The sequence below is a fragment of the Nonomuraea aridisoli genome, from assembly GCF_003236395.1.
Classification (GTDB): domain Bacteria; phylum Actinomycetota; class Actinomycetes; order Streptosporangiales; family Streptosporangiaceae; genus Nonomuraea; species Nonomuraea aridisoli.
Genome location: NZ_POUD01000052.1, coordinates 1 through 42,570, shown reverse-complemented (window position 1 = coordinate 42,570; position 42,570 = coordinate 1). Strand labels below are relative to the sequence as shown.

The window sequence follows — 42,570 nt, the reverse complement described above, 5'->3', positions numbered from 1 at the left end:
GATCCCGCCCCCGACCACAACCGCCGCCGGCACGACCACCTCCGTTTTGAGCGACTGCTTAAATCCCACGATAGGCGTTTTTAAGCAGTCGCTCAAACGCCTCTGACATCCGGCACCGCCGGACATGACAGCGCCGACTTGAGGCGGGCCGAGGCACCCCTGTTTTGATTAACGTCTAATCAAGCGCCAAGGCCGCCGGGATGGGGTTGTCGATGCTGTCGTCGGCGGCGGGATCGATGCCCAGCTCACGAAGATGACGATTGAGCCGGTCGGGGTCCGCGCCATGCCTGGCCACGGGAAACCCCGGGTTGAGGTCGGTGATGAGCCGACCGTCTACGGCGTAGGTGACGTGGTGCTGGGCGTAGTCATGCCGCTGCACTGCCACCACCTCACCGCCGCCGCGCGACAGGTCGGACAGAGCCTCCCCCTGCGCGCGCCGGCCGCCGTCCTCGATCGCGACAGTCCAGTCCCCGATCCTCCTCACGGTGATGACCTCCGGCCCTTCCGGCAGGGAGTGGTCCGCGTCCGTGATCAGCCGGATGTCCTCGTCCGCGGCACCGAGCCGGCGGAGCACCTCGTGCTCCTCGAGCCCGCGAACGAAGGCGATCGTGTAGACCTCACCGAGACTGCTGCCCCTTTCCCATGCGTAGTCCTCCGGCGACGCACCAGGGGTCCTCGCGGTGGCGTGGACCATCTCGAACGTCCTTCCCTGCTCGTAGACCTCGGAATGGGCGGCGAAGAATGCCTCGACGATGCCCGGCGCGATGCGGCCACGCTCACTGACGGGGTGACCCTCCGCCTCCGCCCAGGTGCGAATACGTAGGAAGGTGTCACGCCCGTGCGCCCGGTGGGTGACCCGGAGGGGCGTGAAGTCAGCATCGGACATGCTCGGAAAACTACCGACAAGCGTGACGTCACATCGGCTCGTCCCGGCGGCGAGCTTCTCGCATGCCGCCTGCACACCCGGCCAGCCGGGCACGGCCGACACCTTTGGGTTCTCGTTGGGTGTCAAAGATCAAGATCCCTTGAGTGATGGCCCAGGGTTGTCCGCGGAGCCTTCAGGGAGTCGGACGCCGTGCGCTTGAAGCCGGGAGAGAATCAGCTTTCGAAGCTCGCGTTGTTGAACGGCGGATTCGTGATGCCCTGTGCGATCGTCGGCTGCGGCCCAGCGTTGGAGGACGTCGATGGTGAGAAGCCATTGGGCGATCGTGAGTTTGGGTTTCACGAGCTCGTCCGGTGGCGGCCATGAACCGGAGCCTGGAACGCCGGGTGTCCAGTGGGCGATCTGATCCCAACCGGCTCTGCGGATGCTGCGCGCGAGGTCGGCCCGCTGGCGGTTGCCGTTCACTGTCTCGACGCTGGCATCGTTGTCCATGGATGCGTCGATGAGCCCCCAATGGCGGAGGGGCATCGTGATGATCAGTCCGACACTCATGTCGGCATGGTGCTGCGGTCATGGAGGGGGGTCAAGGCAGATCAGAATCAGGCATCGGGCACGGCCGCACCCAGGGCGGGGCGGCGAAGGTGCTGTGTAGTGCTCGTGACCTCTGTGATGCGGCCGGCGAGTGCCAGGGCGGCCGGAATGGGATTGTCGATGCTGTCGCCGGCGGCCGGATCGACGCCCAGCTCGCGGAGGTGACGAATGGGCCGGTCGGGATCCGGGGCCTTGCCTGTCGGTGAGACCCCGGGTTCAGGTCGGTGATGATCTGTCCGTCGACGGCGCAGGTGACGTCCGCAGCTCCAGGCCGGCGCAGCGACTCGTGCTCGTCGAGCCTCGAACACGAGAAGCGGGTCGCCCCCGTGCCCCTGGAGCGCCCACCACTGGATGTACGGGCGGCCGCACCCCGGCCGGCGGCGGGCCAAGACCCTCTGCCGGCGGTGGGCCCGCCGCAGGACAGGACGACGCCGATGAGCGCCTACCAGGAGTTCGACGTGCGCACCCCGGACAACACCGCCCCAGCTTCGACGTGGCCAGGCCCGCGACATGGTGGCGTGGTTCCGCACCATCCTCATCGGCACCCATGTCCTGGCCGAACGCGACGAAGGCGGCACCGTCGCCTGGCACGTCCTGGCCCGGCGACCACCAGTTCCTGGGCCTCGCTTCCCGCCACGCCGGCGGCGGCGTCATGCCCGTCACGTACGGCGGCGACCAGGGCGCCATGATGCGGCGCGACGCCGAGCACGCCGTACGCCGCCACCCCCTGCACGAGTACGAGATCGCCAAGTACCACCCGGGGCTGCTCGACCTGCACGCCGTCGAAGAAGGCATGATCTACCGCTACGACCACGAGGGCGGCGGCCGCGAGCTCGTCGCGTTCGTCACCTGCGCCTACTGCGACAACGGCAACCCGTACGAGGCCACCCATAGGGGCTACCCCGTGCCGCACCATCCGCGGCCTCCTCCACGCCCACCGTGATCTGCCCGGCTTCCGGCCCGAACGGACCGAGAAGTGCCGGCGCAGGCATGCCCGCGGCGGTGGGCCGCTAGCGGAGCCTGCTCGCCGGGGGACACGGAGGCGCCGGGTCCGGACAGGCGAGTTCACCCGTCCTGTACGTCGGCGGCATGGGCGGCGGCCCAGGAGTTGAGGATGCGCAGCGCCTCGTGGGACCGGCCGCCTTCCTCGGCGGTGAGCAGCATCAGTCGCTGGCCGCCGCCGTCGGGGCTGTCCCACATGTCGCAGTCGAGGGTGAGCGGCCCCACCACAGGATGACGGTAGTTCTTGACCCCGTAACTGGCGGCGGACACGTGGTGCGCCGCCCACCAGGTACGGAACTCGGGGAACCGGACCGACAGCTCCCCGACCAGGGCCGCAAGCTCCGGCGCACCCGGGTCCGCCGCCGCCTCCATGCGCAGGGACGCAACCGCGGTGCGCGCCGCGTCCTCCCATTGCTCGTGCAGATCGCGCATGGCCGGATCGGCGAACAGCAAATAGACGTAGTTGCGGTGGCGGGCGGGGTACTGCGCGAAGTCGGTGAACAGGGCCGAAGCCAGGGTGTTCCACGCGAGCACGTCCATCCGTCGTCCGAGCACGAGCGCGGGGGACTCGGTGAGCTGGGCGAGCAGGCGCCGCATGGCCGGTCTCACCTTCTGCGCGGCGCGTCGGCGCGGGCGCGGCGAAATGACGCCGGCCAGGCGGTAGAGGTAGTCGCGCTCCGCGTCGCCGAGCCGCAACGCGTCGGCGAGCACCGGCAATATCGAGGCCGACGGCGGGATCCGGCCCCGCTCGATACGGGTGTAGTAGTCGACGCTGACCGACGCAAGCTGGGCGACCTCCTCACGTCGCAGTCCTGGCACCCGACGCGGCGAGCCCGTCTCGGGCAGACCGACCTCGCTTGGGACCAGCTCGGCACGGCGCGCTTTGAGGAACGCCGCCAGTTCGGCGGCGGCCGTTCGATCCCTGGACATACTTCACAGTATGAGCGGATTCGTGGCCGGCGTGCGGGGGCAGGATCCTTCCCCGGCATGAATCCGCCCTGGTAGGGGCATTGGGGCGGCGTAAGCCTGGATGCATGAAGACCACTGTTTCCTTCACCAGCGACGGCCTCACGCTCGCCGGTCACCTCTACATCCCCGACCACGCCACGGAGGGCGCTCCCGGCCCCGCGATCGTCGTCGGCCACCCGATGACCGGCCTCAAGGAGCAGACCGCCGGCCTGTACGCCGAACGGCTCGCGCGGAACGGGTTCGTGACCCTCGCGTTCGACTCCGCACACTGGGGCGAGAGTGAGGGCGAGCCGCGGTTCCTCGAGAACCCGGCCCGCCGAGTCGAGGACCTGAAGAACGCCGTCACCTTCCTCAGCAACCTTCCCGAGGTCGACGAGGACCGCATCGGCGGGCTCGGCATCTGCGCCGCCGGCGGTTACATCATTCCCGCCGTGGCGACCGACCACCGCATCAAGGCGGTCGCCACGGTGAGCGCCGCCGAGGAAGGCAGCTGGTTCCGCGACGGCCTCGCCCACTCCCAGGCACCGGAAGTCCTGCAGAACCTGCTCGACCAGGCCGCGGCGGCCCGTACCGCGGAAGCGCGCGGCGAGCCGGTGCGCCGGATGCCGATCCACCCCGAGACGCGACCAGAGCGCGGCGAGGTGAAGAAGAGCCTCACCCGCCACATCTACGACGGCTGGGAGTATTACCGCACCGAGCGCGCCTACCACCCGCGCACCGAGAACTGGTTCGCACTGCGCAGCATCGACCTGCTCGCGCAGTTCGACGGCTTCCGCTTCGTTCACCTGATCGCACCCCGGCCACTGCTCATGATCGCCGGCACCGAGGCGGTGAGCGACTACTTCAGCATCGAGGCGATCGAGCGCGCCGCCGAGCCGAAGGAGCTGTACTGGATCGAGGGCGCGAGTCACGTCGACCTCTACGACAAGGACGAGTACGTCACGCCCGCCATCGCGAAACTCACCGAGTTCTACGACACGGCGCTGAACAGCCGGAAGTCTTCGGCGGCCGCGTAACCACTGCCCCCGCTCCCAGGCCAGGACCACATGGTCCCGGTCTGGGAGCACAACCTTTCAGGAAGACCGAACTTCCATGCCCGCATCATCACGAACCTGCACGCCCGACGAACTCGACGTCCTCGACACGGCGTACTCCGTCCACCTCCACGCACACATCGAAGGCAGCCAGACGAACGACTCCGTCGAGATCGGTCTCGTCGCCGTGAACGGCAGCGTCTTCGTCCGCGCCTACCAGGGACCGGCCTCGCGCTGGTACCAGGCGACGCAGAGCCTCGGCACCGGGTGGATTCGCCTCGGCCCTACCGCCTGGAACGTGGCGTTCTCCGCCGTGCCGGCATCCGCGGACCCGCGCCTGGCCGACCACATCGACAAGGCCTACGTCCGCAAGTACGGCGGTCTCGCCGGTGCCGCCACCGGCGACCGCATGCGGCAGGCCACCATCCGCGTCGATCCGCTCACGCCCTGACACACTCAACCAAAGGCCGCTGGCGGCCCTCAGCACATCATCATCACCCCAGCCGAACGGCGCTTGGAGCACAGGGGATGCAGTATTCCCTGGGGCACTCCCAAGGGAAGTTGCATGTCGCGGAGTTGCCGGCGGGAGGTGATGGCGGCCTTGCGGAAGATGCTGCGTAGGTGCCGATCGTACGCCGGCTCAGGAACAGCCGCGCGCCGACCTCCTTGGAGGTCGGCCCTGTGGCCACCAGCGTGCGATGTGCAGCTCGTGGCGGTGAGCGCGTCGGCCGGCTGGGGGTCCGCTTGCGCCGTTGCCCGCCGGTGGCGCGGAGTTCGCGGGCCGCGCGCGCCGCGAACGCCTCCAGGCCCCATGCCCGACAGCAGCTCGTGCGCGGTGCGCAGATGCTCGTGGACGTCCTTGCGACGGCCTTCGCGGCGCAACCGACGCAGGCGCCGGCCAGGTCTGCGGCCGAGCCGTCGAACGCCTCTAGGTGTATCCCACGCCCTGTCTCGGAGTTCCCGCCTGTGGCGGCCTCGATCGCCCTGCACGTCTCCGGCGTCGTAACGACGCCGTCCGCCAGTGAACGGACATCCTGTCACGTCCGACGGACCGGGTCTTGACGGTTCAAATGAACGTCTTTTTAATTCGTTCATGGGACGCATAGCCGGCGTCACCGCCGCCGAGACGCGGGAGCGGCTGCTGCTCGCCGCCGCGGACGCCTTCGCCGAGCGCGGCTACGACGGCACGCGGGTGGTGGACATCGCCGCCGCCGCCGGCGTGAGCAACGGCGCGTTGTACGCGCACTTCGGCTCCAAGGCCGAGTTGCTGGTGGCCGCGCTGCGCACGCACGGGCAGCGGCTGCTGGCGGGCCTGCTCGCCGCCGACCCCGAGCGTTCGGCCATCGACCTGCTGCTCGCCATCGGCCGGCAGCTGCCGCGTCCCCGCGAGGCCCGGGGTTATCTCATCGTCGAGGCGCTGGTCGCGGCCCGCCGCGACGAGGACGTGGCCGGGCCCATGCGCGACTACGTGGGCGAGCGCGCCGGCTGGATCGCGGACCTCGTACGCGTCGCGCAGGACGGCGGCGAGATCGACACCGGGCTGTCGCCCAGCGCGCTGGCGCACTTCTGCCTGCTGCTCGCCATGGGCAGCGCACTCGTGCCGCCCGACCTGCACGCGGTCGAGGACGACGAGTGGGCCGCACTGCTGGCCAGGATCGCCGCCGCCCTCGCCGCCCCCGACACCGCACCAAGGGAGCCAACCTAGTGAAAATGCAGATCAACCCTGAACGCTGCCAGGGCCACGGCCGCTGCTACGACCTGGCGCCCGAGCTGTTCGGCGAGGACGAAGAGGGCTACGGCGTGGTGCTCGGCGACGGTCTCGTGGCGCCGGAGCACGAGCGGGCGGCACGCCTGGCGGTGGTCAACTGCCCGGAGAAGGCGATCGACTCGGGCGAGGAGGTCTCATCATGACCGTCGACGACCGCTTCGCGGAGGGCTTATTCCGCGAACCCGAGGAGAACGAGCCCGTCGGCGTCCGCAGCGAGATCGTCACCGGACCGGTCTCCGACTGGGCGACCGACTTCTCGCACCTGGAGCCGGAGTGGGCCGCGGACCCGTACCCGATCATCGATGACCTGCGGGGGCGCTGCCCGATCGCGCACACCGACCGGTTCGGCGGCGGCTGGCTGCCGACCCGCTACGAGGACGTCGCCGCCGTCGCGTACGACACCGAGCGGTTCTCCTCCCGGTCGATCATCATGAGCAACTTCCGGCCGCCGCGCGAGCTGGCGCCGATGGGAGGCTCGCCGCCCATCTCCTCCGACCCGCCGTTCCACCACCACGCGCGCAAGCTGCTGCTGCCGGCGTTCACCAAGACGGCGGTGGCCAAGCGGGAGGAGGCGACGCGGGCGTACTGCCACGCGCTCATCGACGCGCTGGAGGGGCACGCGGAGGTGGACGTGGCGCGCGACTACGCCCAGCACATCCCGGTACGCGTCATCTCCGACATGCTCGGCTTCCCGCCCGAGGACGGCCCGCGTTTCCGGGAGTTCATCGAGACCGTGCTCGAAGGGGTCAACCGGCCGCCGGAGGAGCGCGTGGCGGGCATGGACGAGCTGTTCGACTACCTGCTGGACCAGATCCGCGACCACCTCGACCACCCGCGCGACGACCTGACGACGTACCTCATCGACGCGGAGATCTTCGGGCAGAAGCTGGAGTCGGCGCACGTCGCGGGCACGATGGCGCTGCTGCTGATCGCGGGCATCGACACGACGTGGAGCGCGATCGGCGCCTCGCTGTGGCACCTGGCGAGGACCCCGGCCGACCGGGAGCGGCTGGTCGCCGAGCCGGAGCTGCTGCCGACCGCGATGGAGGAGTTCCTGCGGGCCTACGCGCCGGTGACGATGGCGCGCCTGGTCAAGGAGGACATGCACTGGAACGGCGTGGACATGAACGCCGACGACTGGGTGCTGCTCTCGTTCCCGGCGGCCAACCGCGACCCGGCGCAGTTCGACCGGGCGGACGAGGTGGTCATCGACCGTGAGGTGAACCGGCACGTCGCCTTCGGCCTGGGGATCCACCGCTGTGTCGGCTCGCACCTGGCGCGCATGGAGCTGCGGGTGGCGCTGGAGGTGTGGCTGGAGCGGATCCCGCGTTTCAGCCTGGCCGACCCGGCGGCGGTGACCTGGGCGACCGGGCAGGTACGCGGCCCGCGCTCGGTGCCGGTCCGCATCGGCGGGTAGCTCAGGTCGAGGCGCGTTCGACCAGGTCGGGCTGGAAGATGACCTGACGGTGCTCGTGCTCGTGCTCGGCGAGGTGACCGGCCTCGTCGAGCAGGAGCTGCGCGGCCGTGTGGCCGAGCTGCTCGCGTGGCTGCCTGATCGACGACAGCGGCACGGCCGCCGCGGCGGCGAAGCCGATGTCGTCGTAGCCGAGGATCGCCAGGTCGCCGGGCACCCGCAGGCCGCGCTGCGTCATCTCCTGCAGCACCCCGATGGCGACCAGGTCGTTGGCGCAGAAGACCGCGGTGGGGCGTTCGCCCGGCGGCAGGCCGGCGATCTCCTTGCCGGCGGCGCGGCCGGTGGCGATGGTGAGGTCGGGCAGCGGGATCACGGTGAGCGTGTCGCCGGGCTCCAGCACGGCGGCCAGGCCGTCGTGCCGCTCGCGCACCTGCCGCACGCCGAACGGCCCCCCGGCGAAGGCGATGTGGCGGTGGCCGCGCTCGCGCAGGTGGAGCCCGGCCAGCCGGCCGCCGAGCACGTCGTCCACGGCGACGGAGCAGCCGTGGACGTGCGGGGCCGAGCTGTCGAAGACCACCACCGGGATGCCGCGGCCGGCGAGCCTCCGGAGCCGCTCCTCCACGCCGCTGTCGTTGACCGGCGTGATGAGCACACCGAGCGGCCGCTGCTCCTCGAACGTCTCCAGCAGCACGGCCTCGCGCGCGGCGTCCTTGTTGCTGTTGAGGACCATGACGGTGACGTCGGCCTGCTGGGCCGCGGTCTCGACGCCGCGCAGCACGTCGATGAAGAACGGGTTGGACAGGTCGAGCGCGACCACGCCGATGGTCCTGCTGCGACCGGCGCGCAGCTGGCGGGCCGGGCCGTTGCGGACGTAGCCGAGCTGCGCGATGGCCGCGCGGACCCGGCGGCGCGTGTCGGGTGCCACCACCTCGGGCCGGTTGAGCACGTTGCTCACGGTGCCGACGGAGACCCCCGCGAGCCGGGCCACCTCTTTGATGCTCGACATCGTTCCTCGTGTCCGGTGAGCTGCGTGTCCGGTGAGCTGCGCTGGTGACAGGCGTGGTGACGACCGGGGTAGGCGCCTGGGAGCGGCGGATCGTTCCAGGTCACGGGCGTGTCGGTGGCGATCATAGCGCAGGCTGCCCTTCCGGTTTCGGGTGGTTCGCCCCGAAACGACGGCCACCCGCACGCCGCCCCACCTGGCCATGTGGAACCGCACGCGCCTGCGCGATAACGTGGATCACCAATCGTGATCTTTCCGGCGGTCGCTCTTGACCGGCGTGCCCGTTCATGCCTAGATCGAGTGATTCGACCGCCCAAATCACCCTGGAGGACCGCAGCGCATGGCATCGGCAGGGACGCGACCGCCCGTGCTGACCGAGCACCGCGACAAGGCCAGGGAACGCAGGGGACGCGCGTTACGGCTCGCCACCGTGGCGGCGGGCCTCCTGCAGCTCGCCGCGGCCGCGATCCTGATCGGGCTGCCGGGCGGCTCGCCCACGCTCACCCTCGTGCCGGTTCCCGAGGACGACGCCGAGCCGACCCCCGGCCGGCGTCCGGCGGCGGCGCTGAGCGTGCGCCCGACCGCCTCACCGGTCCCGTCCACGCCCCCGGCGGAGCCGGACGATCGTCCGGCCGTGCCCCAGAGCGCTCCGGCACGTTCCGCCTCCCCCGCGGACACCCCCGGGGCCGTGAGCGGGCAGAGCGCCGCGCCGCGGCCGCACGAGACCGTGCTGCCACCTGAGGCGGTCGCGCCCGCGCCCCCGGCCCGCAGGCGGCCCGTCGTCCGTTCGGCCCGACCGGACGTGGTGCTGCCGTCGCCCGGACGGACGCCGCGGGCGAGCCTGGAGCCCACGCTGGAGGGCGTCCGGCCCAAGAAGACGCGGGAGCCGTCGAAGGTGCCGGGGCAGCCGGCCGTCGCCGACGAGCACGGCGCCGTCAAGGGCTCCGGCTGACCTCGGAAAACCCCTGAAGGAGCCCTCGTGACCATCCCCGAGCCGAACGGCGTCCACCCGGCCTGGCTGCCGCCGGAGGCGTTCCGGGCGATCGGCTCGCGCCGCACGCTGGTGGTCGGCGACGACAACCGGACCCGCACCGTCAGGGCCGAGGTCGCGCACGCCTGCGCCCGCTACGGCGGCGCCCTGCACGGCGACCGGGACGGCGCCCACGACCTCGCGCTCGTGCTCGACCCCGAGGCCGGCACGGGCCCCGAGGGGTTCGTGCTGAGCCGCCGCGACGGCGTCACGACGGTGGTCGCCGGCGGCCCGTCCGGGCTGCTGTACGGGCTGTTCGAGGTGGTCCGGCGCGGCGAGGCGGCGTTCGGGGCGGACCTGCCTGCCGAGACGCACCGGCCCGCGCTGCACCGGCGCATGCTCGACCACTGGGACAACATCGACGTGCACCCCGTGATGGGCCAGGTCGAACGCGGCTACGCGGGCGGGTCGATCTTCTGGCGCGACGGCGCGCCCCGCGGCGACCTGGCCCGGGTGCGCGCCTACGGCCGGCTGCTGGCGGCGTGCGGCGTCAACGCGGTCGCGGTCAACAACGTGAACGTGCACGCCACCGAGGCTCATCTCCTGACCGACCGGCTCGGCGAGGTCGCCGCCATCGCCGCCGAGTTGCGCCCGTACGGGATCCGCGTGCATCTGTCGGTCAATTTCGCCTCCCCCATCGTGCTCGGCGGGCTGGAGACCGCCGATCCGCTGGACGACGGCGTGCGGGCCTGGTGGGCGCGCACGACCGAGCGCGTCTACGAGACGATCCCCGACTTCGGCGGCTACGTCGTCAAGGCCGACTCGGAGGGCCAGCCGGGGCCGTTCGCGTACGGGCGCGACCACGCCGACGGCGCCAACATGCTCGCCGACGCGCTGGCGCCGTTCGGCGGGGTGGTGCACTGGCGGGCCTTCGTCTACGACCACCGCCAGGACTGGCGCGACCGCTCCACCGACCGCGCCCGCGCCGCCCACGACCACTTCGCCCCGCTCGACGGGCGCTTCCGCGACAACGCGATCGTCCAGGTGAAGTACGGCCCCATCGACTTCCAGGTCCGCGAGCCGGTCTCGCCGGTGATCGCCGCCATGCCGGACACCCGGCTGGCCGTGGAGCTGCAGGTGACGCAGGAGTACACCGGCCAGCAGAGGCACGTCTGCTACCTGGCCCCGATGTGGCGCGAGGTGCTCGGGTTCCGGCCGTGGGGGCCGGACGGGCGGGCGGTGTCGGACGTGGCCACCGAGCTGGTGGCGGTGTCCAACGTCGGCGACGACCCGTACTGGACCGGCCATCCGCTGGCCCAGGCCAACCTGTACGCGTTCGGCCGGCTCGCCTGGGCGCCCGGCCTGGACCCGGCGGACGTCCTGGACGAGTGGATCAGTCTGACCTTCCCCGGCGACACCGGACGGCTGCGCCGCACCCTGCACGAGATCATGGACGGCTCGTGGCGCACGTACGAGCGCTACACGGCGCCGCTCGGCGTCGGCTTCATGGTCCGCCCCGGCCACCACTACGGCCCCGACGTGGACGGCTACGAGTACACGCCGTGGGGCACGTACCACTTCGCCGACCGCGACGGCGTCGGCGTCGACCGCACGCGCGCGACCGGCACGGGCTTCACCGGCCAGTACCCGCAGCCGTGGTCGGACGTCTACGAGTCGCTGGAGGAGTGCCCCGACGAGCTGCTGCTGTTCTTCCACCACGTCCCGTACGGCCACGTGCTGCACGATGGGACGACGGTGATCCAGCACATCTACGACACCCACTTCGCGGGCGCCGAGGAGGCCGCCGCCATGCGGGAGCAGTGGGAGAAGGCCGCCGGCGACGTGCCGCCGGAGCTGCACGCCAAGGTGCGGGAGCTGCTGGACGAGCAGGTGCGCGGCGCGCGGGAGTGGCGCGACCAGATCAACACCTACTTCTTCCGCAAGTCGGGCATCCCGGACGCCCACGGGCGCCGCGTCTACTGAGTGAACCGCTCCTCGACCTCGGTGATCATCGGCCGGGCCTGCCTGCCGAGCACGGCGGTGAACACCGAGGCCAGCAGGGCCAGCACCGCCTCCGACGCGACCAGCACCACGCCGGCCGCGACGACGAGCAGGCACAGGTTGGCGACGGTGGCGCCGGGGAAGCGCCCCAGCGCGTACGCCGCCAGCCTGGCCACGTCCACGGCGCGGAAGACGAACAGTGACGTGATCACCAGCGCGTTGGCCACCCAGAGTGTGGCGATCACCGCGATCACGACGAGCAGCACCGCCCACCAGCCGGGCACACCGGCGGCCGAGAAGTTGCCCAGGTTGACGCCGATGACGGTCATCCCGGCCAGCCACGGCACCCACATCCTCATGGCCCCGGCGGCGTTGAGCCGGTAGCCGCGCCAGAACAGCCGCGCGGGGCTGAGGTCGGTCAGGTCGCGCTGCCGGCGGCGCAGGGCGTACACGGCGGCCGAGAGGGCGGGGCCGAGCGGCAGCAGGCAGAGGGCGGCCAGCGGCACGTTGGCCGCGTCGCGCTCCAGCAGGACGAGCCCCGCCAGCCCCGGCACGGTCGTGAGCAGGAGCAGCAGCTCGACGACCAGGAGGTTGTAGACCAGCGCGGCGGCGCGGGAGAACGGCCCGCTGCCGAACCGCCGGCCGGCCACGTCGCCCGCCGTCACGTCGCTCATCGTGCGCCCTTCCCGGCCCGCCGCGACGGACCTCGCTGGTAACCGCTTTCCCGGAGGATATCGGGCCGCCTCGGAGACGGCCCGATGCGGGACGGTCAGCCGTGCTCCTTCTTGAACCGCTCGTAGGCGCCGTTGACCAGGTTGATGTAGGTCGTGCTGTTCTTGGCCTCCAGCTCCTTCACGTAGGCGTCCCACTCGCCGAGGTCGCGCTCGCCGAGGACGAAGCGGAGGGTGTTCTGGGTGACGTGGTCCTTCAGCGCCGTCTCCCAGAGGCTGGTCTGCTCGCGCTCCTCCTCGGTGAACGGGTGCGGCGGCTCGACCGGCCATTCCTTCCTGGCGTTCATGACGGCCTGGAACTCCTTCTCCTCCTCGGAGAAGGTGGACTCCAGCAGCGAGGTGGGACCGCCGTAGGCGAAGACGCCGTTGCCGAAGCCGAAGTCCTTCTGCAGGTGCTTGGGCGCGCCGGCGTTGAGGCCCACGTAGTCGACGTCGTCGGCCAGCTTGTACGTGCCGTTCTCCTTGGTGAACGTCGTGCCTTCGACGCCCCACTTGGCGAACTCCTGGCCCGAGTCGGAGTACCAGAGCCAGTCGATGAACTGCATCATCGCGACGAAGTTCTTGTTCTCCAGCGCCTCCTTGGAGATCATGATGCCGTTCTCCAGGCGGTCGGCGATCTTGTACTCGCCGATCGGGCCGGTGGGCACCGGGATCTTCACGATCTCGGCGTCCGGGATGTTCTCGGTCAGCGGGCCGCGGTAGTCGTTGATCAGCACCTGCGCGTTCGTGCTGATGACGAACGACTTGCCGGAGACGAACTTCTGCTTGGCCGGGTCGTCCTGCTGGGTGAAGCTCTCCGGGTCGAGCAGCTTCTCGGCGACCAGCTTGTGCAGGTACTCGATCATCTGCTTGTACTGCGGCATGGCGCCGGTGTACACGAACTTCCCGGCGGCGGCGTCCCAGGTCGCGTGCTGGTACTCCCAGCCGGCCTGGGTGCCGTACGCCTGGGCGACGAGCTTGAACAGGTTCCCGCCCGGCGTCGGCACGCCCCACCGATCCGTCATCGGGTACTGGTCGGGGTACTCCTCCTTCATCGCCTTGAGCATCGTGTAGAACTCGTCGTACGTCTTGGGGATCTCCAGGCCGAGCTTGTCCAGGATGTCGGTCCGCACCGCGTAGGAGTAGTCGGCCCAGCCCTTCTCATGGATGCCGGGCAGCAGGTAGAAGCGCCCGTCCGCCTGCCGCAGCGTGTTCAGCTCGGGCTCGAGCCGCCACCTGGCGATCTTGTCCTTGAGGTTCGGCATGAGGTCGAGGTAGTCGCTGACCGGCAGGATCGCGCCGGAGGCGACGAACGCCTCCTCCTGCGGGTGGTACGTCTTGGGGATGATCAGCGGGGCGTCGCCGGCGCCGATGATGAGACCGCGCTTGTTCTCGTAGTCGCTGAGCGGCACGACCGTCGGGTTGAGCGTCACGTTGGTGCGCTTGGTGAGCTCCGACCAGAACAGCCAGTCGTTCTTGATCGGGTAGAACGAGTGGTTGTTGTACAGGATGGAGAAGTTCACCGGCTCCGTGGCCTTGAACTGCTGGCCGACAGCGAAGTTCGCCATGGCGCCGGCCCGGTTCGCCGTGGCGGCGTTCTGGCCCTGCGCCGGGCTCTCGCCCGAGCCGCAGCCCGCTAGCACGACGGCGAACGCGCCCAGACCGATGGCCTGACGCCGCGAAATGTCTCGCATGGGGGGTTCCTTTCCGGTGATGTGCGCTGGTTGTGAGGCGTCGGAGCGCTTAACCCTTGACCGCGCCGAGCATGACGCCGGAGACGAAGTACCGCTGGACGAACGGATAGATCGCCAGAATCGGCAGGACGGTGAGCACGATCGTCACCGACTTGATGTTGGAGGCCGCCTGCGTCACGTCGGCGACCGCGGCCCCCGCCCCCTCGGCGCCCGTGGCGCCGGCGATGAGGTTGCGCAGGTAGACGGTGACCGGGAAGAGGTCGGCCTCGTTCATGTAGAGGAACGCCGCGAACCACGAGTTCCAGAACGAGACGGCGTAGAACAGCAGCATCGTGGCGATCACCGCCTTCGACAGCGGCAGCACGATCCGCCACAGGATGCCGTAGGTGTTCAGGCCGTCGATGGAGGCGGCCTCCTCCAGCTCGTCCGGCATGTTCTCGAAGAACGCCTTCATGACGAGCAGGTTGAAGACGCTGATCGCGTTGGGCAGGACGATGGCCCAGATCGTGTTCTTCAGCCCCAGGCTGGTGACCAGCACGTAGTTGGGGATCAGGCCGCCGTTGAAGAACATGGTGAAGACCGCGACCCAGATGAGGAAGGTGCGGCCCTTGAGATGCCTCTTCGACAGCACGTACGCGTAACAGGTGGTCAGCACCATCGCGATCAGGGTGGCGACGACCGTGTAGACCACCGTGTTGCGGTAGTTGATCCAGAACATCGGGTCGGAGGCGACGATCTGGTACGTCGTCAGGTTGAACCCCTTGGGGATGAGGTTCACCTGGCCCGACAGGATGTAGCGTTCGTCGCTGAACGACTGGGCGACGATGTTGACGAACGGGTACAGCGTCGCGACCACGACGCCGGCCAGGATGACGGCGTTGAAACCCTGAAAGATCCGGTAGCCCCGGGTCACGTGATGGGTCACCACAGGCTCGTCCCAACTGTGCGCTTGGAGATGACGTTCGCCGAGATGATGAGGGTGAGCCCGATCAGCGCCTCGAACAGGCCGATGGCCGCTGCGTAGCTCATGTTGCTCGACTGCACGCCCATCCGGTACACGTACGTGGAGATCACGTCGCCGGTCGGATAGGTGAGCGGGTTGTACAGCAGCAGGACCTTCTCGAAGCCCACCGCCATGAACGTCCCGATGTTGAGGATGAGCAGCGTGACCGCGGTCGGCCGGATGCCGGGCAGGGTCACGTGCCAGATCTGCCGCCACCGGCTCGCGCCGTCGATTCTGGCGGCCTCGTAGAGCTGCTCGTCGATGGTGGTCAGCGCGGCCAGGTAGAGGATCGTGCCCCAGCCGACGGTCTGCCAGATCTCGGAGGAGACGTAGATCGTGCGGAACCACTCGGGCCGCTGCATGAACGAGATCGGCTCGCCGCCCGCCATCTGCAGGATCTGGTTGACCGGCCCGTCGAGCGACAGGAACTGCATGACGATGCCGGCCACGACCACGATCGACAGGAAGTGCGGCAGGTAGGTCACCGACTGCAGGAACCGCTTCATCTTCCGGTTCCTGACCTCGTTGAGCAGCAGCGCCAGCACGATCGGCAGCGGGAAGCAGAACAGCAGGGTCAGCCCGCCGAGGACGAGGGTGTTGGTGAAGACGTTCCAGAACGTGGGGTCGCTGAGGAACATCCGCACGTAGCGGAGCCCCACCCACTCCTCGCCGAAGATGTCGCCGCCGGGCTCGAACTTCCGGAAGGCGATGATGTTCCCCAGCATGGGGGCGTACCGGAAGATGAGGAAGAACAGCAGCGGCAGGAGCGCCAGCGAGTACAGCTGCCAGTCGCGGCGCAGCGCCCGCCGCCACGAGCCGCCGCCGCGGCTCGTGCGGCGCCCGGGATCGGGCCGCTCCTTGATCGTCTCCGGTTCCAGCGTCTCGGCCGTGGTCATCCTCCGCCCTCCGGGGTGTCGCGATCGATGCGCGCCGGCACCTCCAGCCGGCGCGCGTGACCGACCTCGCGTTCCGCGCCGACCAGGCGCAGCGGCAGCGTCGCCGCCGCCTCGGCGCTGGAACGGCCGAGCCGAAGCTCGACCTCGCCGGGCTCGACGACGCGCCGGCCCTTGAGCCCCGTGAACGACGTGACGTCCGCCGGAACGGTGAAGGTCACGCGTGCCGACTCCCCCGCCGCCAGCGGCACCCGGGCGTAGCCGATCATCCGGACCACCGGCCTGGTCGTCTGCGCCACCGGGTCGTGCAGGTAGAGCTGGACGACCTCGGCGCCGTCGCGGGCGCCGCCGTTGCGCACGGTGACCTCGACGGCCACCTCGCCGTCCACCGGCCAGGCCGTGTCGCCGCCGCTCACCCGGGCGTCGCTCCACTCGAACGTCGTGTAGCTCAGCCCGTGCCCGAACGGGTAGGCCGGCGTCGGGTCGACGGACGAGACCCCGGAGCGGCGGCCGAGCGGCGGCGCCAGGTAGGTGGCGGGCAGGCCGCCGGCGTCGCGGGGCACGCTGACGGGCAGGCGTCCCGAGGGGTTCACCGCGCCGGTCAGCACCTCGGCGAGGGCCTGGCCGCCGCGCTGGCCGGGGAAGAAGCCGTACACGACGGCCTGCGCCGCGTCGGTCTCCGGGCCCAGCGCGTACGGGCGGCCGGCCAGCAGCACGAGCACGACCGGCGTGCCCGTCGCCAGCACCGCGCCGACCAGCTCCGCCTGCACGCCGGGCAGGCGCAGGTCGGCGGCGTCGCAGCCCTCGCCGGAGGTGCCGCGCCCGAACAGCCCGGCCCGATCGCCGACCGCGAGCACGCACACGTCGCTCGCCGCGGCGAGGGCGGCCGCCTCGGCGATGCCGGAGGTGTCGTCGCCGGTGATGCCGCAGCCCCGCGCGTACGCCAGGTCCGGGAGGCGGGCGGCGAGCTCGGCCCGCAGCGTCGGCAACTCGACGCCGAGCCCGTGCTCGGGGTGCGGGCCGACGTGCGCGGGGAAGGTGTAGCAGCCGAGCATCGCCATCGGGTCGTCGGCCAGCGGCCCCACCAGCGCCACCCGGCGGCCGGGGGCGAGCGGCAGGACGCCGGAGTTGCGCAGCAGCACGACCGACTCCCTGGCCAGGCGCAGCGCGAGCTCGCCGCTCTCGTCGTCGTCGAGGCGCACCTCCTCGGCCGGTCCGGGCAGCGCCTGCCGGCCGTCGTCCAGCAGGCCGAGCTCGGCCTTCTGGATCAGGACGCGGCGCAGGGCCCGGTCGACCAGCGCCTCGTCCACCGCGCCGGCCTTGACCGCCTCGACGAGCGGCGTGCCGAACGTGTCGACGGTGGGCAGCTCGACGTCGATCCCGGCGCGCAGCGCGAGCCCGGCGGCCTCTCCCGCGTCGGCCGCGACGCCGTGCAGGCGTTCGAGGAAGCGGATCGAGAAGTAGTCGGCGACGACGGTGCCGGTGAAGCCCCATTCGTCGCGCAGCAGGCCGGTGAGCAGGCTCTCGTCGGCGGCGACGGGCACGCCGTCGATCTCGGCGTAGGAGTTCATGACGGATCTGGCGCCGCCGAGGCGCAGGGCCATCTCGAACGGCGGCAGCAGCACGTCGGCCAGCTCGCGGCGGCCCATGGGCACGGGGGCGAGGTTGCGCCCGCCGCGGGAGGCGGAGTAGCCGGCGAAGTGTTTCAGCGTGGCGACGACGCCGGCGCCCTCCAGACCGCGCACGTACGCCGCGCCGACCGTGCCGACGAGGTAGGGGTCCTCGCCGATCGTCTCCTCCGTACGGCCCCAGCGGTAGTCGCGGGTCACGTCGAGCACCGGCGCCAGGCCCTGGTGCACGCCGGCGGCGCGCATGGACCGGCCGATCCGCGCGGCGACCTGCTCCACCAGAGCGGGGTCGAAGGACGCCCCCCAGCTCAGCGGCGCCGGGTAGACGGTCGCCCGCCAGGCGGCGAACCCGGTCAGGCACTCCTCGTGCACCTGGGCCGGGATCCCGAAGCGGCTGGCCGCCACGATCTCCGCCTGCGAGGCGGCCAGCGAGCGGGCGCCCGCCACCGGGTCCACGGGGGCGGTGCCGAACGGGCGGGTCAGCTGGCCGAGCCCCTGGCGGATGGCGTCCTGCCAGGCCGGGCCCGGGCTCATGTCGGTCTGGTGCGGGGCGACGCCTCCCCCTGAGGCGTCGGCGCCGACCCACAGACCCACGAGCTGGGCGACCTTCTCTTCCAAAGTCATGAGCGGGATGAGCGCGTCGGCCCGCTCGGCGGGGGTCAGGCGCGGGTCCCGCCACCGTTCGCTCTCGCCGGACGCCGAACCTGTGTCGATGGGTTCCTGGGCCCTCATGCCATCCCTTCGCACTATGCCGGCGTCGCGCCGCAGGTGAGCATGGGAGGTCGCGCGGGGCGTGACGCCGAAACTTTCAAGAAGATCTGCTTAATATTGCGGCAACATATGGGCCATGTTGAGGCCTGTCAAGAGTGCCGCAAACTGGCACGTTTCCGGATAGTCCCCTTGCTGGTCGGGGTCTTTCCGCAGCAGGTCAGCACCCAAAGAAGCGTTAACTTTCCCGAAAGTTTCGGAAACTGTCAAGGCCACGCCGGCCGCGAGTGTCAACAGCGCGGAGATCCGCGGGAAACACGCGATATCCCCGCGCTTACCGGAAAAGGCCTTTCACCGCGAATACCTCACGACCGGATTCCGAGCCTGCCGTACAGGGTGCCGGTCGCCGCGACGAGCACGAACACCGCGAGGACGACGGGCGCGTGGCCGAGCCGTTCGGTGCCCAGGAAGAAGGCAATTACCAGCGCCCATGCGATGACGGCCGTGCCGACGGCCGTGGTCAGGACCCGGACGCAGACCGCGTAGAGGAGCACGAGCAGAGTCACCACGGCCACCCTGGAGCCGGGCGCGGGGTCCGGGGCGAGCAGGACGGCGACGACGCAGCTCGCCACCGCGGCCAGGAAGCCGCAGGTGAACCGCCGCGCCGGGGTCACGGCTGGAACCGGTAGCCCATGCCGGGCTCGGTGATGAGGTGCACCGGGTGGGCGGGGTCGCGTTCCAGTTTTCTTGCGCAGCTGGGCCATGTACTGGCGCAGGTAGTGCGTCTCCTTGACGTGCCCGCTGCCCCAGACCTCAGCCGGCAGCAGCCGTTGCGGGATGAGTTTGCCCGGGTTGCGCACGAGGATCTCCAGGACGTGCCACTCGGTGGGCGTGAGCCGCCGCCCTCCCGAGATCGTCTTGCCGACCACGTCCACCGTGTGGTCGCCGATCCGGACCCGGGCGAGCTCCGCCTCCCGGGCGGACAGGACGACGATGGGGGTCCGGTCCAGGCGCGCAGCCCGTGGATGACCTCGATGCCGTCGAGGTCGGGCAGACCCAGGTCGAGCACGATCAGGTCGGGGTGCCAGCCGGCCGCCGCCCGCAGCGCGGAGACGCCGTCCGTGGCGACCGCGACCTCGTAGCGGCGGGCGGCCAGGTTGATGCGCAACGTCCGCACGATCTGCGGCTCGTCGTCCACGACGAGGATCCTCGTCACCGCGTCACCGCCCTGGAGGCGATCGGCAGGGTCACCGTCATGGTGAGTCCTCCGCCCGGGGTCTCCTCCGGGACGAGCGCGCCGCCCATGGCCTCGGTCAGCCCGCGGGAGAGCGCGAGCCCGAGGCCCATGCCGGTGCCGTTGTCGCGGTCGCCGAGGCGCTGGAACGGCTGGAAGACACGGTCGTGGGCCTCGGGCGGGATGCCGGGGCCGCGATCGACGACGCGGATCTCGACGTGCTCGCCGTGCCAGCTGGCGGTGAGCAGGACCTTCCGGCCGGGCGGGCTGTGGCGGACGGCGTTGGCCAGCAGGTTGACCAGGACGCGTTCGAGCAGCGCGGCGTCGGCGGCGATCTCCGGGAGCTCGACGGAGATGTCGCCCTCGATCCGGTCGCGCAGCGGCCCGAGGTCGTCGACCGCGCGCGGCACGACCTCCTCCAGCGCGACGGGCCGCAGGGAGAGCCCGAGCACGCCGGCCTGCAGGCGGCTCATGTCGAGCAGGTTCTCCACCAGCCGGCCGAGCCGGGCCAGCGACTCGTCGGCGGTGGCGAGCAGCTCGTCGCGGTCGTCCGGCGACCACTGCACATCCTGGCTGCGCAGGCTCTCGACGGCGGCCTTGGCGGCGGCCAGCGGGGTGCGCAGGTCGTGGCTGACGGCGGCGAGCAGCGCGGTGCGCATCTTGTCGGCCTCCGCGAGCGGTTCGGCGCGGGCCGCCTCCTCCTGGAGGCGTTCCTGCCGCAGCGCGACCGCGGCCTCGGCCGCGAACGCCTCCAGCACCGGCCGGTCGCTGGCGTCCAGCAGCGGACCGCGGGCGGCGAGCACCAGCGTGTCGTTGATGACCACGTCGTTGTCCGCCGCCTTCGGGCAGGCGCACGGAGCCGAGCCGGACGTGGCCACGGCCCGCCAGGCGGCGGGTTCGGCGTGGTCGTCGGGAGCGGGTTCGCCGACCCGTTCGAGGAGGGTGACCGACTCCAGGCCGAACGTCTCGCGCAGGCGGGCGAGCAGCGAGGGAAGGGCGGCCTCGCCGCGCAGGACGTGCCCGGCCAGCGTGGACAGCGCCTCGGCGTCGGCGCTCGCCCGGGCGGCCTCCCGGGTGCGGCGGGCCGCGAGGTCCACGATCGTGCTCACCGCCGCCGCCACCAGGACGAACACGACCAGCGCGAACAGGTTCTCCGGATCGTTGATCGTGAACCGGCCGATGGGCGGGGTGAAGAACCAGTTCAGCAACATCGACCCGCCGATGGCGGCGGTGATGGCCGGCCACATGCCGCCGACGAGCGCCACCCCGACGGTCAGGCAGAGGAAGAAGAGGATCTCGCTCGGCAGCGACACCACCTCGCGGAACGGCACGAGCCCGGCGGTCAGCAGCGGCATCCCGGCCACCGCCAGCAGCCAGCCGGCGACCCGGCGTCTGCGGGTGAGCGCGGCCCGCGCGCGGGCCGGGCGGCGCCGTCCCTTCTTGACCTCCTCGTGGGTGATCATGTGGACGTCGATCGAGCCGGAACGGGCCGTGGTCTCGACGCCGACGCCCCGCGAGAAGAGCTGCGCGAACCGGCCGCGCCGGGAGGCCCCCAGGACGAGCTGGGTGGCGTTCACGCCGCGGGCGAAGTCGAGCAGCGCGCGCGGGATGTCGTCGCCGACGACCTGGTGGTAGGTGCCTCCGAGGCTCTCGACGAGCGTGCGCTGGCGGGCCAGGTTCGCCGGGTCGGCGCCGGCCAGTCCGTCGGCGCTGGTCACGTGGACGGCCAGCAGGTCGGCGCCCTTGGTGCGGGCCGCGATGCGGGCGGCGCGTCGGACGAGGGTGTCCCCCTCCGGGCCGCCGGTCAGCGCCACCACCACCCGCTCGCGGGCCTCCCACGTGGTGGCGATGCCGTGCTCGGCGCGGTAGCGGTCGAGTTGCTCGTCCACCTTGCCCGCCACCCAGAGCAGGGCGAGCTCGCGTAACGCGGTGAGGTTGCCGACGCGGAAGTAGTTCGCCAGCGCCGCGTCCACCTTCTCCGGCGCGTAGACGTTGCCGTGGGCCATCCGGCGACGCAGCGCCTCGGGCGACATGTCGACCAGCTCGACCTGGCTCGCCCGCCGCACCACCTCGTCGGGGACGGTCTCGCGCTGCGGGATGCCGGTGATCTGCTGGACGACGTCGTTGACGGACTCCAGGTGCTGGACGTTCACGGTCGAGACGACGTCGATGCCGGCGTCGAGGATCTCGTCGATGTCCTACCAGCGTTTGGCGTTCTTCGAGCCCGGCACGTTCGTGTGCGGCAGCTCGTCGACGAGCGCGACCTTGGGCGCGCGCTCGATGACGGCCGCCACGTCGAACTCGGTGAAGGCGGCCCCGCGGTAGACGATGGTCTTGCGCGGGATCACCTCCATGCCGTCCAGCAGGGCCTGCGTGCGGGGGCGGCCGTGGGTCTCGACGTAGCCGACGACCACGTCCCGCCCGCGTTCCAGGGCGCGGCGCCCTTCGCAGAGCATCGCGTACGTCTTGCCGACCCCCGGCGCGGCGCCGAGGTAGACCCGCAGCCGCCCCCGCATGTCAGGACTCGTCGAGGGCGAGGTTGAGTTCGAGCACGTTGACGACGGGCTCTCCCATGTAGCCGAGCGCGCGGCCGGTGGTGTGCTCACCGATCAGCGCCCGGACCTGCTCGACCGGCATCCCGCGTTCCCTGGCCACGCGCGGAGCCTGCAGCTCGGCGTAGGCGACGGAGATGTGCGGGTCCAGGCCGGAGCCGCTGGCGGTCACCGCGTCGGCGGGCACCGCGGGCGTTCCCGCGCTCCCGCGGACCGGCACGGTCCGGCCCGCCGCGTAGTCCTCGCCCGGCTGGGCGCACTCCACCTTCAGCCCCTGGTAGGAGGCGATGAACGGGGTGGCCGGGCAGGCCTGGTTCACGCTGACGGCCCGGTCGGGGAACACCTTCAGCACCGCCCCCACGCCGTCCGGCGTGCAGTACGGGCGGGCGCCGCTGACGCCCTCCAGCTCGCCGACGGCCTTGGAGCGGGCGCACACCTGGGTGAGCAGCGACTGCCGGCCCTCGTCCTCGGCGCCCGGCACCGGGAGGGTGTCGATGACGTCCTCGGGGCCGAGGTTGCTCGCGCTGGTGGACATGGGGTCGTAGCCGTCTCCGGCGGCCGACGGGCGGGACTGGAAGTACGTCCTGTTCGGGTTGCCGTCGGCGTCGGTGAACGACTGGCCGAGGAGCGCGCTGCCCACGACCGTGCCGTTCTTCTCGATGAGCGAGCCGTTGGCCCGGTCGTTGAAGAGCGTCTGGGCCACGCCGGTGGCGACCAGGGGATAGATGACGCCGGTGACCACGGTCAGCACGAGCACCGCCCGCAGGCCGGCCACGTGCTGGCGGATCCAGCTGGGCATGCGTTCCATTTATGACATCCCCGGAAGGAACTGAATGACGATATCGATGATCTTGATGCCGGCGAACGGGGCCACGATGCCGCCGAGCCCGTAGACGTACAGGTTGCGCGACAGCAGCTTGGAGGCGCTGGAGGGCCGGTAGCGCACCCCGCGCAGCGCCAGCGGGATCAGCGCCACGATGATGAGCGCGTTGAAGATCACCGCCGACAGGATCGCCGACTGGGGGCTCGACAGGCGCATGATGTTGAGCGCGTCCAGGCCCGGGTAGACCGCGGCGAACATCGCCGGGATGATCGCGAAGTACTTCGCGATGTCGTTGGCGATCGAGAACGTCGTCAGCGCGCCCCTGGTGATCAGCAGCTGCTTGCCGATCTCCACGATCTCGATGAGCTTGGTCGGGTTGGAGTCGAGGTCCACCATGTTCCCGGCCTCCTTGGCGGCCGAGGTGCCGGTGTTCATCGCCACGCCGACGTCCGACTGCGCCAGGGCGGGGGCGTCGTTGGTGCCGTCACCGGTCATCGCGACCAGCCGGCCGCCCTCCTGCTCCTTTCTGATCAGCGCGAGTTTGTCCTCGGGGGTGGCCTCGGCCAGGAAGTCGTCCACCCCGGCCTCATCGGCGATCGCCTTGGCGGTCAGCGGGTTGTCACCGGTGATCATCACCGTGCGGATGCCCATCCGGCGCATCTCGTCGAAGCGCTCGCGCATCCCCTGCTTGACGACGTCCTTCAGGTGGATGACGCCGAGCACCCGGCCCTTCTCCGCCACCACCAGCGGCGTCCCGCCGGAGGCGGAGACTCCGTCCACGATGTGGCCGATCTCGTCGGTGGGGTGGCCGCCGGCGTCGCGCACCCATTTCATGACCGCCGTCGCGGCGCCCTTGCGCACCTCGCGGCCGCCCAGGTTCACCCCCGACATGCGGGTCTGCGCCGTGAACGGCACCCACTCGGCGCCGTGGATCTCCCGCTCGCGCAGCCCGTAGCGTTCCTTGGCGAACACCACGATCGAACGCCCCTCCGGCGTCTCGTCGGCCAGGCTCGAGACCTGCGCGGCCTCGGCCAGCTCCGCCTCGGTGATGCCGTCGACGGGGACGAACTCGGCCGCCTGCCGGTTGCCCAGCGTGATCGTGCCCGTCTTGTCCAGCAGCAGCGTGGAGACGTCACCCGCGGCCTCGACCGCGCGGCCGGACATGGCCAGCACGTTGCGCTGCACCAGGCGGTCCATGCCGGCGATGCCGATGGCCGACAGCAGCGCCCCGATCGTCGTCGGGATGAGGCACACGATCAGCGACACCATCACGATCCCGGTCACGCCGTCCGCCGTCAGCGCCAGCGAGTCGGGCACACCCGGGTTGATCGACTTGGAGTAGATCGCCAGCGGCTGCATCGTCGCCGTCGCGATCAGGAAGATGATCGTCAGCGCGGCCAGCAGGATGTTCAGCGCGATCTCGTTCGGCGTCTTCTGCCGGTTCGCGCCCTCCACGAGAGCGATCATCCGGTCGACGAAGCTCTCGCCGGGCTTCTGCGTGATCTTCACGACGATCCGGTCCGACAGCACCTTCGTGCCGCCGGTCACCGCGGACCGGTCACCGCCGGACTCGCGGATGACGGGGGCGGACTCGCCGGTGATGGCCGACTCGTCCACCGAGGCGATGCCCTCGATCACGTCGCCGTCGCCGGGGATGACCTCACCCGCCTCCACCACGACCACGTCGTCCTGACGCAGCTCGGTGGCGCCGACCACCTCCCACTCGTCCGGCGCGCGGCGCGTCAGCCGGCGCGCGGTGGTGTCGCGCTTGGCCGCCCGCAACGTCGCGGCCTGCGCCTTGCCGCGCCCCTCGGCGACGGCCTCGGCCAGGTTGGCGAAGATCACGGTCAGCCACAGCCACACCACGATGGCCCAGGCGAACAACGACGGGTCCACGATCGCCAGCACGGTCGTGAAGACCGCGCCGATCTCCACGATGAACATCACCGGGTTGCGCCACAGCGTCACCGGGTTCAGCTTGCGCAGCGCGTCCGGCAGCGACCGGATCATCTGCTTGGGGTCGAGCAGACCGCCGCTCACCGGCCCGTTCTTCTTGGGGGAGGGTGCCTCGAGCACTTGCGTTGACATCTAGAGAAGTCCTTCTGCGAGCGGCCCGAGCGCCAGGGCCGGGAGGAACGTGAGAGCGACCAGGATCACCGTCACGCCGACGAGCATGCCGACGAACTGCGGCCGGTAGGTCGGCAGCGTGCCGGCCGAGGCGGGGACGGGTCCCTGTCCGGCCAGCGATCCGGCCAGCGCCAGCACCAGCACGATGGGCACGAACCGGCCGAACAGCATGCACAGTCCCAGCGTGGTGTTGAAGAAGGGGGTGTTCACGCTGAGGCCAGCGAAGGCGGAGCCGTTGTTGTTCGAGGCAGAGGTGTAGGCGTACAGGACCTCCGACAGGCCGTGCGGCCCGCTGTTGAGCATGGCGGTGCGGCCGTTGCTGGTCGCCATCGCCAGCCCGGTGCCCACCAGCACCAGGACGGGCATGACGAGGAAGTACGCCGAGGCGAGCTTGATCTCGCGTGCGCCGATCTTCTTGCCCAGGTATTCGGGGGTGCGGCCGACCATGAGGCCGGCCACGAACACCGTGATCACGGCGAGCACGAGCATGCCGTACAGGCCCGAGCCGACGCCGCCGGGCGCGACCTCGCCGAGCAGCATGTTGAAGATCAGCATGCCGCCGCCGACGGCGGTGTAGGAGTCGTGGAAGGAGTCGACCGCGCCGGTGCTGGTCAGGGTGGTGGCGGTGGCGAACAGGCCGGAGTTGGACACCCCGAAGCGGGACTCGCGGCCCTCCATCGCCTGCCCGATGGCCTGCGGCACGGTGCCGTTCGCGCTGAGCTCGGACCAGTTGGTGACGACCATGCTGATGATCGCGATGATCGCCATCACGCTGACGATCGCGTAGCCCTGGCGGTTGTCGCCCACCATGCGGCCGAATGTGCGCGGCATGCAGGACGCGATCACCGTCAGCAGGAAGATCTCCAGCAGGTTCGTCCACGACGTGGGGTTCTCGAACGGGTGGGCCGAGTTGGCGTTGAAGATGCCGCCGCCGTTGGTGCCGAGGTCCTTGATGGCCTCCTGCGAGGCCGCCGCGGCCGGGGTGAACGTCTGCTCGCCGCCGGTCAGCGTGGTCCACGCGCTGTGGTCGGCGAAGGTCTGGATCGCGCCGCCGGCCACCAGCAGCACCGCCGCGACGAAGGCGATCGGCAGCAGAATGCGGAGCGTGCCCCGGACGAGGTCCACCCAGAAGTTGCCGAGGGTGTCGCTCTTCTTGCGGGCGAAGCCGCGGACCAGGGCGATGGCCACCGCCACGCCGACGGCCGCCGAGACGAAGTTCTGCACGGCCAGACCCGCGGTCTGCACCACGTGGCCCATCGTGGACTCGCCCGAGTAGGCCTGCCAGTTGGTGTTGGTGACGAAGCTGACGGCGGTGTTCCAGGCGAGCGCGGGCTCGACGGGCGCCATGCCGAGCGACAGGAACAGGTGCGACTGCAGCCGCTGCAGGGCGTAGAGGAACAGCAGGGACAGCGCCGAGAACGCCAGCACGCTGCGGGCGTAGACGCCCCAGCTCTGCTCGCTGTCGGGCTTGACCCCCACCAGACGGTAGATCACGCGCTCGACGGCCAGATGCCGGGTGCCGGTGTAGACGCGGTACATGTAGTCGCCCAGCGGCTTGTAGCACAAGGCCAGGGCGAGCAGCAGGGACGCGATGAACAGGATCCCTGCCAGGGTCGACGACATCAGAAGCGCTCCGGGAACAGCAGGGCCGCGACCATGAAGATCACCAGGCCGACGACCAGGACCAGACCGGTGGCGTTGACGGCGCTCACTGCCGCTCCCCCGCTTTGACGACCAGCCCGAAGATCGCGAACGAAACGATCGTCAGGGCGACGAAGATGACGTCGGTCATCCCCACTCCTCAACTCGGAAAGACGTTCCAGTCGCCTGAGCAGGCGGCTGCGAACTAAAGGAAATACCGCGCGAATGGCGGCTTTGCCGGTCTTGACGGCTTCCATACGGGGTCAGCCCGAATATTGACGCGATCTCTACGCAGCGGATGCGGCATTCATCCGCACATGTCACCAGGTGTCGTCACGGTGGACGCCATTCAAACCTCCGGTGTCACATCTTCGCCGGGGCATTCATGACACAAAACACACATCCGACGGCGGATACCGGAATTGACGGGTGTCCGAGAAGCCGTCTTTCTCCCGCGCGGCGCTCGGCGCCCGCGTCACCACGCCGACGGCCCACGTGCCCGGCGTCGCGGCGGCCGGCCACGTGCGGGTCAGCGGGCGTCCCCCTGGAGGCCGCCGGCCACGTGCGGCGGGTGGTGCGACGGCGGCTTCGCCGTAAGGGAGGGGATCAGAACGGCCAGCCCGGGCGGACCCGTACGGAGACCTCGCCCGCGCCGAGGACGACGACGCGCGCGTGAGCGGCGCGGCAGGCGAGCGCCGCGCCGGCCACCGAGGCGGCGTCCGCCCTGGTCAGCGGGCCGTCCGCGGGGCCTGCCATCAGGTCGCCGCGGTCGACGACGACGAGCGTGCGGCCGGTCAGCGCCGGGACGTTGGCCGGCGACAACTCCAGCGCGAGCCGCAGCGCCCGGCTCCAGCGCGAGCCGCAGCGCCCGGCTCCAGCGCGAGCCGGGCACCGACCGCAGGGCGGCGTACACCTCCAGCGGCGTCACCCCGGAGCGCAGCACGGCCGCGGGCGACGCGAGCTCGTGCGCCACCCGGTCGGCGCACGGCCGGGGTGGCGAGCCGGGCGGTCAGCCGGGTGTGCAGGAACTCGGCCGCGACGGCCAGCGCCAGCAGTCGCAGCGCCGGCTGCCTGCGTGCCCAGCCGATGAACGCGCTCATCCAGGCGTCGTCGGCGGCCAGCGCGGCGACCAGCCGCGAGAGCCGGTCGCCGTGCTCCCCGGCGCGCCGGGCGGCCAGGGCTCGGGCGGCCAGCAGAAAGAGGTCGCTCCTGGCGGCGGTCACCGCTGAAGGCTGGAGTGTGGTCATCGACCCTTCTTCACGAAAGAGAGAAAAGGCCTCCCGCGTCAATGGTTCCGTTCGCGCCTGTACACGGAATCGTCGCTTTCGCGGGAGGCCCGAGGAGGCACCGCGGTGATCGCGGTGCGGCGTGGGCCGGACAATCGCGACGTGGACATAGTGGAGGTCGCCGGACGTGGAAGGGAGGAGAAATGACGGCACGACCCCGCCGCAGCGTTGTGCGCCGTCACCATCCCCTCCGGCCCGTCCGATGGCGTGTCCCCTGAGCACGGGGCACACGGGCGTGGGATGACGGGCAAGGATTTTGACACCATGCCTACGCGTAAAAGAGTTGTACGCGAACGCGGAAACGCGCCCGCCTCGAATGAGACCCCTCTAATGCCCGTCTCACGGAACGGCAATGGGCGGTCGAGATCCTTCTTGTGGCCGGGAGGAGAGCCCGGCCGGAGCTGACGAAGGGGACCGACATGAAGATGATCAAGCTGACCGTGGCCGGCGCCGTCCTGGGCACGGTGTTCGGGAGCATGGCGCTGGCCTCTCCCGCCCACGCCGACACCCGCACGTGCTCGGGCACGATCCGCTCCGCCTCCGTCGACGACGTCCGCGTCCCGAAGGGCGCCCGGTGCACCCTCCTCGGCACCAGGGTCGACGGCAACGTCAAGGTGGCGAAGGACGCCACGCTGGTCGCCCGCGGCGTGCGGGTCGACGGCGACATCCAGGCCGACGACGCCCGCTCGGTGTCGGTGAGCAGCGGCTCGCAGGTCGACGGCAACATCCAGGTCGAGGACACCGACGTCGTCACGGTGCTGTCGACCCGGGTCGACGGCGACGTCCAGCTGGAGGACAACCGCCGCTCGGTGCGCGTCGAGGGCAACCGCGTGTCCGGCAACGTCGAGGTGGAGGAGAACCGCGGGAGCGTGCGGGTGCAGCGCAACGCCGTCCGCGGCGACCTGGAGTGCGAGAGCAACCGCCGCGGAGTGTCCGGGGGGAACAACTCCGTGCGCGGCGACAAGGAAGGCCAGTGCCGCCGCCTCTGACGGGTCCGTGAGGGGGCCCCTCCCCTGACGACCGCCCCGGGCGCTCCGCACGGCCCCGGGGCTTCGCGTACGGACTAGGCGGGCAGGCGGTAGACGGAGACGTGGGAGCGCGACTCGGCGGTGAACTCCGCCCCCGACCAGTCGGCGTGCCGGCTCTCCAGCTCGAAGCCGGCCAGCTGCGCCATGAGGTCGAGCTCGGCCGGCCAGATGTAGCGCTGGGGGGTGCGGAAGAGCGTGGCCTGCCGGCTGTCGTCGAAGCGGAAGTGGTGGGAGACGAGGAGCTGACTCACCACGTCGTAGGTGTCGACGCCGAGGTAGCCGGGCCGGCTGGCGAAGAGAAAGCCCTGCTGGCCGGGGGGAAGGATGCGCAGGTCGGGCACGCCCAGCTCGATCACGAACCGGCCGCCCGGCTCCAGGTGGCGGGCGGCGTTGCGGAAGCATTCGACCTGCTCCGCCTGGGTGAGCAGGTTGGAGATCGTGTTGAAGACGAGATAGACGAGCGTGTACGTGCCCGGCGCGGTGGCGGTGGCCATGTCGCCGTTGACGACGGGGATGGCCGCCTCGTCCGCCTTGGTGCGCAGCTGCTCGATCATCGGGCGTGACAGCTCGATGCCGGTGACGGGCACGCCCCGCTCGGCGAGCGGCACGGCCACCCGGCCGGTCCCGATGGCGAACTCCAGCGCACGGCCGCCGCCGGCCAGCTTGGCCAGCCGGTCGACGGTGGGCCCGAGCACCTCGGGGGCGAACATGCCGGTGCCGGGGCTGTCGTAATGCTGGGCGGCGTAGGCGTCCCAGATGTCCTCCTGTCGCATGCCGCCCACGATGGCCGCGGGCGGCGTGCGCTGTCCACCGATTTAACGTCCGCTCGGTTCCGCCTCGTCGTACTCGACGGCGTAGTCCTGCCGCGAGCGGTCCTTGAGCAGGTACGCCGCCACCACGCTGATCAGGGCGCAGACCGCCATGTAGACGGCGATGGCGAAGGAGCTCTGGTACGTCTCGTACAGCCAGACCGCGATCAGCGGGGCCGGGCCGCCGGCCGTCACCGAGGCGAGCTGGTAGCCGAGGGAGGCGCCGCTGTAGCGCAGCCGCCCGGTGAAGCTCTCGGCGATGAACGTCGCCTGCGGGCCGTACTGGATGTCGTGGATGGGCGCGGCCAGCACGATCGCGAGGAAGACCAGCGCCGGCACGCGGGTGTCGAGCAGCGGCCAGTAGATGAACGACCACACCACCATGAGCGCGGCGCCGACGATGTAGAGCTTCCTGCGGTTCACCAGGTCGGAGATGTAACCCCAGAACGGCACGGTGACCAGCGAGACGAGGCCGGCCACGATGACGTACAGATAGACGTCCGACGCCTCGAAGCCGAGGGTCCTGGTGGCGTAGGTGAGGATGAAGACGGTGAAGATGTAGAACGGCGCCTGCTGGCCGGTGCGCAGCAGCGCGCTGAGCACGATCTCGCGCCAGTTCTTCTTGACGACCTCGCGCACGGGCACGCGCTCGATCTTGTTCTCGCGCAGCACCTTCGCGAAGACGGGCGTCTCCAGGATGCCGAGCCTGATGTAGAGCCCGACGCCGGCCATGACGATGCTGAGCAGGAACGGGATGCGCCAGCCCCAGTACGGGTCGAGCGGCTGGAAGATCTGCAGGCCGACGTAGCCGAGCACGAGCCCGACGGGCACGCCGAACTGCGGCCAGCTGCCGAGGAACCCGCGCCGCGCGCCCCGGGTGTCGCCCCACTCGGTGGCGAGCAGCACCGAGCCGCCCCACTCGCCGCCGACGCTGATGCCCTGCAGCAGGCGGAGCAGGGTGAGCAGGATGCCGCCCCAGATGCCGATCTGGTCGTACGTCGGCACGAGGCCGACGAGCGCGGTGGCGACGCCCATGGTCATCAGGGTGATGATCAGGGTCGCCTTGCGGCCGATGCGGTCGCCGTAGTGGCCGAAGATCGCCGCACCGATGGGCCGGGCGGCGAAGCCGCCGAAGTAGGTGCCGAGGGCGAGCAGGAGGCCGGTCGTCGGGTCGCTGGTGGGGAAGAACAGCTCCGCGAAGATGGTGCTGGCCGCGAAACCGTAGAGGAAGAAGTCGTACCACTCGATCGAGGTGCCCACGGCGGAGGCGACCACCGCCCGGGTGAGCTGCCGTTTTCTCTCGGGGCCTGTCGCGTCGGGTTCGTGCTCAGTCATCTACCGCACCTCCGGTAGCTGCCGCGTTACCGGTGACGGTACATCAGAGTCGATCGACGGTCACGGGCCTGAGACGTCGGCGAATCCGGCTGTGCCGGGCATGCCGGATGGCGCTGGTTCGAGGGCACTTCTCCGGGTAGCCATGGGGCAACGCCGAGAGGAGGGCACGAGCCGATGCGTCCTGCCATCGTCACCGCCGTCGCCATCGCGGCCCTTGCCGCCGCCGGGTGCGGGAACGTGGAAACCGAGGCCCAGCACTGGCCGCCGCAGAACGAGGGAGCCAACGCCGAGGCCGGCGGCACGGTGCTCGTACGCAACGCCTTCCTGCTCGGCAGTGCCGACCCGGCCTCGCCCGCCCCTCAGCTGACACTGTTCGCCGTGATCATCAACCGGGGCGACCGGGCGGATCGGGTGGAGCGGATCACCGTCGAGGGAGGCGGGTCCGTGCAGCTCGCCGGGCCGATCACGCTGCCGCCCAACCAGCCGGTCGGCACCGGCGACCAGCCGATCGGCACGGTCACGGGCGTGCGCGGCACGGCGGTGCCGATGACGTTCACGTTCGCCGGGGGCAGGTCGGCGCGGACGGTCGTGCCCGTCATGGCGCGCACCCGCGAGTTCGCCCAGTTGCCCACCGCGCCCGCGGGCCCGCCGTCGCCGACCAGCCCGGCCACCGCGCCGCCGAGCCCCACGGGATCGCCGAGCCCGGCGCAGACCCTGAGCCCGGCACAGTCCCCGAGCCCGGCCGGATCGCCCACCCCGACCCAGTGGCCTCCCCGCTGACGTGATGCGTCCCCGCATGGCACGGTGGCGCGATGCGGGTGCGTTTCGTGGGCAGCGGCGGGCTCTGAGCCTCTCCTCCAGAGGCTGGTCAGCCGAGGGATTCGGTGAGCGTTCCGGCCGCCTGGGTGACGAGTTCGCCGTACTGGGCGCGCTGGTCCTCCGTCATGCGGCTGGCCGGGGTCGAGACGCTGAGGCTGGCGATCGGGGCGCCGTCCGGGCCGAGGATGGCCGAGGCGACGGCGGCGATGTCGGCGCGCCACTCGCCGCGGTTGTCGGCGTACCCGCGCGCCCGGACCGCCTCCAGCTCCGCCCGCAGCGCCCGCGCGTCGGTGATCGTGGTGTCGGTGTACGCGGGCAGCTCGTCGAGCGCCCTGCCGAGGTGGGCCAGCACGGCCTTGCCGTTGGCGGAGGCGTGCAGCGGCAGCCGGATGCCGAGCGGCAGCACGATGCGCAGCGGCTTGTCGGTCTCCAGCCGCTCGATCAGCACGACCGCCTCGCCCTCGGGGACCATCAGGTGGATGGTCTCGCCGGTGCGCTGGCGCAGCTCCTCCATGACGGGCACGGCCGCGTCGCGCAGCCCCAGCTCGGTACGGCGGGCGACCTGCAACGCCTTGCTGGTGACCTGCCAGCGGGTGACCTCGCCCCCGGCGGGCCGGATCCAGCCGGCCTCGTGCAGCGTCCTGAGCGAGCGCTGCACCGTGCTCTTGGGCAGCCCGAGCAGGCGGGCCAGCTCGCCCACGCCGATGGGCTGGCGGGCGGAGACCTCTTCGAGCACGCGAAGGGCCGTGATCACGTTCTGCACATTGACTCCTTCCAGGGGCGATCTTAAGGTTAGTGAACCGTACGACGGCACGGTGTGCCGTGAAATGGCACGGAGGTGGCAGAGACAGTGGGCCGGCATTTCCTGCAGATCCCGGGGCCGACCAACGTTCCCGACCGGGTGCTGCGCGCGATCGCCCAGCCCACGATCGACCACCGGGGGGCCGAGTTCGCCCGGCTCGCCTCCGAGCTGCTGGAGCGGCTGAAGGTGGTCTTCCAGACCGCCGGTCCCGTGGTCGTCTACCCGTCGTCGGGCACGGGCGCATGGGAGGCGGCGCTGGTCAACACGCTGTCGCCGGGCGACAAGGTGGTGGCGTTCGAGACCGGGCACTTCTCCACTCTGTGGTGCGAGATGGCCGCCCGCCTCGGGCTGGTCGTGGACCTGGTGCCGGGCGACTGGCGGCACGGCGCCGACCCCGACGCCCTGGCCGAGCTCCTGACCCCCGACGTCGCCGCCGTCATGGTCGTGCACAACGAGACCTCGACGGGCGTGCGCAGCCGCGTCCCCGAGATCCGCGCCGCCCTCGACCGGGCCGGGCACCCGGCGCTGCTGCTGGTCGACACGATCTCGTCGCTCGGCTCGATGGACTACCGCCACGACGAGTGGGGCGTGGACGTCACCGTCGGCTGCTCGCAGAAGGGCCTCATGCTGCCGCCCGGCATCGGCTTCAACGCGGTCAGCGACAAGGCCCTCGCCCACCGGGGGCGGTTGCCCCGCTCGTACTGGGACTGGGAGCCGATCATCGAGGCCAACCAGCGCGGCTTCTACCCGTACACACCGCCCACCAACCTGCTGTACGGCCTGCGCGAGGCGCTGATCATGCTGGAGGAGGAGGGCCTGGCGGCGGTCTTCGCCCGGCACGACCGGCACGCCGAGGCCACCCGCCGGGCCGTGCGGGCGTGGGGGCTGGAGGTGCTCTGCGCCGACGAACGCGAACACTCCAGCTCGCTCACCGCCGTGCTCATGCCCGACGGCCACGACGCCGACGCGGTCAGACGGCTGATCCTGGAGCGCTACGACATGTCGCTCGGCACCGGCCTGGGCCGGCTGGCCGGGCGCGTGTTCCGGATCGGCCACCTCGGCCACTTCAACGACCTCATGCTCGCGGGCACGCTGAGCGGGGTCGAGATGGGCCTCCACGCGGCCGGCGTGCCGATCAAGGAGGGCGGCACGCGGGCGGCGCTGGCGTACCTGGAGGGCGGACGATGAGCCTGGCCCGCACGCTGGCCCCGCTCATCGCGGGCGACGTCCGCGACGACCCGTACACCCGGCACCTGTACTCCTCCGACGCCAGCATGTACGCCATCGAGCCGCTCGCGGTGGCCTTCCCCCGGCACGCCGACGACGTCCAGGCGCTGGTCCTGGCCTGCGGCGAGCTGGGGGTGCCGCTGCTGCCGCGCGGCGCGGGCACGAGCCTGGCGGGGCAGACGGTGGGCGCGGCCGTGATCGTCGACTTCTCCCGGCACATGAACCGCATCCTGGAGATCGACGGCCACACCGCCCGCGTGCAGCCCGGCGTGGTGCAGGACCAGCTCAACCGGGCGGCCCGCAAGCACGGGCTGATGTTCGGGCCCGACACCTCCACCAGCAACCGCGCCACGATCGGCGGGATGATCGGCAACAACTCCGCCGGCAGCCACTCCGTCCTGTACGGCTCCACGATCGACCACGTCGAGGCGCTGCGCGTGGTGCTCGCCGACGCCACCACGCCCGACCTGGCCACCGACACCCGGCTGAACACCGCGGTCACCGAGGTGCTGCGCGGCGTCGACCTGTCGGGGTTCCCGCGCTTCTGGCGCCACTCGGGCGGCTACCGCCTCGACGCGGCCGCCCGCGACGGCCTGACCAAGCTGATCGTCGGCTCCGAGGGCACCCTCGCCGTGGTCACCGAGGCCACGGTGAAACTGGTGGACCGGCCGCGCGCCAAGGCCATCGCCGTCGGCCACTTCACCTCCACCGCGGCCGCCGTCGCCGCCACCGCCGACGCCCTCTCCTTCGGCGCCGCCTCGGTCGAGCTGCTCGACAAGGCCATCCTCGACCTGTCCAAGCAGCGCGTCGACTACGCCGGGCTCGGCGACATCCTGGAGGGCGAGCCGGAGGCGCTGCTGTTCGTGGAGTTCTTCGGCGACACGCCGCGCGAGGTGGCCGACCGGGTCGACAAGCTGGCCGCCACCTGGAAGGCGAACGGCCACGGCTACCACACCCTGCGGGCGGTCACCGGCGAGCAGCAGGCGGCCGTGCTCAAGGTGCGCAAGGCCGGGCTGGGCCTGCTCATGGCCTCCAGTGTGGGCAGCCGCCGGCCGCTGGCGTTCGTGGAGGACACGGCCGTGCCGCCGGAGCGGCTGCTGCCGTACGTCGAGGAGTTCAAGGAGATCCTCGACCGGCACGGGCTGCGGGCCGGCTTCTACGGCCACTGCTCGGTGGGCTGCCTGCACATCCGCCCGTTCGTCGACCTGCGCGCGCCCGGCGAGATCGGCACGATGCGCGCGGTCGCCGAGGAGATCGCCGAGCTGGCCGCCCGGCACGGCGGCGTGAACTCCAGCGAGCACGGCGACGGCCTGGCCCGCTCGGAGTTCAACCGGCGGTTGTTCGGCGACCAGATCTACGAGGCGATGCGGCAGGTCAAGCACATCTTCGACCCGCACAACCGGCTCAACCCCGGCAAGATCGTCGATGCGCCGCCGATGACCGAGCACCTGCGCGACCCTTCGCTGCCCGAGCCGCGCCCGCTGGCCACGACGCTGAGCTTCGCCGGCGGCATGCACGCCGCCGCCGACCGGTGCATGAACGTCGGCGTGTGCCGCAAGGACGACACGGGCGTCATGTGCCCGTCGTACATGGCCACCCGCGAGGAGGAGCACTCCACCCGGGGCCGGGCCAACGCCCTGGTCAAGGCGTTGTCCTCGCCCGACCCGCGGGGGGCGATGGGCGACGAGCGGCTGCGCGGCATCCTCGACCTCTGCCTGGAGTGCAAGGCGTGCCAGTCGGAGTGCCCGCTCGGGGTCGACATGGCGGCGATGAAGAGCGAGTTCCTCCACCAGTACCAGGAGATCCACGGCGTGCCGCTGCGGGCCCGGGTTTTCGGCGCGATCAGGACGCTCAACCGGCTGGGCTCGGCGACCGCGCCCGTGTCGAACTGGCTGGCCGGGGCCGTGCGCGGCCCGCTCGGGCTGAGCCGCCGCCGCCCGCTCCCCCGTTTCCACCGCGACAACCTGCTGCGCTGGTACGCCCGCCGCGAGAGCACGATCGCCTCGCACGAAGCCCGCGAGGTGATCCTGCTCGCCGACTCCTTCACCACGTTCAGCGAGCCCGCGATCGGGCGGGCCGCCGTCGAGCTGCTGGAGCGCGCCGGCTACCGCGTGCGCCTGGAGTCCGGGGGCTGCTGCGGCCGTTCCAGCATCTCCAAGGGGCTGCTCGACCAGGCGCGGACGATGGCGGAGGCGATGGTCACCCGCCTGGCCGCCTCCGAGGCGCCGATCGTCGGCCTGGAGCCGTCGTGCCTGCTGACGCTGAAGGACGAGTACGCCGCCCTGCTGCCCGGCGACCCGCGCGTCCAGCGGGTGGCGGCGCGCGCCCGGCTCGTGCCCGAGCTGCTGACGGAGGCGATCGACGACGGCTCGCTGGTGCTGGGCGACGCGCTGAGCGGGCGGACGATCCTGCTGCACGGCCACTGCCACGAGAAGGCCGTCACCGGCACCGCCGCCACGCGCGCCCTGCTGTCCAGGATCCCCGGAGCGGAGGTGACCGAGATCGACGCCGGCTGCTGCGGCATGGCCGGATCGTTCGGCTTCGAGGCCGAGCACTACGACCTGTCCATGAAGATCGGCGCTCTCCGGCTCTTCCCGGCGATCGCCGAATCCTCACCCGACACCCTGCTCGCGGCCACGGGGGTCTCGTGCCGCCAGCAGATCGCCCACGGGGCGGGCCGCGCCGCCCGTCACCCGGTCGAGCTCGTCCATCGGGCGGCCGGCATGTCATAACGCTCGGGGGAGATCGGAGTACGCAGTTGTCCGCAGAGCTCCTGTCCATCCTCGCCCTCATCGTCATGTTCGTCGTGGCCACCGTCTTCCCCGTCAACCTGGGGGCACTGGCCCTCGTCGGCGCCTTCCTCGTCGGCACGCTCGCCGCCGGGATGAGCACCGACGACATCCTCGGGGCGTTCCCCGGCAGCCTGTTCGTGATCCTCGTCGGGGTGACGCTCTTATTCGCGATCGCCACCAACAACGGCACGGTCGACTGGCTCGTCAGGGCCGCCGTCCACCTCGTACGGGGACGGCTGGCCGCCATCCCGCTCGTCGTGTTCGTCATCTCCGCGCTGCTGACCGCCGTGGGCGCGCCGGCGCCGGCGGTGGCGGCGATCCTGGCGCCGATCGCGTTCGGGTTCGCGGCCGACTACCGCATCCATCCGATGCTGATCGGGCTCATGGTGGCGCACGGGACACAGGCCGGGGCGTTCTCGCCGATCAGCGTGCTGGGCGGCATCGTGAACGGCGTCACCCGCGACTCGGGCCTGCCCTACGACAACCTGGTGCTGTTCCTGTCGAGCTTCGCCTACAACGCGGCGGCGGCGGCGATCGTCTTCTTCGTCTTCGGCGGCCACCACCTCTTCGGCCGCACCCACGCCCCCGCCGCCGATCCCGCCGGTTCCCCTGCCTCCACCGGTTCCCCGGCGGCTCCCGGCCCGGCGCCCGCATCGTCGCCCGGCGCGGGCACCGACGCCGGCGCTGCCGACCCCGCTCTCAGCCCGGCCGCTACCGGCTCCCCCGGCTCGGGAAGCGGGGGCGGCGGGGTGACCGCCGCGGTCGCCCCCGGCCGGCGGCCCGGGGACGCGCCCGCCACGTCCGCTCCCGATGCCGGCGGGCTGCGGCTCACGGCGCATCAGGCGCTGACGTTGACCGGGATCCTCGCACTCTGCGTGGCCGTGCTGGCGTTCCAGCTCGACGTGGGCCTGACCGCCGTCACCGTCGCCGTGGTCCTCTCCCTCACCTCCCCGAAGGCGAACAAGGGCGCCGTCGAGCGCGTCGCCTGGCCCACCGTGCTGCTGATCTGCGGCGTCGTCACGTACGTGGGCGTCCTGCAGGAGATCGGCACCATCGACTACGTCGGCTCGGCGGTGGCCGCGATCGGCATCCCGCTGCTGGTGGCTCTGCTGATCTGCTACGTGGGCGGCGTCGTGTCGGCGTTCGCCTCGACGGTCGGCATCCTCGGCGCGCTGGTGCCGCTCGCCGTGCCGCTGCTGTCGCAGGGCACCCTGGGCCCGATCGCGATGATCGCGGCGCTGTCGGTGTCGTCGGCGATCGTGGACGTCAGCCCGTTCTCGACGACGGGCGCATTGCTCGTGGCCAACGTCAGGGGCATGGAACGCGACGAGTTCTACCGCAAGCTCCTGGCGTACGGCGCCGCCGTCGTCGCCGTGGGCCCGCTGGCCGCCTGGGCCGTCCTGGTGGCGCCGGGCTGGCTGGGCTGACGGCGCCGGCCCGGACTCCCAGGCGGACTCGGCCCCTCACCGGGTCGCCGAGTACGGGGGGGCGGGCCTCCGGGCGGAGCGGGCGGCCTGAGTGCCGTACCGCATCGTCCGGGCGGCCCGCCCCGGCGCGCGTCAGACGACCACGCCGGCCGGGCCGGTCAGCATCGTGGTGCCCGCGCCGGCGAAGTTCGCCAGGTCGGCGACCGCCGCCCGGCCCTCCTCGCCGGCCATCGCCGCGATGAACGCGTTCTCGTCGTCGAAGGTCAGCACCGCGGCGAGATGGTACGCGGGCCGCTCGCCCCCGGCGGCGACGGGCCGCATGGCCGTGTACGAGCGCAGCCCCGGAAGCCGTGCCGCGAGCGGGGCGTGGATCTCGTCGTAGTGCTTGTCGAAGGCTTCGGCGTTCTCGGGGTGGTGGTAGAGCACGATGAGCTGGTAAGCCGCCACAGTCCGCCTCCAAGGTCGGGGTGTGCTTCGATGAAACCCCGGCGAGGCCCGCCGCGATAGAGCCCTCGCCTGACCGTCCTCCACGTCACCGGTTCGTAAGGGATCTTACGAACGGCGAACGGGAGACGCCGTCACGGTCGCGAACGGGCGCCGGGATGTGAGGATCCCGCTCGTGAGCCGAACCATGCTCCCTCTCGGCGGGGTGCTCGTCGCCCTGGCCGCCGTCCTGCTCAAGCTGGTGGCCGGGCCTCCCGGCCTGGGCTGGTACGTACTGGCCTGGGCGTTGTTCGCGTCCGCCCTGTGGCTGGCCGGGCGGGTGCCCGAGCGGCGGCTCGGCGTCCTGGTCGTCGCCGGGGGGATCGCGCTGGCCGCGACCGGGCTGACGGCCCCGCCGAGCAGCAGCACCGACTCCTTCCGGTACGCCTGGGACGGCCGCGTGCAGGCCGCGGGCATCTCCCCCTACGACCACCCGCCGGCCGACCCCGCGCTCATCGGGCTGCGTGACGCCTGGCTCTTCCCGGCCGGCTGCGCCGGACGCGATCTGTGGCCCCTGCCCGGCGGCGGCTGCACCCGGATCAACCGCCCCACCGAGCCGACGATCTACCCGCCGGTCGCCCAGGGGTATTTCCTGCTGGTCCACTGGCTGTCGCCGGAGGGCTCACGGCACAAGGTCCTCCAGCTCGGCGGCTGGGTGATGGCCGCGCTGGCGCTGGTGGCGCTGTGCCGCCTCGCGGGCGCCCGCCGGGCGGCGTGCTGGGCGTGGTGCCCCGCGGTGCCCGTCGAGGCGGTGAACAACGCGCACGTCGACATGCTCGGCGTGCTGCTGGTGGTCGTCGCCTTCAGCGCCTCCGGGGCCGTCCGCGCGCGCGGCGCGCTGCTCGGCGCGGCGGTGGCGGCCAAGTTGCTGCCCGCGACGGCGCTGCCCGGCGCCCTGTCCGGCGTGCTGGCGAACGGCGTCGCGTGGCGGCGGGTCGTGGGTACCCTGGGGCCCGCCGCCCTCGTCGTGGCGCTGTCGTACGTGCCGTACTTACTCGCGTCCGGCGCCTCGGTGGTGGGATACCTGCCGGGGTACCTCGCGGAGGAGCGCTACGACGACCCCGGCGACGGCAACCGCTACGGGGTCCTGCGGCTGGTCATGCCTGACTCGTGGGCCCCATACGCCGCGTTGGCGCTGCTCGGCCTGGTCGTCCTCCTCGTCCTGCGGTACGGCGACGCCGACCGGCCCTGGCAGGGCGCCCTGCTGGTCAGCGGCTCGTTCCTGCTGCTGCTCACCCCCGGCTACTCCTGGTACGCGCTGCTGGTCGTCGCGCTGACCGCCATGGACGGACGGTGGGAATGGCTGGGGGCGCCGCTGGCGGGCGCGGTCGCCTACACCGCCGGCCCGGCCGCCGCCGGCAACCCGGGAATCTACGTCTACGCCGCGGCCACGCTCGCCGTACTGATCGGCTGGGCCGTCCGGCGCGGAGCCGCACGGCGGCCGCTACCAGCGGAGACGCGGTCATGAACCCGTCCGTCAGCCCTCCCGTCGTCGTTCCCGCCGCCATCGCGCCGCTCGCGGTGGCGGAACACCCGCTGTCAGCATCTTGTAAGGACTGAGTCCGCTGAGTCGTCGTACGTTCGATCACATGGCGCAGTTATTGATCATCGCCAAGGAGCCGGTGCCCGGGAGGGTCAAGACCCGGCTGACCCCGCCGTTCAGCCCGGCCGACGCCGCCGCCCTCGCCGAGGCCGCGCTCCGCGACAGCGTGCGGGCCGTGGCCGCGACGCCGGCCAGCCAGCGGGTGCTCGCCTTGGACGGGCTGCCGGGCGGCTGGCTGCCCGAGGGGTTCGTGGTGATCCCGCAGCGCGGCGCCGGCCTGGACGAGCGCCTGGCGGCGGCCTTCGCCGACGCCCACCGGCTGCGGCCCGCCCCCGTCGTGCTGATCGGCATGGACACCCCGCAGGTCACCCCCGAGCTTCTGGGCGAGGCCGGAAAGGCGCTGGAGCGCCACGACGCGGTGTACGGCCCGGCGGCCGACGGCGGGTTCTGGCTGCTCGGCCTGCGGCGACCGGATCCGGCGCTGCTCCTGGGGGTGCCCATGTCGCATCCGGAGACCGGCAAGCTCCAGCTCGACCGGCTCGAACGCGCCGGGCTGGACGTCCACCACCTGCCCGAGCTGACCGATGTCGACACCGTGGCGGACGCGGTCGCGGTGGCCGCCGTCGCGCCCGCGTCCTGTTTCGCCGCCGCGCTGCGGGAGCTGAGCCGATGATCGGGGAGCTCTACGCCGACGCCCTCGCGGGAGAGAACGCCGAGATCGAGTACGTGGACGGCACCCGCGTCACGCTGGAGGCCGCACGCTGGTTCGAGCCGATCGACGGCGACGAGGAGTTCCTGAGCCGTTGCTCCAGCCCCACGCTCGACATCGGCTCCGGCCCGGGACGCCTCACGGCGGCGCTGACCCGGCGCGGAATCCGCGCGCTCGGCATCGACATCACCCCGCGCGCCGTCGCCCTGACCCGCCGCGCCGGAGGGTTCGCCCTGCTCCGGGACGTCTTCGACGACGTCCCCTGGAGCGGCCGCTGGGCCACGGCGCTGCTCGCCGACGGCAACATCGGCATCGGCGGCAACCCCGAGGTGCTGCTGCGCCGGGTCAGGCAACTGCTGCGGCCGGGAGGCACGGTCCTGGCCGAGGTCGCCTCGCCGGGGACGCGCAGCCGGGTCGACCGGCTCCGGCTGCGGCGGGGGCCGCTCGCCGGTGAATGGTTCGGCTGGGCGACCGTTTCGGCCGCCGACATCGAACGGATCGCCCTGGCCGGCGGCTTCGCGGGAGCCGACTGCTGGACCTCCCACGGTCGCTGGCTGGCCCGCGTGTACTGACCGGTCTCACGGATCCGATCACGGCCGTTCAGGGGTCCGGCCGGCCGCGACCTGGGCCGTGAAGCGTCTCAGCGCGCGCGGGTTGCGGATCACGTGCAGGGTGGCGTCACCGGCGTGAGTCGCGATCACCGCGAGGAGAAGCGGCCGGCTCCGGCGTCGGTAGGCCCACACCCACCACCAGAAGTCGGCGCGTTCGCTGGAGCGCCGGACCGCTCGCCAGGCGCAGCGCCAGAACGAGAGGTCCAGCAGGATGACGGTGTCCGCCGCTTGGAGCCGTACGCCAGGGACGTCGTAGGGGCCGAGGTCGCCGTCCATGATCCACGCTTCGGCCCGGACGAGTTCGTCCTGGACGGCGGCCCACTGATCAGGCGGCGTCGGTTCCAGACCTGCTCGCCAGAAGTGCTCGTCCAGCTCGATGACGGAAAGTCCGGTGATCGCGCCCAGACGGGCGGCGAGGGTCGACTTTCCCGAACCGCCACGCCCCAGGATCACGACGCGTTTCATGGCCGTCATCGTTCCACGCCCGGCACGACGACGTTCAGGGCCGGCGGTGTGGTGGTGTCGCCCGCCAGGTCAGTGCGACGAGCGCGGCGCAGCCGCACAGGGCCGCGTCCCAGGCCAGTGCCATGCCGGGGGTGGTGAGGTCGGCCAGCGCGCCCGCCAGCCACGGACCCGCCGTCTGGCCGGCGGCGAACACGACCGTCAGCGCGCCCAGCACACCCGTCCACGCGTCCTCCGGAACGGTGGCGCGGACCAGCGCCGTCACGGCCGACGGGATCACCATGAGGGTGAGCCCGAACGCGATCGCGGACATCAGGGGCGCCGCACCCGCCAGCGGCGCCATGCCGGCGACCGCCTGCACCGCCAGGAGGACGGCCAGCGCCCGCCCGTCCCGCCAGGCGGCGATGGGCCTGCTCCAGAGGGCCGGCGCGACCAACGCGCTCACGCCCACGACCGTCCAGGTCATCGCCACCTGCCACGGGCCCGCCCGCTGACCGGCGAGAAACTCCGACAGGAACGTGAGGTAGGCCAGGTACCCGGCGCCGAACAGCGCGTACACCACCGCGATCCGCCACAACCGCCCCAGGTG

Annotated in this window: 38 protein-coding genes and 2 pseudogenes; 16 read left to right on the top strand and 24 right to left on the bottom strand. The window is 71.5% G+C overall.

Annotated elements, in window-relative coordinates:
* Nucleotides 1-175: 175 nt before the first annotated feature.
* Both C1J01_RS51230 and C1J01_RS49115 read right to left on the bottom strand, forming a co-directional pair.
* On the bottom strand, nucleotides 176-886 hold the full coding sequence (locus C1J01_RS51230; RefSeq protein ID WP_220039922.1) for a DUF6461 domain-containing protein: 711 nt from the start codon (nucleotides 884-886) through the stop codon (nucleotides 176-178).
* Between the two features lie 129 nt (nucleotides 887-1,015).
* Nucleotides 1,016-1,435, bottom strand: coding sequence for a hypothetical protein (locus tag C1J01_RS49115; protein WP_146615598.1), 420 nt, complete (start codon nucleotides 1,433-1,435; stop codon nucleotides 1,016-1,018).
* Nucleotides 1,436-2,021: 586 nt separating this feature from the next.
* Between C1J01_RS49115 and C1J01_RS15150 the strand changes: the two genes are divergently transcribed.
* On the top strand, nucleotides 2,022-2,417 hold the full coding sequence (locus tag C1J01_RS15150) for a hypothetical protein (RefSeq protein ID WP_111179601.1): 396 nt from the start codon (nucleotides 2,022-2,024) through the stop codon (nucleotides 2,415-2,417).
* A 122-nt stretch (nucleotides 2,418-2,539) separates the two neighbouring features.
* Here the strand turns inward: C1J01_RS15150 and C1J01_RS15145 are convergent, their stop codons facing one another.
* Nucleotides 2,540-3,406, bottom strand: a complete 867-nt coding sequence (locus tag C1J01_RS15145; protein ID WP_111179600.1) for a helix-turn-helix domain-containing protein — start codon at nucleotides 3,404-3,406, stop codon at nucleotides 2,540-2,542.
* Nucleotides 3,407-3,510: 104 nt separating this feature from the next.
* On the opposite strand from C1J01_RS15145, the gene C1J01_RS15140 reads away from it, so the two are divergent.
* From C1J01_RS15140 to C1J01_RS15120, 5 genes are all read left to right on the top strand, one after another.
* Entirely contained in the window at nucleotides 3,511-4,461 is a 951-nt protein-coding gene (locus C1J01_RS15140; RefSeq protein WP_111179599.1) for an alpha/beta hydrolase, read from the top strand.
* Between the two features lie 76 nt (nucleotides 4,462-4,537).
* Nucleotides 4,538-4,930 (top strand): DUF2255 family protein, encoded by a 393-nt coding sequence (locus C1J01_RS15135; protein WP_111179598.1) that lies wholly within the window; start codon nucleotides 4,538-4,540, stop codon nucleotides 4,928-4,930.
* 642 nt (nucleotides 4,931-5,572) lie between these two features.
* Nucleotides 5,573-6,184, top strand: coding sequence for a TetR/AcrR family transcriptional regulator (locus tag C1J01_RS15130; RefSeq protein ID WP_111179597.1), 612 nt, complete (start codon nucleotides 5,573-5,575; stop codon nucleotides 6,182-6,184).
* Between the two features lie 5 nt (nucleotides 6,185-6,189).
* A complete protein-coding gene (locus C1J01_RS15125; protein ID WP_235854453.1) occupies nucleotides 6,190-6,390 on the top strand; it encodes a ferredoxin in 201 nt (66 codons plus the stop codon).
* The gene (locus C1J01_RS15120; protein ID WP_111179595.1) at nucleotides 6,387-7,664 is read left to right on the top strand and encodes a cytochrome P450; all 1,278 of its coding nucleotides are present in this window, start codon (nucleotides 6,387-6,389) and stop codon (nucleotides 7,662-7,664) included. Before C1J01_RS15125 ends, C1J01_RS15120 begins: the two co-directional genes overlap by 4 nt.
* A gap of 1 nt (nucleotide 7,665) precedes the next feature.
* On the opposite strand, the gene C1J01_RS15115 is transcribed toward C1J01_RS15120, so the two are convergent.
* Nucleotides 7,666-8,667: a LacI family DNA-binding transcriptional regulator gene (locus C1J01_RS15115; protein ID WP_111179594.1), complete on the bottom strand. Its 1,002-nt coding sequence runs from the start codon at nucleotides 8,665-8,667 to the stop codon at nucleotides 7,666-7,668.
* 337 nt (nucleotides 8,668-9,004) lie between these two features.
* Here C1J01_RS15115 and C1J01_RS15110 point away from each other — a divergent pair, with 337 nt between their 5' ends.
* Nucleotides 9,005-9,616 (top strand): hypothetical protein, encoded by a 612-nt coding sequence (locus C1J01_RS15110; protein WP_146615597.1) that lies wholly within the window; start codon nucleotides 9,005-9,007, stop codon nucleotides 9,614-9,616.
* Nucleotides 9,617-9,643: 27 nt separating this feature from the next.
* Nucleotides 9,644-11,617, top strand: a complete 1,974-nt coding sequence (locus tag C1J01_RS15105) for an alpha-glucuronidase (protein ID WP_220039921.1) — start codon at nucleotides 9,644-9,646, stop codon at nucleotides 11,615-11,617.
* Here C1J01_RS15105 and C1J01_RS15100 read toward each other — a convergent pair.
* From C1J01_RS15100 to C1J01_RS49110, 14 genes and pseudogenes are all read right to left on the bottom strand, one after another.
* Nucleotides 11,611-12,309, bottom strand: coding sequence for a DUF624 domain-containing protein (locus tag C1J01_RS15100; RefSeq protein WP_111179592.1), 699 nt, complete (start codon nucleotides 12,307-12,309; stop codon nucleotides 11,611-11,613). The two genes, C1J01_RS15105 and C1J01_RS15100, sit on opposite strands and share 7 nt — an antisense overlap.
* A 95-nt stretch (nucleotides 12,310-12,404) precedes the next feature.
* Complete coding sequence (locus tag C1J01_RS15095) at nucleotides 12,405-14,039, bottom strand: ABC transporter substrate-binding protein (RefSeq protein WP_111179591.1); 1,635 nt, start codon at nucleotides 14,037-14,039, stop codon at nucleotides 12,405-12,407.
* 49 nt (nucleotides 14,040-14,088) lie between these two features.
* Nucleotides 14,089-14,964 (bottom strand): carbohydrate ABC transporter permease, encoded by an 876-nt coding sequence (locus C1J01_RS15090; protein WP_235854452.1) that lies wholly within the window; start codon nucleotides 14,962-14,964, stop codon nucleotides 14,089-14,091.
* Nucleotides 14,961-15,938, bottom strand: a complete 978-nt coding sequence (locus C1J01_RS15085) for an ABC transporter permease (RefSeq protein ID WP_111179589.1) — start codon at nucleotides 15,936-15,938, stop codon at nucleotides 14,961-14,963. Before C1J01_RS15085 ends, C1J01_RS15090 begins: the two co-directional genes overlap by 4 nt.
* Nucleotides 15,935-18,295: a beta-xylosidase/alpha-l-arabinosidase gene (locus tag C1J01_RS15080; RefSeq protein WP_111179588.1), complete on the bottom strand. Its 2,361-nt coding sequence runs from the start codon at nucleotides 18,293-18,295 to the stop codon at nucleotides 15,935-15,937. The genes C1J01_RS15085 and C1J01_RS15080 overlap by 4 nt, the downstream gene beginning before the upstream one ends.
* A gap of 341 nt (nucleotides 18,296-18,636) precedes the next feature.
* Nucleotides 18,637-18,945: a hypothetical protein gene (locus C1J01_RS15075; protein ID WP_111179587.1), complete on the bottom strand. Its 309-nt coding sequence runs from the start codon at nucleotides 18,943-18,945 to the stop codon at nucleotides 18,637-18,639.
* A pseudogene (locus C1J01_RS15070) lies at nucleotides 18,942-19,487 on the bottom strand (winged helix-turn-helix domain-containing protein). The gene C1J01_RS15075 and the pseudogene C1J01_RS15070 overlap by 4 nt, the downstream one beginning before the upstream one ends.
* Nucleotides 19,484-22,021 (bottom strand): annotated as a pseudogene (locus C1J01_RS15065) (sensor histidine kinase). Before C1J01_RS15065 ends, C1J01_RS15070 begins: the two co-directional pseudogenes overlap by 4 nt.
* A gap of 1 nt (nucleotide 22,022) precedes the next feature.
* Nucleotides 22,023-22,865 (bottom strand): potassium-transporting ATPase subunit C, encoded by an 843-nt coding sequence (locus tag C1J01_RS15060; protein ID WP_111179586.1) that lies wholly within the window; start codon nucleotides 22,863-22,865, stop codon nucleotides 22,023-22,025.
* On the bottom strand, nucleotides 22,866-24,968 hold the full coding sequence (gene kdpB / locus C1J01_RS15055; protein WP_111179585.1) for a potassium-transporting ATPase subunit KdpB: 2,103 nt from the start codon (nucleotides 24,966-24,968) through the stop codon (nucleotides 22,866-22,868).
* A complete protein-coding gene (gene kdpA / locus C1J01_RS15050) occupies nucleotides 24,969-26,630 on the bottom strand; it encodes a potassium-transporting ATPase subunit KdpA (protein WP_111179584.1) in 1,662 nt (553 codons plus the stop codon).
* Nucleotides 26,630-26,719 carry a K(+)-transporting ATPase subunit F gene (gene kdpF, locus C1J01_RS15045; RefSeq protein ID WP_111179583.1) on the bottom strand — a complete coding sequence of 30 codons (90 nt, stop codon included), beginning with the start codon at nucleotides 26,717-26,719 and terminating at the stop codon, nucleotides 26,630-26,632. The genes kdpA and kdpF overlap by 1 nt, the downstream gene beginning before the upstream one ends.
* Nucleotides 26,720-27,254: 535 nt before the next feature.
* Nucleotides 27,255-27,470, bottom strand: coding sequence for a hypothetical protein (locus C1J01_RS15040; protein WP_111179582.1), 216 nt, complete (start codon nucleotides 27,468-27,470; stop codon nucleotides 27,255-27,257).
* Nucleotides 27,443-27,895: a hypothetical protein gene (locus C1J01_RS49110; protein WP_146615596.1), complete on the bottom strand. Its 453-nt coding sequence runs from the start codon at nucleotides 27,893-27,895 to the stop codon at nucleotides 27,443-27,445. Before C1J01_RS49110 ends, C1J01_RS15040 begins: the two co-directional genes overlap by 28 nt.
* A gap of 458 nt (nucleotides 27,896-28,353) precedes the next feature.
* On the opposite strand from C1J01_RS49110, the gene C1J01_RS15035 reads away from it, so the two are divergent.
* Nucleotides 28,354-28,923, top strand: a complete 570-nt coding sequence (locus tag C1J01_RS15035) for a right-handed parallel beta-helix repeat-containing protein (RefSeq protein ID WP_220039920.1) — start codon at nucleotides 28,354-28,356, stop codon at nucleotides 28,921-28,923.
* Nucleotides 28,924-28,997: 74 nt separating this feature from the next.
* Here C1J01_RS15035 and C1J01_RS15030 read toward each other — a convergent pair whose 3' ends face one another.
* Both C1J01_RS15030 and C1J01_RS15025 read right to left on the bottom strand, forming a co-directional pair.
* Complete coding sequence (locus tag C1J01_RS15030; protein ID WP_111179581.1) at nucleotides 28,998-29,735, bottom strand: class I SAM-dependent methyltransferase; 738 nt, start codon at nucleotides 29,733-29,735, stop codon at nucleotides 28,998-29,000.
* Between the two features lie 42 nt (nucleotides 29,736-29,777).
* Complete coding sequence (locus C1J01_RS15025; RefSeq protein ID WP_111179580.1) at nucleotides 29,778-31,106, bottom strand: MFS transporter; 1,329 nt, start codon at nucleotides 31,104-31,106, stop codon at nucleotides 29,778-29,780.
* A gap of 174 nt (nucleotides 31,107-31,280) precedes the next feature.
* Here C1J01_RS15025 and C1J01_RS15020 point away from each other — a divergent pair, with 174 nt between their 5' ends.
* Nucleotides 31,281-31,886: a copper chaperone PCu(A)C gene (locus C1J01_RS15020; protein ID WP_111179579.1), complete on the top strand. Its 606-nt coding sequence runs from the start codon at nucleotides 31,281-31,283 to the stop codon at nucleotides 31,884-31,886.
* An 88-nt stretch (nucleotides 31,887-31,974) separates the two neighbouring features.
* Here C1J01_RS15020 and C1J01_RS15015 read toward each other — a convergent pair whose 3' ends face one another.
* A complete protein-coding gene (locus C1J01_RS15015; RefSeq protein ID WP_111179578.1) occupies nucleotides 31,975-32,688 on the bottom strand; it encodes an IclR family transcriptional regulator in 714 nt (237 codons plus the stop codon).
* A 75-nt stretch (nucleotides 32,689-32,763) separates the two neighbouring features.
* On the opposite strand from C1J01_RS15015, the gene C1J01_RS15010 reads away from it, so the two are divergent.
* Genes C1J01_RS15010 through C1J01_RS15000 form a run of 3 tightly spaced genes read left to right on the top strand, consistent with a single transcriptional unit; the run spans nucleotide 32,764 to nucleotide 38,173 of the window.
* On the top strand, nucleotides 32,764-33,915 hold the full coding sequence (locus C1J01_RS15010; RefSeq protein WP_111179577.1) for a pyridoxal-phosphate-dependent aminotransferase family protein: 1,152 nt from the start codon (nucleotides 32,764-32,766) through the stop codon (nucleotides 33,913-33,915).
* Entirely contained in the window at nucleotides 33,912-36,686 is a 2,775-nt protein-coding gene (locus tag C1J01_RS15005; RefSeq protein ID WP_111179576.1) for an FAD-binding and (Fe-S)-binding domain-containing protein, read from the top strand. Before C1J01_RS15010 ends, C1J01_RS15005 begins: the two co-directional genes overlap by 4 nt.
* Nucleotides 36,687-36,712: 26 nt before the next feature.
* A complete protein-coding gene (locus tag C1J01_RS15000) occupies nucleotides 36,713-38,173 on the top strand; it encodes an SLC13 family permease (RefSeq protein ID WP_111179575.1) in 1,461 nt (486 codons plus the stop codon).
* 132 nt (nucleotides 38,174-38,305) lie between these two features.
* On the opposite strand, the gene C1J01_RS14995 is transcribed toward C1J01_RS15000, so the two are convergent.
* Complete coding sequence (locus C1J01_RS14995) at nucleotides 38,306-38,620, bottom strand: EthD family reductase (protein WP_111179574.1); 315 nt, start codon at nucleotides 38,618-38,620, stop codon at nucleotides 38,306-38,308.
* 172 nt (nucleotides 38,621-38,792) lie between these two features.
* On the opposite strand from C1J01_RS14995, the gene C1J01_RS14990 reads away from it, so the two are divergent.
* From C1J01_RS14990 to C1J01_RS14980, 3 genes are all read left to right on the top strand, one after another.
* Nucleotides 38,793-40,124, top strand: a complete 1,332-nt coding sequence (locus tag C1J01_RS14990) for a glycosyltransferase 87 family protein (RefSeq protein WP_220039919.1) — start codon at nucleotides 38,793-38,795, stop codon at nucleotides 40,122-40,124.
* Nucleotides 40,125-40,245: 121 nt separating this feature from the next.
* A complete protein-coding gene (locus C1J01_RS14985; protein ID WP_111179572.1) occupies nucleotides 40,246-40,872 on the top strand; it encodes a TIGR04282 family arsenosugar biosynthesis glycosyltransferase in 627 nt (208 codons plus the stop codon).
* Entirely contained in the window at nucleotides 40,869-41,480 is a 612-nt protein-coding gene (locus tag C1J01_RS14980; RefSeq protein WP_111179571.1) for a methyltransferase domain-containing protein, read from the top strand. Before C1J01_RS14985 ends, C1J01_RS14980 begins: the two co-directional genes overlap by 4 nt.
* A gap of 18 nt (nucleotides 41,481-41,498) precedes the next feature.
* Here the strand turns inward: C1J01_RS14980 and C1J01_RS14975 are convergent, their stop codons facing one another.
* Both C1J01_RS14975 and C1J01_RS14970 read right to left on the bottom strand, forming a co-directional pair.
* The gene (locus C1J01_RS14975) at nucleotides 41,499-41,984 is read right to left on the bottom strand and encodes a P-loop NTPase family protein (RefSeq protein ID WP_181448757.1); all 486 of its coding nucleotides are present in this window, start codon (nucleotides 41,982-41,984) and stop codon (nucleotides 41,499-41,501) included.
* Between the two features lie 34 nt (nucleotides 41,985-42,018).
* Nucleotides 42,019-42,570: YbfB/YjiJ family MFS transporter (locus tag C1J01_RS14970; RefSeq protein ID WP_146615595.1), on the bottom strand; the 552-nt coding region annotated here is incomplete at its 5' end.

What these genes read in the sequence shown, in the direction of transcription:
- kdpA (WP_111179584.1), bottom strand. Translation starts at nt 26,630, where the DNA reads ATGTCGTCGACCCTGGCAGGGATCCTGTTCATCGCGTCCCTGCTGCTC.
- C1J01_RS15005 (WP_111179576.1), top strand. Translation starts at nt 33,912, where the DNA reads ATGAGCCTGGCCCGCACGCTGGCCCCGCTCATCGCGGGCGACGTCCGC.
- C1J01_RS15110 (WP_146615597.1), top strand. Translation starts at nt 9,005, where the DNA reads ATGGCATCGGCAGGGACGCGACCGCCCGTGCTGACCGAGCACCGCGAC.
- C1J01_RS15150 (WP_111179601.1), top strand. Translation starts at nt 2,022, where the DNA reads ATGTCCTGGCCGAACGCGACGAAGGCGGCACCGTCGCCTGGCACGTCC.
- C1J01_RS14975 (WP_181448757.1), bottom strand. Translation starts at nt 41,984, where the DNA reads ATGAAACGCGTCGTGATCCTGGGGCGTGGCGGTTCGGGAAAGTCGACC.
- C1J01_RS15130 (WP_111179597.1), top strand. Translation starts at nt 5,573, where the DNA reads ATGGGACGCATAGCCGGCGTCACCGCCGCCGAGACGCGGGAGCGGCTG.
- C1J01_RS15085 (WP_111179589.1), bottom strand. Translation starts at nt 15,938, where the DNA reads ATGACCACGGCCGAGACGCTGGAACCGGAGACGATCAAGGAGCGGCCC.
- C1J01_RS15025 (WP_111179580.1), bottom strand. Translation starts at nt 31,106, where the DNA reads ATGACTGAGCACGAACCCGACGCGACAGGCCCCGAGAGAAAACGGCAG.
- C1J01_RS14985 (WP_111179572.1), top strand. Translation starts at nt 40,246, where the DNA reads ATGGCGCAGTTATTGATCATCGCCAAGGAGCCGGTGCCCGGGAGGGTC.
- C1J01_RS15145 (WP_111179600.1), bottom strand. Translation starts at nt 3,406, where the DNA reads ATGTCCAGGGATCGAACGGCCGCCGCCGAACTGGCGGCGTTCCTCAAA.
- C1J01_RS15035 (WP_220039920.1), top strand. Translation starts at nt 28,354, where the DNA reads ATGAAGATGATCAAGCTGACCGTGGCCGGCGCCGTCCTGGGCACGGTG.
- C1J01_RS51230 (WP_220039922.1), bottom strand. Translation starts at nt 886, where the DNA reads ATGTCCGATGCTGACTTCACGCCCCTCCGGGTCACCCACCGGGCGCAC.
- C1J01_RS49110 (WP_146615596.1), bottom strand. Translation starts at nt 27,895, where the DNA reads ATGACCACACTCCAGCCTTCAGCGGTGACCGCCGCCAGGAGCGACCTC.
- C1J01_RS15140 (WP_111179599.1), top strand. Translation starts at nt 3,511, where the DNA reads ATGAAGACCACTGTTTCCTTCACCAGCGACGGCCTCACGCTCGCCGGT.
- C1J01_RS15080 (WP_111179588.1), bottom strand. Translation starts at nt 18,295, where the DNA reads ATGAGGGCCCAGGAACCCATCGACACAGGTTCGGCGTCCGGCGAGAGC.
- C1J01_RS15115 (WP_111179594.1), bottom strand. Translation starts at nt 8,667, where the DNA reads ATGTCGAGCATCAAAGAGGTGGCCCGGCTCGCGGGGGTCTCCGTCGGC.
- C1J01_RS15100 (WP_111179592.1), bottom strand. Translation starts at nt 12,309, where the DNA reads ATGAGCGACGTGACGGCGGGCGACGTGGCCGGCCGGCGGTTCGGCAGC.
- kdpB (WP_111179585.1), bottom strand. Translation starts at nt 24,968, where the DNA reads ATGTCAACGCAAGTGCTCGAGGCACCCTCCCCCAAGAAGAACGGGCCG.
- C1J01_RS15125 (WP_235854453.1), top strand. Translation starts at nt 6,190, where the DNA reads ATGCAGATCAACCCTGAACGCTGCCAGGGCCACGGCCGCTGCTACGAC.
- C1J01_RS14980 (WP_111179571.1), top strand. Translation starts at nt 40,869, where the DNA reads ATGATCGGGGAGCTCTACGCCGACGCCCTCGCGGGAGAGAACGCCGAG.
- C1J01_RS15060 (WP_111179586.1), bottom strand. Translation starts at nt 22,865, where the DNA reads ATGGAACGCATGCCCAGCTGGATCCGCCAGCACGTGGCCGGCCTGCGG.
- C1J01_RS49115 (WP_146615598.1), bottom strand. Translation starts at nt 1,435, where the DNA reads ATGAGTGTCGGACTGATCATCACGATGCCCCTCCGCCATTGGGGGCTC.
- C1J01_RS15020 (WP_111179579.1), top strand. Translation starts at nt 31,281, where the DNA reads ATGCGTCCTGCCATCGTCACCGCCGTCGCCATCGCGGCCCTTGCCGCC.
- C1J01_RS15095 (WP_111179591.1), bottom strand. Translation starts at nt 14,039, where the DNA reads ATGCGAGACATTTCGCGGCGTCAGGCCATCGGTCTGGGCGCGTTCGCC.
- C1J01_RS15120 (WP_111179595.1), top strand. Translation starts at nt 6,387, where the DNA reads ATGACCGTCGACGACCGCTTCGCGGAGGGCTTATTCCGCGAACCCGAG.
- C1J01_RS15135 (WP_111179598.1), top strand. Translation starts at nt 4,538, where the DNA reads ATGCCCGCATCATCACGAACCTGCACGCCCGACGAACTCGACGTCCTC.
- C1J01_RS15030 (WP_111179581.1), bottom strand. Translation starts at nt 29,735, where the DNA reads ATGCGACAGGAGGACATCTGGGACGCCTACGCCGCCCAGCATTACGAC.